The sequence below is a fragment of the Achromobacter sp. RTa genome (assembly GCF_000757485.1).
Lineage (GTDB): Bacteria > Pseudomonadota > Gammaproteobacteria > Burkholderiales > Burkholderiaceae_B > Achromobacter.
In genome coordinates this window covers 115,344-171,710 of the sequence record NZ_JPYO01000022.1, presented here as the reverse complement: position 1 = coordinate 171,710, position 56,367 = coordinate 115,344, and the positions used below count along the sequence as shown (strand labels likewise).

52 protein-coding genes and 1 other RNA gene (2 of these 53 running past the window's edge) are annotated in these 56,367 nt (G+C 66.0%); 11 read left to right on the top strand and 42 right to left on the bottom strand.

The genetic code is table 11. The annotated features are described in order from the left end of the window. Both JL37_RS07565 and rsgA read left to right on the top strand, forming a co-directional pair. Positions 1–1,057 carry the 3' portion of a M48 family metallopeptidase gene (locus tag JL37_RS07565; protein ID WP_043543025.1) on the top strand. Its footprint begins 194 nt before the window's first position, so only the last 1,057 of its 1,251 coding nucleotides appear in the window; its start codon lies off the left edge, out of view; it ends in the stop codon at positions 1,055–1,057. Next, the gene (gene rsgA / locus JL37_RS07560) at positions 1,054–2,016 is read left to right on the top strand and encodes a ribosome small subunit-dependent GTPase A (RefSeq protein WP_052096925.1); all 963 of its coding nucleotides are present in this window, start codon (positions 1,054–1,056) and stop codon (positions 2,014–2,016) included. The genes JL37_RS07565 and rsgA overlap by 4 nt, the downstream gene beginning before the upstream one ends. Positions 2,017–2,129: 113 nt before the next feature. On the opposite strand, the gene JL37_RS07555 is transcribed toward rsgA, so the two are convergent. Both JL37_RS07555 and rplS read right to left on the bottom strand, forming a co-directional pair. After that, entirely contained in the window at positions 2,130–2,861 is a 732-nt protein-coding gene (locus JL37_RS07555; RefSeq protein WP_043543024.1) for a CoA pyrophosphatase, read from the bottom strand. A gap of 123 nt (positions 2,862–2,984) precedes the next feature. Further along, on the bottom strand, positions 2,985–3,365 hold the full coding sequence (gene rplS / locus JL37_RS07550; RefSeq protein WP_043543023.1) for a 50S ribosomal protein L19: 381 nt from the start codon (positions 3,363–3,365) through the stop codon (positions 2,985–2,987). Between the two features lie 303 nt (positions 3,366–3,668). Between rplS and JL37_RS07545 the strand changes: the two genes are divergently transcribed. Next, a complete protein-coding gene (locus JL37_RS07545; protein ID WP_043543022.1) occupies positions 3,669–4,541 on the top strand; it encodes a DMT family transporter in 873 nt (290 codons plus the stop codon). Between the two features lie 49 nt (positions 4,542–4,590). Here the strand turns inward: JL37_RS07545 and JL37_RS07540 are convergent, their stop codons facing one another. The 14 genes from JL37_RS07540 to JL37_RS07475 all read right to left on the bottom strand — a co-directional run bounded on the left by JL37_RS07540 (position 4,591) and on the right by JL37_RS07475 (position 19,540). Continuing rightward, positions 4,591–5,064: a hypothetical protein gene (locus JL37_RS07540; protein WP_043543021.1), complete on the bottom strand. Its 474-nt coding sequence runs from the start codon at positions 5,062–5,064 to the stop codon at positions 4,591–4,593. A gap of 74 nt (positions 5,065–5,138) precedes the next feature. Next, the gene (locus tag JL37_RS07535) at positions 5,139–6,473 is read right to left on the bottom strand and encodes a PA0069 family radical SAM protein (protein ID WP_043543020.1); all 1,335 of its coding nucleotides are present in this window, start codon (positions 6,471–6,473) and stop codon (positions 5,139–5,141) included. A gap of 212 nt (positions 6,474–6,685) precedes the next feature. After that, positions 6,686–7,984, bottom strand: a complete 1,299-nt coding sequence (locus JL37_RS07530) for a sulfate adenylyltransferase subunit 1 (protein ID WP_043543019.1) — start codon at positions 7,982–7,984, stop codon at positions 6,686–6,688. A 41-nt stretch (positions 7,985–8,025) separates the two neighbouring features. Then, positions 8,026–8,934, bottom strand: a complete 909-nt coding sequence (gene cysD / locus JL37_RS07525; RefSeq protein WP_043543018.1) for a sulfate adenylyltransferase subunit CysD — start codon at positions 8,932–8,934, stop codon at positions 8,026–8,028. A 40-nt stretch (positions 8,935–8,974) separates the two neighbouring features. Beyond that, complete coding sequence (locus JL37_RS07520; RefSeq protein ID WP_081954995.1) at positions 8,975–9,718, bottom strand: phosphoadenylyl-sulfate reductase; 744 nt, start codon at positions 9,716–9,718, stop codon at positions 8,975–8,977. Further along, the gene (locus tag JL37_RS07515) at positions 9,715–10,779 is read right to left on the bottom strand and encodes a sulfate/molybdate ABC transporter ATP-binding protein (protein ID WP_043543017.1); all 1,065 of its coding nucleotides are present in this window, start codon (positions 10,777–10,779) and stop codon (positions 9,715–9,717) included. The genes JL37_RS07520 and JL37_RS07515 overlap by 4 nt, the downstream gene beginning before the upstream one ends. Positions 10,780–10,805: 26 nt before the next feature. Further along, complete coding sequence (gene cysW / locus JL37_RS07510) at positions 10,806–11,705, bottom strand: sulfate ABC transporter permease subunit CysW (protein ID WP_043543016.1); 900 nt, start codon at positions 11,703–11,705, stop codon at positions 10,806–10,808. After that, on the bottom strand, positions 11,702–12,592 hold the full coding sequence (gene cysT, locus JL37_RS07505) for a sulfate ABC transporter permease subunit CysT (protein ID WP_043543015.1): 891 nt from the start codon (positions 12,590–12,592) through the stop codon (positions 11,702–11,704). Before cysT ends, cysW begins: the two co-directional genes overlap by 4 nt. Before the next feature lie 25 nt (positions 12,593–12,617). Beyond that, a complete protein-coding gene (locus JL37_RS07500; protein ID WP_231570313.1) occupies positions 12,618–13,583 on the bottom strand; it encodes a sulfate ABC transporter substrate-binding protein in 966 nt (321 codons plus the stop codon). 315 nt (positions 13,584–13,898) lie between these two features. After that, positions 13,899–14,540: a peroxiredoxin gene (locus tag JL37_RS07495; RefSeq protein WP_043543063.1), complete on the bottom strand. Its 642-nt coding sequence runs from the start codon at positions 14,538–14,540 to the stop codon at positions 13,899–13,901. A 151-nt stretch (positions 14,541–14,691) separates the two neighbouring features. Then, positions 14,692–16,518, bottom strand: coding sequence for an acyl-CoA dehydrogenase (locus tag JL37_RS07490; RefSeq protein ID WP_043543013.1), 1,827 nt, complete (start codon positions 16,516–16,518; stop codon positions 14,692–14,694). 10 nt (positions 16,519–16,528) lie between these two features. Continuing rightward, the gene (locus JL37_RS07485; RefSeq protein WP_043543012.1) at positions 16,529–17,506 is read right to left on the bottom strand and encodes a tripartite tricarboxylate transporter substrate-binding protein; all 978 of its coding nucleotides are present in this window, start codon (positions 17,504–17,506) and stop codon (positions 16,529–16,531) included. 64 nt (positions 17,507–17,570) lie between these two features. Then, complete coding sequence (locus JL37_RS07480) at positions 17,571–18,338, bottom strand: enoyl-CoA hydratase/isomerase family protein (protein ID WP_043543011.1); 768 nt, start codon at positions 18,336–18,338, stop codon at positions 17,571–17,573. Further along, positions 18,335–19,540 carry a CaiB/BaiF CoA-transferase family protein gene (locus JL37_RS07475; RefSeq protein ID WP_043543010.1) on the bottom strand — a complete coding sequence of 402 codons (1,206 nt, stop codon included), beginning with the start codon at positions 19,538–19,540 and terminating at the stop codon, positions 18,335–18,337. The genes JL37_RS07480 and JL37_RS07475 overlap by 4 nt, the downstream gene beginning before the upstream one ends. 97 nt (positions 19,541–19,637) lie before the next feature. Here JL37_RS07475 and JL37_RS07470 point away from each other — a divergent pair, with 97 nt between their 5' ends. Beyond that, positions 19,638–20,573 (top strand): LysR substrate-binding domain-containing protein, encoded by a 936-nt coding sequence (locus tag JL37_RS07470; RefSeq protein ID WP_043543009.1) that lies wholly within the window; start codon positions 19,638–19,640, stop codon positions 20,571–20,573. Here JL37_RS07470 and aspT (JL37_RS07465) read toward each other — a convergent pair. From aspT (JL37_RS07465) to JL37_RS07440, 6 genes are all read right to left on the bottom strand, one after another. After that, a complete protein-coding gene (aspT, locus tag JL37_RS07465; protein WP_043543008.1) occupies positions 20,570–22,270 on the bottom strand; it encodes an aspartate-alanine antiporter in 1,701 nt (566 codons plus the stop codon). The two genes, JL37_RS07470 and aspT (JL37_RS07465), sit on opposite strands and share 4 nt — an antisense overlap. Positions 22,271–22,294: 24 nt before the next feature. Continuing rightward, a complete protein-coding gene (locus JL37_RS07460; protein ID WP_043543007.1) occupies positions 22,295–24,127 on the bottom strand; it encodes a bifunctional aspartate transaminase/aspartate 4-decarboxylase in 1,833 nt (610 codons plus the stop codon). 108 nt (positions 24,128–24,235) lie between these two features. After that, on the bottom strand, positions 24,236–25,927 hold the full coding sequence (gene aspT / locus JL37_RS07455; protein WP_043543006.1) for an aspartate-alanine antiporter: 1,692 nt from the start codon (positions 25,925–25,927) through the stop codon (positions 24,236–24,238). Between the two features lie 196 nt (positions 25,928–26,123). After that, complete coding sequence (locus tag JL37_RS07450; RefSeq protein WP_043543005.1) at positions 26,124–27,053, bottom strand: electron transfer flavoprotein subunit alpha/FixB family protein; 930 nt, start codon at positions 27,051–27,053, stop codon at positions 26,124–26,126. Positions 27,054–27,055: 2 nt separating this feature from the next. Next, positions 27,056–27,805: an electron transfer flavoprotein subunit beta/FixA family protein gene (locus tag JL37_RS07445; protein ID WP_043543004.1), complete on the bottom strand. Its 750-nt coding sequence runs from the start codon at positions 27,803–27,805 to the stop codon at positions 27,056–27,058. Positions 27,806–27,875: 70 nt separating this feature from the next. After that, positions 27,876–28,799 carry a histone deacetylase family protein gene (locus tag JL37_RS07440; protein WP_081954996.1) on the bottom strand — a complete coding sequence of 308 codons (924 nt, stop codon included), beginning with the start codon at positions 28,797–28,799 and terminating at the stop codon, positions 27,876–27,878. Between the two features lie 10 nt (positions 28,800–28,809). Between JL37_RS07440 and mltB the strand changes: the two genes are divergently transcribed. Next, entirely contained in the window at positions 28,810–29,973 is a 1,164-nt protein-coding gene (gene mltB, locus JL37_RS07435) for a lytic murein transglycosylase B (protein ID WP_043543003.1), read from the top strand. A gap of 79 nt (positions 29,974–30,052) precedes the next feature. Here mltB and cysM read toward each other — a convergent pair whose 3' ends face one another. From cysM to gyrA, 15 genes are all read right to left on the bottom strand, one after another. After that, entirely contained in the window at positions 30,053–30,961 is a 909-nt protein-coding gene (gene cysM / locus JL37_RS07430) for a cysteine synthase CysM (RefSeq protein ID WP_043543002.1), read from the bottom strand. Between the two features lie 81 nt (positions 30,962–31,042). Further along, on the bottom strand, positions 31,043–31,537 hold the full coding sequence (locus tag JL37_RS07425) for a DUF655 domain-containing protein (RefSeq protein ID WP_043543001.1): 495 nt from the start codon (positions 31,535–31,537) through the stop codon (positions 31,043–31,045). A gap of 194 nt (positions 31,538–31,731) precedes the next feature. Then, complete coding sequence (rfaD, locus tag JL37_RS07420) at positions 31,732–32,721, bottom strand: ADP-glyceromanno-heptose 6-epimerase (protein WP_043543000.1); 990 nt, start codon at positions 32,719–32,721, stop codon at positions 31,732–31,734. Beyond that, complete coding sequence (rfaE1, locus tag JL37_RS07415) at positions 32,718–33,659, bottom strand: D-glycero-beta-D-manno-heptose-7-phosphate kinase (RefSeq protein WP_052096923.1); 942 nt, start codon at positions 33,657–33,659, stop codon at positions 32,718–32,720. Before rfaE1 ends, rfaD begins: the two co-directional genes overlap by 4 nt. Continuing rightward, positions 33,656–34,870, bottom strand: a complete 1,215-nt coding sequence (gene lapB, locus JL37_RS07410) for a lipopolysaccharide assembly protein LapB (protein ID WP_043542999.1) — start codon at positions 34,868–34,870, stop codon at positions 33,656–33,658. Before lapB ends, rfaE1 begins: the two co-directional genes overlap by 4 nt. A 60-nt stretch (positions 34,871–34,930) precedes the next feature. Further along, complete coding sequence (locus JL37_RS07405; RefSeq protein ID WP_043542997.1) at positions 34,931–35,245, bottom strand: lipopolysaccharide assembly LapA domain-containing protein; 315 nt, start codon at positions 35,243–35,245, stop codon at positions 34,931–34,933. A gap of 161 nt (positions 35,246–35,406) precedes the next feature. Next, on the bottom strand, positions 35,407–35,766 hold the full coding sequence (locus JL37_RS07400) for an integration host factor subunit beta (protein WP_043542995.1): 360 nt from the start codon (positions 35,764–35,766) through the stop codon (positions 35,407–35,409). 3 nt (positions 35,767–35,769) lie between these two features. Next, entirely contained in the window at positions 35,770–37,482 is a 1,713-nt protein-coding gene (gene rpsA, locus JL37_RS07395; protein WP_043542994.1) for a 30S ribosomal protein S1, read from the bottom strand. Between the two features lie 228 nt (positions 37,483–37,710). Then, a complete protein-coding gene (gene cmk / locus JL37_RS07390; protein WP_043542992.1) occupies positions 37,711–38,403 on the bottom strand; it encodes a (d)CMP kinase in 693 nt (230 codons plus the stop codon). Between the two features lie 30 nt (positions 38,404–38,433). Then, positions 38,434–39,756 (bottom strand): 3-phosphoshikimate 1-carboxyvinyltransferase, encoded by a 1,323-nt coding sequence (gene aroA, locus JL37_RS07385; protein WP_043542990.1) that lies wholly within the window; start codon positions 39,754–39,756, stop codon positions 38,434–38,436. A gap of 5 nt (positions 39,757–39,761) precedes the next feature. Further along, entirely contained in the window at positions 39,762–40,664 is a 903-nt protein-coding gene (locus tag JL37_RS07380; RefSeq protein WP_156124243.1) for a prephenate dehydrogenase/arogenate dehydrogenase family protein, read from the bottom strand. Beyond that, a complete protein-coding gene (gene hisC / locus JL37_RS07375) occupies positions 40,661–41,782 on the bottom strand; it encodes a histidinol-phosphate transaminase (RefSeq protein ID WP_043542989.1) in 1,122 nt (373 codons plus the stop codon). Before hisC ends, JL37_RS07380 begins: the two co-directional genes overlap by 4 nt. 11 nt (positions 41,783–41,793) lie before the next feature. After that, entirely contained in the window at positions 41,794–42,879 is a 1,086-nt protein-coding gene (pheA, locus tag JL37_RS07370) for a prephenate dehydratase (RefSeq protein ID WP_043542988.1), read from the bottom strand. Next, complete coding sequence (gene serC / locus JL37_RS07365; protein ID WP_043542987.1) at positions 42,872–44,002, bottom strand: 3-phosphoserine/phosphohydroxythreonine transaminase; 1,131 nt, start codon at positions 44,000–44,002, stop codon at positions 42,872–42,874. Before serC ends, pheA begins: the two co-directional genes overlap by 8 nt. After that, positions 44,002–46,671, bottom strand: a complete 2,670-nt coding sequence (gyrA, locus tag JL37_RS07360) for a DNA gyrase subunit A (RefSeq protein ID WP_043542985.1) — start codon at positions 46,669–46,671, stop codon at positions 44,002–44,004. Before gyrA ends, serC begins: the two co-directional genes overlap by 1 nt. 414 nt (positions 46,672–47,085) lie before the next feature. Between gyrA and ompA the strand changes: the two genes are divergently transcribed. The 5 genes from ompA (at position 47,086) to ssrA (ending at position 51,234) form a co-directional block, all read left to right on the top strand. Next, entirely contained in the window at positions 47,086–47,679 is a 594-nt protein-coding gene (gene ompA, locus JL37_RS07355; RefSeq protein WP_043542983.1) for an outer membrane protein OmpA, read from the top strand. Positions 47,680–47,827: 148 nt separating this feature from the next. Then, on the top strand, positions 47,828–48,556 hold the full coding sequence (gene ubiG / locus JL37_RS07350) for a bifunctional 2-polyprenyl-6-hydroxyphenol methylase/3-demethylubiquinol 3-O-methyltransferase UbiG (protein ID WP_043542981.1): 729 nt from the start codon (positions 47,828–47,830) through the stop codon (positions 48,554–48,556). After that, positions 48,553–49,233, top strand: coding sequence for an HAD-IA family hydrolase (locus JL37_RS07345; protein WP_043542978.1), 681 nt, complete (start codon positions 48,553–48,555; stop codon positions 49,231–49,233). Before ubiG ends, JL37_RS07345 begins: the two co-directional genes overlap by 4 nt. A gap of 343 nt (positions 49,234–49,576) precedes the next feature. After that, a complete protein-coding gene (locus JL37_RS07340; RefSeq protein ID WP_043543058.1) occupies positions 49,577–50,755 on the top strand; it encodes an MFS transporter in 1,179 nt (392 codons plus the stop codon). A gap of 90 nt (positions 50,756–50,845) precedes the next feature. Next, positions 50,846–51,234, top strand: a transfer-messenger RNA (tmRNA) gene (gene ssrA, locus JL37_RS29950). A gap of 90 nt (positions 51,235–51,324) precedes the next feature. Here ssrA and JL37_RS07335 read toward each other — a convergent pair. From JL37_RS07335 to JL37_RS07320, 4 genes are all read right to left on the bottom strand, one after another. After that, complete coding sequence (locus tag JL37_RS07335; protein WP_043542976.1) at positions 51,325–52,374, bottom strand: NAD(P)-dependent alcohol dehydrogenase; 1,050 nt, start codon at positions 52,372–52,374, stop codon at positions 51,325–51,327. Between the two features lie 52 nt (positions 52,375–52,426). Next, entirely contained in the window at positions 52,427–53,554 is a 1,128-nt protein-coding gene (locus JL37_RS07330) for an MFS transporter (RefSeq protein WP_043543057.1), read from the bottom strand. A gap of 93 nt (positions 53,555–53,647) precedes the next feature. Next, a complete protein-coding gene (locus JL37_RS07325; RefSeq protein WP_156124241.1) occupies positions 53,648–54,760 on the bottom strand; it encodes an alpha/beta hydrolase in 1,113 nt (370 codons plus the stop codon). Between the two features lie 31 nt (positions 54,761–54,791). Continuing rightward, positions 54,792–55,145, bottom strand: coding sequence for a cyclophilin-like fold protein (locus JL37_RS07320; RefSeq protein ID WP_231570311.1), 354 nt, complete (start codon positions 55,143–55,145; stop codon positions 54,792–54,794). Between the two features lie 242 nt (positions 55,146–55,387). Between JL37_RS07320 and JL37_RS07315 the strand changes: the two genes are divergently transcribed. Further along, positions 55,388–56,296 carry a LysR family transcriptional regulator gene (locus tag JL37_RS07315; RefSeq protein WP_043542974.1) on the top strand — a complete coding sequence of 303 codons (909 nt, stop codon included), beginning with the start codon at positions 55,388–55,390 and terminating at the stop codon, positions 56,294–56,296. A 1-nt stretch (position 56,297) separates the two neighbouring features. Here the strand turns inward: JL37_RS07315 and JL37_RS07310 are convergent, their stop codons facing one another. Continuing rightward, a protein-coding gene (locus JL37_RS07310) for a TonB-dependent copper receptor (RefSeq protein ID WP_043543055.1) crosses the window boundary here: on the bottom strand, positions 56,298–56,367 show its 3' portion. The gene runs 2,000 nt beyond the window's last position; 70 of the gene's 2,070 nt are visible here — the last part of the coding sequence; the start codon falls outside the window, past its right edge; it ends in the stop codon at positions 56,298–56,300.

The window sequence follows — 56,367 nt, the reverse complement described above, 5'->3', positions numbered from 1 at the left end:
ACGCACCTACGACGCCATCCTGCTGGTATGCCTGACCCTGATGGGCGGGCTGCAGTTCATCGACCTGATGGTAGGCCAGCTTACCAGCAACGACTTTATCCGGCAGATGCTGTTGCTGGTCGCGGTGGCGCTGCTGCTGGGCCTGCTGGGACTGCCCTTCACCTTGTGGCGGCAGTTCAGGCTGGAAGCCCGCTTCGGCTTCAATCGCATGACGCCCGGGCTGTTCGCCGCCGACGCCCTGAAGGGCCTGGCGGTGGCCGCGGTGCTCGGCCTGCCGCTGGCCGCGGCCGTGCTCTGGCTGATGGGCAGCGCCGGCGCGTACTGGTGGATCTGGGCCTGGGCGCTCTGGACGGCATTCAACCTGGCGCTGCTGATCGTCTATCCGATGTTCATCGCCCCGCTCTTCAATAAATTCACCCCGCTGTCCGACCCGGAACTGGCCGGCCGCATCCAGCGCCTGGCACAGCGCTGCGGCTTCGCGCTGAACGGCCTTTTCGTCATGGACGGCTCGCGCCGGTCCGCCCACGGCAATGCCTATTTCACCGGCTTCGGGCGCTCGCGCCGCATCGTATTCTTCGATACGCTTCTTGCCCGCCTGGACGGCGACGAGATCGAGGCCGTGCTGGCGCATGAGCTGGGCCATTTCGCCAAGCGCCACATCATCAAGCGCATCGTATTCAGCTTCGCCGCCGCGCTGGCGTTCTTCGCCATCCTGGGCTGGGTTTCGCAGCAGCCCTGGTTCTATGTGGGTCTGGGAGTGGTGCCGCAACTGGGCGGACGCAACGACGCGATGGCGCTGCTGCTGTTCTTCCTGGTCATTCCCGTATTCACCTTTATGCTCACGCCCCTGGCCAGTTGGTATTCTCGCCGCGACGAGTTCGAAGCCGACCGCTACGCGGCCGAGCAAAGCTCGCCGGAACGACTCGTTTCCGCGCTGGTCAAACTCTACGACGACAACGCCGCCACACTGACTCCCGACCCCGTGCATTCCGCCTTCTACGACAGCCATCCCCCTGCCGCCGTGCGCATCCGCCACCTGATGGCGGCCGCCGCATGAGCGGCCCGAGCCGCCCCAAGGGCGCCATCCGGAACGGGCAACACGCCGGCGCGCAGGCCGCCGGGCCGAACGAGGGCCGCATCATCGCCGCCCACGGGCGCCACTACACCGTGGAACTTGCCGACGGCACGCTGCGCAAATGCTTTCCGCGCGGCAAGAAGGCCGGAGCCGCCGTGGGCGACCTCGTGCGCATCACACCCCAGGGCAAGGACGAAGGCGCCATCGATGCCATCCTGCCCCGCCGCAACCTGCTGTACCGTTCCGACGAAATGCGCTCCAAGCAGTTCGCATCCAATGTGGACCAGCTGCTGATCGTCGTCGCCGTGCAACCCACTTTCTCGGACGACCTGACCGGGCGCGCCCTGGCGGGCGCGTGGAGCGCCGGCATCTCGCCGCTCGTCATCCTGAACAAGACGGACCTTGCCGACGAGCTGCCAGCTGCGCGCGCGCGGCTGGCGCCGATCGTGGCGCTGGGCGTGGACGTGATCGAGCTCAGCGCGCTGGAGCCCGAAAAGGTGCACGAGATGTTGGCGCCGCGCCTGGCCGGACACACCAGCCTGCTGCTCGGCCAAAGCGGCATGGGGAAGTCGACGCTGCTCAACACCCTCGTGCCTGACGCCGCCGCCCCCACGCGCGAACACTCCACCGCGCTGGACATGGGCAAGCACACCACGACCAGCACCCGCCTTTATCACCTGCCCGCCCCGGGCGGCGACCTGATCGATTCCCCGGGCTTCCAGGCCTTCGGGCTGCAGCACCTCAGCCGCGAAGACATCATCCGAGGCTTCCCGGAATTCACCGGGCCGATCGAACAGTGCCGTTTCTACAACTGCACCCACCGTCACGAACCGGGCTGCGGCGTGGTGGCCGCCTTGCAGGCGGGCGCCATCGATCCGTCGCGCTACGCGCTGTACGAACGCATCCTGGAAGAAAACCTGGCCGGGCAGCAGCGCTATTGATATAGGTGCCCGACGTGGCCGGCGGCACGGGAACAGGAACCGAGGCGGGTGTCAGACGCGATACAACGCCACACACCGACCAGGTTCCAGCCCCCCTCCCGCGGATCAGCAGATCAACGCGGCTTGAAGCCGTGGCGCAACAGATGGTACAGATTGCGCAGCATGCCGGCCGTGGCACCCCAGATGAAGTACTTCCCATAGGGCATGCCGTAGTACTGGCGCACCCGTCCGTCCTCCAGGCGGGCCTCGTACAGGCGGTGATTGGCGGGGTCCATCAGGAAAGACAGCGGCACCTCGAACACCTCGGCCACCTCGAAGGCATCCGGCGCCAGATCGAATCCGGGCCGCACGAGCGACACCACGGGAATGATGGAAAAGCCCGTCGCCGTCAGATACGGCGGCATGCTGCCCAGCACCTCCACATAGCTGGCCGGCAGGCCGGTTTCCTCCTGCGCTTCGCGCAGGGCCGCGGCCTCGGGGGTCGAATCGCTGAGTTCGATGCGGCCGCCCGGAAAACTGATCTGGCCCGCATGGTCGTGCAGGTGGGCGGCACGTTGCGTCAGCATGATGGAAACGCCGTTGTCGCGCGCCACCAGCGGAATCAGCACCGCGGCCGGAACCGGCACGCCTTCACGCCCCGGATAGCGCAGATCGGTATCCCGCGACAACTCCAGCGTCCACGTGGATGGCTGGCTGAGCGTGCCGCGCAAGGAATCCGGAGTAAGCAGGCGGGAGGGCACGGCCGGCAGGGACTCGTTGGCCAGCACCCATGGTTGCGTCGCCGGGTCGAAGCCGGGACGCGCCAGCGGCCGTCGGGGCCGCGGGGAAGACGAGGAATCAGACATACGGCTTTTTGAAAAGAAAAAGGCACCCTCGCAGGTGCCTTTTTAACCCGGAAACCCGTGCCGGACGAAAACGCGGGAAGGCGTATGCGTCCGACACTGGTAGGGCCGTGTGCCGATAAGCGATCAAGCCGCCGAGGCTTGCTTGCTGACCAGCTTTTCCTTGATACGTGCCGACTTGCCCGAGCGGTTGCGCAGGTAGTACAGCTTGGCGCGGCGCACGTCGCCGCGGCGCTTGACTTCGATGCCGGCGATTTGCGGCGAGTACAGCTGGAACGTACGTTCCACGGCTTCACCCGACGAAATCTTGCGCACGGTGAACGCGGAGTTCAGGCCGCGGTTGCGCTTGGCGATGACGACGCCTTCGAAAGCCTGCACGCGCTTGCGGGTGCCTTCAACGACGTTCACGCTCACGATGACGGTGTCACCGGGAGCAAATTCAGGCTTGGCCACACCGCCGGTCAGGCGGGCGATTTCTTCCTGTTCCAGGATAGCGATAAGGTTCATTAGAACTCCTAGATCATCATGTCGTTGCGGGCTGAAACTTTTGCCGTTCGATGTTGTTCGCGAGAACGTCGGAAAGCAATAAAGCCGCTGACCGGCGCCTTGTCTCGCTTGGTGCATGGCCGCCCGGCGCTAGGCAGGACCCCGATGCATGTGCCGCAAGCAGAGGATGAGATTTGGCAAACCAATGATTCTACACCAAAAATTTTGCTTTAGCCTCAGGTAACATGCCCCTTCCCGCAGCCGTTTGCGGTAACCTTCCGCTTTCTGTAACAAACACGTCACACGGCGCGTTTTTCCCCCCTCATGTCGTACTCGTCCCTGATTTTGGTCGTCCTGGCGGCAATGGCCCACGCAACGTGGAATCTGCTTGCCAAGCGCGCGGCCATGGTGGGCGCTCCATTCGTATTCGCCTATGGCCTATGCGCGTCGGTGCTGTATGCGCCATGGGTCGTCTGGGTGCTGATGCACGACGGCATGACCTGGACCTGGCCCGTGGTCGGCGCCATCCTGACCTCGAGCCTGTTGCATTTAGGCTACAGCCTGTGCCTGCAACGCGGCTACCAGGTGGCCGATCTGTCGGTGGTCTATCCCATTGCCCGCGGCACGGGGCCCCTGCTTTCCACGACCGGCGCCTTTCTGCTGCTGGGCGAACCCGCCACCGGCACAGGCATTGCCGGCATGCTGTGCGTCGTGATTGGCGTGCTGCTCATCGCCACCCAAGGGCGCCTGACCATTTTCAAGCAGGCGCAAGCCTGGGTCGGCGTGCGCTGGGGCATGGTGATCGGCCTCTTCATCGCCGCCTACACCGTGGTGGATGCCTACGGTGTGAAGGTGCTGCTGATCAGCCCCGTGCTGTTCGACTGGTTCACCTGCGTGACGCGCACCGCAATGATGGCTCCTCACATGGCGAGCCGCCGGGCCCAAGCCTGGGAATCCATGCGCGGACACTGGCATTTGGCGCTGGCGGTCGGCCTGCTGTCTCCGTTGGGCTACATCCTGGTGCTGTACGCCTTGCGCAACGGCGCGCCGCTAAGCCTGGTTGCCCCCGCGCGCGAAATGTCCATGATGCTGGGCACCCTGGCGGGCATGTTCCTGCTGCGCGAGAAAGTGGGCCCCGGCCGCCTGGCCGGCTGCCTGTCCATCCTGGTGGGCGTGGTTCTGCTGGGATCCACCTGAGCGCCGGCAATCCGCCGGAACGCTCCTGCTTCTGAAACACCAAGGCCGCTCAGAAACCGGCGGCCGCCCCCAGCCACATCAGCCCGGGGATGATGGCGCCCCACGCCAGCACCATCGCCACATCGATCAGCATCGCCTTGCGGGTCATGCCTGCCGTTACAGGTTCGGCCGTGGCGTTGCCCAGACTGCATTCGCGCACGGCGGGCGCCGCCGGCATGCTGGGTGCGAGAGGGATGGCCCGGGAAACGGGGCGGCCCACAGGCGTCGGCATGGCCGCCGGAGCCGCTGCCGCTTCGCCGGCCAACAGGCCTTCGTCGGACGGCGCCGGCGGAAACGGCCAACGGGCGGGCGTGGCACCGGAGCGCGAGCGCTGACGGGCATCCGTGCCGGCCGAGGCAGTCCAGGGCAAGGCCAGGCCCGCCAGCCTGGCGCAAACGGCGCGGGCGCGATGCGCGCCCCGGCGCAGCGGGTTCAGCGAGACGACAAGCTCATCCGAGAGGACGGAAATATCAGCGGTGTTCATGAGAACTCCTTGAAAAGGCGATCCAGCGCCGGGGCGCAGCGCCCTGGCAACCCTCCGCGGCGCACAGCCCGCGGTCAATCGAACAATGACAACTGGCCTGCGGCCACGGCGCGCAACTGGCGCGTCATGCGCCCTTGCGCGCCGCCTGCAGCGGGCGATACGCCATGAAAAGGGACCCCTGAAGACGCTTGCGCGCCAGCCGGGGATGGGAAATCGGTAGCCGCCGGGCGGGGAGCGCCGGCCGGAGGCTGGAAACGGCTGCAGTCCAGGGCCAGGCGATGCCGGTTCAACCCCAGCTTGCGCGTGGCCACCGCGAAACGTTGGCGCAGCAGATCGGCCCAGACGCCGGTTCCGCGCATGCGTGAACCGAAGTTGGGATCGTTGCGCCGCCCGTTGCGCATGTCTTCGACGCGATGCAGCACACGCTGGGCGCGGTCGGGGAAATGGGCGTTGAGCCAATCCTCGAAGAGGGTCTTGACCTCCCACGGCAGGCGCAAGACGGTGTAGCTGGCGTAATGCGCGCCCGCCGCCTTGGATTCCTGGAGGATGTGCTCCATGGATTCGTCATTGATGAACGGAATGATGGGAGCCACCAGCACGCCAACCGGCACGCCCGCGTCCGTCAGGCTGCGCACGGCCTCCAGGCGGCGCCATGGCGCCGCCGCGCGAGGTTCCAGCGTGCGGGCCATGGCGGCATCCAGCGTGGTGATGCTCATGTACACCACCACCAGTTTTTGTTCGGCCAGCGCTGCGAGCAGGTCCAGGTCACGGGCGACCAGCCCGTTCTTCGTCACGATGGTGAGCGGATGCCGGGTTTCCAGCATGAGCTCGAGCAGGCCGCGCGTCAGGCGCCAGTCACGCTCGATGGGCTGGTAAGGATCCGTGGCCGACCCGATATTGATGGGCGACGGCTTGTACCCCGGACGGCTGAGCTCGGCCCGCAGGGCCTGGACGGCGTTGGCCTTGGCGACCAGGCGCGTTTCGAAATCCAGCCCGGGGGAATAGCCCAGGTAGGAATGCGTGGGCCGGGCATAGCAATATACGCAGCCATGCTCGCACCCGCGGTACGGGTTGATCGCGACTTCGAACGGGATGTCGGGCGAATCGTTGCGCGACAGCATCTTGCGGGCCTGCTCCGCCGTGACCGTGGTCTTGGGGGCGGGGGGGGCCTGGCGCGTGTCGGGCAGGATGGGAATGACCCTGGACGCGTCGCTGGGAAAATTATCGGGGACGGAATCTATGAAGTCGGCGGGCAATCCGGAGCCGGACCAGCCGTCGTCGACCTGCACGCGGTCATCGCGCTGAAAGCGATGCCGAACATTAGTAACCGCACCCCGACCGCGCAAGGCGGCGGGGGCGGCAGCCGGGGACCCAGAACCGGCGGGAAAAGAATGATCGGTGCGTGCCATGAAAACTACTGTACAAAAACACAGTGGTTTTGACAAGCACCAAAAGCCTTTTCGTAAGACAACCCCACTTTACCGCAAGACGCGGGCGTCGTCCGGACAAATCGATTTCACCAGGCGATATCGCCTGCAAACCCGCGCCAATACTGGGTTTAGCAAAAAAACAACAGCAAAACAACGGCCCGGGAAAGCGTTGTTCCCGGGCTGCTTGAGGCTTAGCGCAGCATGCCCGCCGCCGCGGTCTGATGCGTGGCTTCATCGATCAGGATGAACGCGCCGGTCGCCGGCACATCGGCATAGCGATCGACCGCCAGCGCATCGCGCGTCGTGAAGGTCACGCGACCGATGTCGTTCATGCGCAGCGTGCCTTCGGTGTTCTCCACTTCCTGCAGTTCATGGATGTCACGGTGCGACAGCACCGCCCGTATCTTCGCGGAAGTCAGGCGCGTGCCGGACTTCAGCAGATACTTGCGCGCCGGATTCAATGGCTGCGCATCCAGCCAGCACAGCTCGGCCTCGAACTCGCGCGCGACCTGCGCGGGCGCGGACGCATGCACGATCACATCGCCGCGCGAGACGTCCACGTCGCGATCCAGCACCAGCGTGATCGAATCGCCCTTCACCGCCTCGTCCAAGGCGCGGTCGAAGGCCCGCACTTCGCGCACCACGGCTTTCACGCCGGAAGGCTGCACCTCGACTTCGTCGCCCGGACGCAGCACGCCGCTGGCCACGCGTCCGGCATAGCCGCGGAAATCATTCTTGCGATCGCCATCGTGGCGCGCCACCCATTGCACAGGCAAGCGCAGCGGCGCACCGCGGTCGTCGCTGGCGAGATCCAGCGATTCCAGCAGCGTCAGCAAAGGCAGCCCGTCATACCACGGCGTTTGCTGAGACAGCGTGACGACGTTGTCTCCGTTCAGGGCGGACAGCGGCAGCGCGTCGAAATGCGCGATACCGAGTTTGGCCGCCAGGTCGGCATAAGCGTCGCGGATGCGCTCGAACACGCCGCGGTCCCAACCCACCAGGTCCATTTTGTTGACCGCGACCACGATGTGCTGGATGCCCAGCAGGCGCGCGATCGTGCTGTGGCGCTTGGTCTGCGGCAGCAGCCTGCCGTCGGCCGCCCGGGTGGCGTCGATCAGGATGACCGCCACGTCCGCCGTCGACGCGCCCGTCACCATGTTGCGCGTGTACTGCTCGTGCCCCGGCGCGTCGGCGATGATGAACTTGCGCGTGGGCGTGGAGAAGTAGCGGTAGGCCACGTCGATGGTGATGCCCTGCTCTCGCTCGGCCTCCAGGCCATCGGTCAGGAGCGAGAAATCGATGCCGTCACCCGCCACCCGCTTGTGCTTGGCGCGCGAGATCGCATCCAGCTGGTCGGCGAACACGCCCTTGCTGTCGTACAGCAGGCGGCCGATCAGGGTGGATTTGCCGTCGTCCACGGAACCCGCGGTGATCAGGCGCAACACGCCCGTGTCGGCGCCGGAAAGGAAAGAATCGTTCAATGCGTTCATGTGCGTCCCTTGCCGCCGGCAGGCGCCGGCGTCTTGTGCAATCAGAAATAGCCTTCTTTCTTGCGGCGCTCCATCGAGGCCTCGGAAGTCTGGTCGTCCATGCGCGTCGCGCCGCGCTCGGTGATGTCCGTTACCGCCGTCTCGGCGATGATGGCCAGGGCGTCGGCGGCGTCGGAGGCCACCGGGCAGGTGCAGGAGATATCGCCCACGGTGCGGAAGCGCACCGGCAGGCGCTCGACCTGTTCGCCGTCCTGCGGCGGCGTCAGCCGCGTGACGGGCACCAGGAGGCCCTTGCGGCGCACCACCTCGCGCTCGTGGCTGTAGTAGATGGAAGGCAGCGCCAGGCGTTCGCGCTGGATGTACTGCCACACGTCCAGCTCCGTCCAGTTGGAGATCGGGAAGACGCGCATGTTCTCGCCGCGATGCACGCGCGTATTGAACAGGCTCCACAGTTCGGGGCGCTGGGCCTTGGGGTCCCATTGTCCGAATTCGTCCCGGAACGAGAATATGCGCTCCTTGGCGCGTGCCTTTTCCTCGTCGCGCCGCGCGCCGCCGATGCAGGCGTCGAATCCGAACTCCTCGATCGCCTCCAGCAGCGTAACGGCCTGCGCGGCATTGCGCGAATCGGTTTCACGGCGCAGCACCACGCTGCCGCGCGCGATCGAATCCTCCACGCTGCGCACGATCAGGGTCTCGCCCAGCTCGGCCGCGCGCTTGTCGCGGAAGGCGATCACTTCTTCGAAGTTGTGCCCGGTGTCGATGTGCATCAGCGGGAACGGAAAGCGCCCCGGCCGGAAGGCCTTCTCGGCCAGGCGCAGCAGCACCACGGAATCCTTGCCGCCGGAGAACAGCAGGACGGGTTTCTCGCTTTCCGCGGCGACCTCGCGCAGGATGAATATCGCTTCCGATTCCAGCCAATCGAGGTGGCTGCGTTGGATGACGGCAGACATGACTACTCCACTAAGACAGATTTCGAATTCATGGGCGGCGTCACTCGACGCGCGCCACGACAGGGATGATCCGGTTGCCCGCATGCAGGCCGCATTCCTTGGAGTCCGAGGACTCCCACCACCAGCGCCCGGCCCTGAGGTCCTCTCCCGGACGGATGGCGCGCGTACAGGGCTCGCACCCGATGGACGGGTAGCCCTGGTCGTGCAGCGGGTTGTAGGGAATGCCCAGCGCGCGGATGACGGACCAGACCTCTTCCTCGCTCCATTCGGCCAGGGGATTGAACTTGTGGAGGCCGAAGACGGCGTCGTTTTCCTCTAGCGGCAGTTCGCCGCGGGTGGTGGATTGCGCCCGTCTCTGGCCGGTGATCCAGGCGCCGCGTCCGGCCAGCGCCCGCTTGAGCGGCTCGACCTTGCGGATCTGGCAACAGGCGCGGCGCAGATCCACGCTTTCGTAGAAAGCGTAGGCGCCATGCTCGGCGACGTGCCGCTCGACCGCCTGGGCGTCGGGCCGGCACACGGTGACTTCGCGCCCGTAGCGCTCGCGCACCGCGTCCAGCACGCCCAGCGTCTCCGCGTGGAGGCGGCCCGTGTCCAGCGTAAATACCTCAAGACCGGAGCCGGCGGTATAGAGCGCATGCGTCAGCACCATGTCCTCGGCGGCCAGCGACGAGGCCAGCGCGGCATCGGGATAGCGCCGCCGGATGTCGGACAGGCGCTGGTTCAGCTCGCGCCAGCGCAAGGCCAGCGCGGGATGGAGTTCGGGAAAAAGGTCGGTAGTCGTCATGCTTGCACCGCGAAAATGCGCGCCCGCCGGGGACGCGCCAGGAGGATTTCACCGTCGCGCAGGCCCAGTTCCCGGTACAGGGTCTCGGGCACCTCGGCCTCCAGCAGCGAGGAGGAATCCTCGCGGGCGAGTTCGAGGTAGGCGCTGGGCCCGGCGAGATATGCGTGCGCCAGGCGCACGGGAATGCCGTCCGTGCCGGCGCGATAGCGTTCGATATCGAACTCATGCGGCCGCACGTAGGCGGTGGCCCGCTGGCCATCGGCCTGCGCCAGCTCGGGCGCCGGCAGCGACAGCCCCGCGCCATTCCAGACGCCGCGCGTGGCCACGCCCTGGAGCTGGTTCACATCGCCCAGGAACCCATAGACGAACGGTGTGGCCGGCGTTTCCCAGACCTCGCGCGGCGTGCCCACCTGCTCGATGCGGCCCGCGTTCATCAGCACAACACGGTCTGAAACCTCCAGCGCCTCTTCCTGGTCGTGGGTCACGAACACGCTGGCCACGTGCAGTTCATCGTGCAGCCGGCGCAGCCAGCGCCGCAGCTCCTTGCGCACCTTGGCGTCGAGCGCGCCGAACGGCTCGTCCAGCAACAGCACCCTGGGCTCCACGGCCAGGGCGCGCGCCAGGGCGATGCGCTGGCGCTGGCCGCCGGACAGCTGCGCCGGATAGCGGTCGGCCAGCCAGTCCAGCTGCACCAGGCTCAGCAGGTCGTGCACCTTGCGCTGGATCCGGTCCTCGGACGGGCGCTGCGAGCGATGCTTGACCCGCAGGCCGAAGGCCACGTTCTCGAATACGGTCATGTGCTTGAACAGCGCGTAGTGCTGGAACACGAAGCCGACCTGGCGCTGGCGCACGTCCACCGCGGTGGCGTCCTCGCCCGCGAACAGCACATTGCCGGAATCGGCCGACTCCAGGCCCGCGATGATGCGCAGCAGCGTGGTCTTGCCGCAGCCCGAGGGCCCCAGCAGCGCCACCAGCTCGCCCGTCTCGATATGCAGCGAGACATCGTTGAGCGCGCGGAACTCGCCGAAACGCTTGGACAGATTGCGGACTTCGATACTCATGTTGGTCTCCGTCTGTGCCGGCCGCCTCAGGCGACCGCCGGCTTGATGGCGGCCGCCGGGCCGGGGTGCTCGACAGGCAGGTCGGCGGCCTGCTGGAAGCGCGCGTTGCGCCACTCGACGATGTTCTTGGCCACCAGCGTCACCAGCGCCAGCAGGGCCAGCAGCGAAGCCACGGCGAAGGCCGCGGCATACTGGTATTCGTTGTAGAGAATCTCGACGTGCAGGGTCATTGTGTTGGTCAGTCCCCGGATCTGTCCGGACACCACAGACACCGCCCCGAACTCGCCCATGGCCCGCGCATTGCACAGGATGGCGCCGTACAGCAGCCCCCACTTGATGTTCGGCAGCGTCACGCGCCAGAAGATCTGCCAGCCGCTGGCGCCCAGCGTCAGCGCGGCCTGCTCCTCTTCGCTGCCCTGCGCCTGCATCAGGGGAATCAGCTCGCGCGCGACGAAGGGAAAGGTCACGAACAGCGAAGCCAGGACGATGCCGGGCACCGCGTAGACGATCTTGATGTCGTGGTCCTGCAACCAGCCGCCGAACCAGCCCTGCGTGCCGAACAGCAGCACGAACACCAGGCCGGCCACCACCGGCGACACCGAGAAGGGCAGATCGATCAGGGTCACCAGGAACTGCTTGCCGCGGAACTGGAACTTCGTGACGGCCCAGGCCGCGGCAACCCCGAACACCAGGTTCAGCGGCAGCGCGATGGCCGCCACCAGCAGCGTCAGGCGGATCGCCGCCAGCGCGTCGGGCTCGACGATGGCGGCCAGGTATAGCTGCCAGCCCTTCTTGAAGGCCTCGGCGAACACCGCGGCCAGCGGCACCAGCAGGAACAGCGCCAGGAACCCCAGCGCGATGGCGAGCAGCACGCCGCGCACCCAGCGCGGCTCGGTCAGGTGGGCGGGACGATCCGACGCGCTCATGCGAGCCTCCCCAGGTTGCGGCGCGACTGCCAGCCCTGCAGCAGGTTGATGACGAGCAGCAGCGCGAACGACAGCAGCAGCATCACCGTGGCGATGGCGGCGGCGCCGGCATAGTCGAATTCCTCCAGCTTGGCGATGATCAAAAGCGGCGTGATCTCGGACACCATGGGCATGTTGCCGGCAATGAACACCACCGACCCGTACTCGCCCACCGCGCGCGCGAAAGCCAGCGCGAAGCCCGTCATCAGGGCCGGCAGGATGATGGGCAGCAGCACGCGGCGGATGGTCTGCCAGCGGTTGGCGCCCAGGCTGGCGGCCGCTTCCTCGATCTCACGTTCCACGTCTTCCAGCACCGGCTGCACCGTGCGCACGACGAAGGGCACGCCGATGAAGATGAGGGCGACCACGATGCCCAGCGGCGTGAACGCCACTTTCCAGCCGAACCAATCGGCCAGGGGGCCGCCCAGCCATCCCTTTTCGGAATACAGCGCGGTCAGCGCGATGCCCGCCACCGCCGTGGGCAGGGCGAACGGCAGATCGACCAGCGCGTCGAGGATCTTCTTGCCGGGAAAGCGGTAGCGCACCAGCACCCAGGCGACGACGGTGCCGAACACCAGGTTCACCAGCGCCGCCACCAGCGAGGCTCCGAAGGTGAGGCGGTACGAGGCCACGACGCGCGGCGCGGCCACCGTGTCCCAGAAGCCCTGCCAGCCCAGCCCCGCGCTCTTGATGGGCAGGGCAGCCAGCGGAATGAGCACGAGCACGCTCAGGTACAGCACCGCGTAGCCCATCGAGATGCCGAATCCGGGCAGCACGCCGGGGCTGTTGCGGCGAAAGGCAAAAGGCGCTTGCGCGCCGGTTGCCGCCGGGGTCGAGGCTGAAGTCATGGCCTTCGTTCCGATCGTTATGGGGTTACTTCTTCTGCGGCAGGTAGATCTGGTCGAACGTGCCGCCGTCGCTGAAATGGTCCTTCTGCGCCTTGCGCCAGCCGCCGAAGATCCTGTCGTCGATGGTCACGAGCTTGACCTGGGGGAACTTGCTTGCGTACTTGGCGGCCACCGCCTTGTCGATGGGCCGGTAATAGTTCTTGGCGATGATCTCCTGCGCGGCGGGCGTGTAGAGGAACTCCAGATAGGCCTGCGCGGCCGCCCGGGTGCCCTTCTTGTCCACCACCTTGTCGACCACGGCGACCGGCGGCTCGGCCAGGATGGACAGCGACGGCACCACGATGTCGAACTTGTCCGGGCCCAGTTCTTCCAATGCCAGGAAGGCTTCGTTTTCCCAGGCCAGCAGCACGTCGCCCACTCCGCGCTCCACGAACGTGGTGGTAGCGCCGCGCGCGCCGGTATCCAGCACCGGCACATGGCGGAGCAGGTCGCCCACGAAGGCGCGGGCCTTGTCTTCGCTGCCGCCGTTCTTCTCCAGCGCGTAGGCCCAGGCGGCCAGGTAATTCCAGCGCGCGCCTCCCGAGGTCTTCGGATTCGGGGTGATGACCTGCACGCCGTCCTTCACTAGGTCGTCCCAGTCCTTGATCTGTTTGGGATTGCCCTTGCGCACCAGGAACACGATGGTGGAGGTATAGGGCGAGCTGTTCTGCGGCAGGCGGGCCTGCCAGTCAGCGGGGAGCAGCCCGCGGTCGGCGATGGCGTCGATGTCGTAGGCCAGGGCCAGCGTCACCACGTCGGCCTCGAGGCCGTCGATGACGGAGCGCGCCTGCCGGCCCGAGCCGCCGTGCGACTGGCGGATCGTCAGGTCGACGTTCGCCTTTTCCTTGTATTGCTTGATGAACGCGTCGTCGATGGCGCGATAGAGTTCACGGGTCGGATCGTACGAAACATTCAGCAGCGTCTGCTTCTGCTGCGCCTGCGCGGGCGCCATCGCGGCAAACGACAACGTGACTGCGGCCAAGGCGGCCAGCCAACCGGCTTTCCTGAAAGACATCCCTGCTCCCTGTATCTGGCAATGTGGAAGCAAGTGTGCGGGTTGCCCGATCTGAACGGAACGAATCATTATTTCGTTGCTCATCGCTCTCAGGCATATAGGACAGCTGTCCCAGCAATGGGAAAACGGCCGCCTCTCTCCGGGGCTCGCAGTTCCCCATGCTTGGGCGGGAGAAAAAAAAACCGCCGCGTCCCCAGGAGGAAGGCGGCGGTTCCGGCGGCTCGCGGGGGGCCTGCCCCGCGAATTCCGAATTTACTTATTCGGCTGAGGCGTAATGCGCAGGTACGGACGCACGGCCTTGTAGCCCTTCGGGAACTTCTGCTTGATCACGGCTTCGTCCTGCAGGGACGGAACGATGATCACGTCGTCGCCGTCTTCCCAGTTCACGGGCGTAGCCACGCTGTGGCTGTCGGTCAATTGCAGCGAATCGATGACGCGCAGGATCTCGTTGAAGTTGCGGCCGGTGCTGGCCGGATACGTGATGGTCAGGCGTACTTTCTTGTTGGGGTCGATGATGAACACCGAACGCACGGTCAGCGTCGCATTGGCGTTCGGGTGGATCATGTCGTACAGCTCGGACACCTTGCGGTCCTTGTCGGACAGGATCGGGAAGTTCACCTTGGTGGACTGCGTGTCGTTGATGTCGTCGATCCAGCGCGTGTGCGAATCGGTGTCGTCCACCGACAGGGCCAGCACCTTCACGTTGCGCTTGGCGAACTCGTCCGCCAGCTTGGCGGTGTAGCCCAGCTCGGTGGTGCAGACCGGCGTGAAATCGGCCGGATGCGAAAACAGGACACCCCAGCTATTACCCAGATACTCATGGAAGCGGATCGGCCCAGCCGAGGATTCCTGCTCGAAATCGGGGGCGGTATCGCCCAGGCGTAGTTGACTCATGATGTCTCCTGTGTGCGGATTCAGGTTGGGGAAGGCCTGGTTGCCCGCCGGGGCGGACAACGCGGGAAGTCGTCTCTTGGCGAAGATTAGCGCCTGGAAAACGATTCTTCCATCAAACCTTTAGCCGAGGAAATACGCAAGACATATAACCTTATGCAATATTCAAGCCGGCGCCGCAGGCGTCCGCCACGACTCCGGAGCGCACGACGGCCGACAGGGCCAGCGAGCGCGGCAGGATGTGCGCGGCGTAGAACAGGCCCGTGGCGATTTTCGAGGCATGGAAGGGATCGGTGGATCCGGCGGCCAGATGGCGGCGGCAGGCCAGCACGGCCCGCGCCATCTGCCATCCGCCGTGCACCACGCCCGCCAGCATCAGGTAGGGAACGCTACTGGAATAGGCCGCCCGGATATTGGCCGCCGACTGCTCCAGGATGAACGCCACGCCCGCCTCGTATGCCTGGATGGCGCTGTCCAGGTTGTCGCGCAACAGCCGCAGCCCGTCGCGCTCGTCCGCCGCGGCGGCCGACGCCTCGGCCTCGACCGCGCGCAGCGTTTCGCGCATGGCCGCGATGGCGGCGTGCGCCGTGGCGCCGCCGTCGCGCTGCGTTTTGCGCCCGACCAGGTCGTTGGCCTGGATGGCGGTCGTGCCCTCGTAAATGGGCAGGATGCGCGCATCGCGGTAGAACTGCGCCGCGCCGGTTTCTTCGATGAACCCCATCCCGCCGTGCACCTGGATGCCCAGCGAGGCGACTTCGACGGCGCTCTCCGTCGAAAAGCCCTTGACGATGGGCACCAGGTATTCGTAGAAGGCCCGGTTGCGCGCGCGCTGCTCCGGGTCCGGGTGATGCGTGCCCTTGTCATGGGCGGCGGCGGCCACGTACGAGACGGCGCGGGCCGCCTCGGTCAGCGCCTTCATCGTCATCAGCATGCGCTGCACGTCCGGGTGGCGCACGATGGCCACGGGCCCGGCGGAGCCTTCCACCGCCCGCCCCTGCACGCGCTCGCGCGCATAGGCCAGGGCGTGCTGGTAGGCGCGTTCCGATACGCCTATGCCCTGCTGCCCCACCGAATAACGGGCGGCGTTCATCATGATGAACATGTATTCCAGGCCGCGGTTCTGTTCGCCGACCAGGTAGCCGATGGCGCCCTCGCCCACCTCGCCCTTGCCCGAACCGTACAGCAGCACCGCCGTAGGGCTGCCGTGGATGCCCAGCTTGTGCTCCAGCGAGGCGCACCAGACGTCGTTGCGCTTGCCCGGGCTGCCGTCGGCCTGCACCAGAAACTTGGGAACGATGAAGAGCGAAATGCCCTTCACCCCGGCAGGAGCGTCCGGCGTCCGGGCCAGCACCAGGTGGATGATGTTCTCGGCCAGATCGTGCTCGCCGTAGGTGATGAAGATCTTCTGGCCCGTCAGCCGGTAGCTGCCGTCGTCCTGCTTCACCGCGCGCGTCGCCACCTGGGCCAGGTCCGAGCCGGCCTGCGGCTCGGTGAGGTTCATCGTGCCCGTCCACCTGCCGCCGATCAGGTTCGGCACGTACTGCTTGCGCTGCGCGTCCGAGCCCACGGTCAGGAGGGCCTCGATCACGCCGTCGGTCAGCATGGGACACAAGGAAAAGGCCAGGCTCGCCGCCTGGATGTTCTCGCCCGGGGCGGCCGCCACCACCTTGGGCAGCCCCTGTCCACCCCAGGCCGCGGGATGCTGCAGGCCCTGCCAGCCGCCGGCCGCGTAGTCCTTGAAGCCCTGCGCATACCCCGGGGTGGTCGTGACGTGGCCGTCTTTCCAGACCGGCGGATGCGTGTCGCCCCGCACGTTCAGCGGCGCGACGGCCTGCTCGACGAAGCGGCCGTTTTCTTCCAGGATGGCGTCCACCAGATCCGGCGTCACCTCTTCGAAGCCGGGCAGTTTCAGGACCTCTTCGAGCCCGGCCAGTTCCTTCAAGGCAAAGCGGAAGTCCTGCAATGGGGTTGCGTAGGGCATGGTGTCTCCGTCAATTGGCAGTATCTAGACTCTCTTTGGCCAATCTTAAACCCTTGCCTCCCTCCTTGCGGGCGAACGCGCCGAACGCTTCCAGCGACGTGGACGGCGTCACTTCCTCGTAGCCTGCCGCCATGCCCTGCCGCACATCGTCAAGCGCCAGCACGGCGTTGCTCGCCTTGAACAGCGCATCGAGCACCTCCGGCGGCGTGCCCTTGGGCGCGAAAACGCCCCACCAGTTGGAGAGGTCGTAGCCCGGCACGGTCTGCGAAATGGGAGGGTACGGCAACAGCCGCGAAGGCTGGCCGGACGTTACCGCCAGCGCCACCACCTTGCCGGTATCGATGACCGCCTTGGCCGAAGGCGCGGTGGCGAACGAGATATCGGTGTCGCCCGCCGCCACGGATTGCGCCGCGGCGGCGCCCCCCTTGAACGGGATGTGCATCAGTTTCACGCCCGCAAGCGTCATGAATTCGACCGCCGCCAAATGGGTGATGACGCCGTTGCCGGACGACGCTACGTTGATGGTTCCCGGTTTGCTCTTCGCCCGGTCGATCAGGTCCTGCACGTTCTTGAGCCCCAGCTTCGCATTCGCGATCAGGACCATGGGGCCCGTGGTGAGCTGCGCTACGGGCACGAAGTTATCCGGCGTGTAGTCCACCTTGTACAGCGCGCTATCGCTGCCCATGACGCTGGAATTGCCCAGGTACAAGGTATAGCCGTCGGCGGCCGCGCGCGCCGCAAGGCTGGCGCCGATGGTCGAACCGGCGCCGGGCCGGTTTTCGACGACGACCGGCTGCTTGAGCTGCCTGGCCAGCGCGTTCGCGTAGACGCGACCCACCTGGTCCGCTCCCCCGCCGGGCGGAAAACCTATCACCAGGGTAATGGGCTTGGACGGATACGCTGGACCGGCTTGTGCGCCGCTCGGCACTACGGACAACGTGACTGCAGCGGCGAGCAAGGCGCCGCAGGCGGAAATGGCGGGGTTCATGGGAGTCTCCTTTGGTGGGTTCGGAGCCGCTTCTGGCGCGGCCCTCCGTTGAGCGCCGGCCGCCTCAGCGGCCGGTGAAATTCGGCGCGCGCTTCTCCTTCCAGGCCTTGGCGCCCTCGGCCAGGTCCTGCGACTGCTCGGATCGCAATACCGCCTGTTCGATACCGGCCTCGTCGATGTCCCCCCGCGCGATGCGGTTCAGCTGCGCTTTCACGCCGAACAGCGGTATCGGCGCCATCGCGGCAATCTGTGCGCTCAGGGCATCCAGCCGGTCATGCAGGCGATCTTCGGGCACGAGCTCGGTCAGGAATCCGATGCGCAGCATCTCGTCGGCCTGGAGCCGCTCGGCCGTCAGGAACAGGCGCTTGGCCTGGGCCAGGCCCAGCCGCGTCACGTAGCGCGACATGCCGCCCGCATAGAAATGCAGGCCAAGGCGCGTCGCCGGCATGAACATGTCGGCCTGCGGCGTGCCGATGCGGAAATCGCAGGCCAGGCACAGATCGGTGCCTCCGCCATACGCCCCTCCCTGGACCGCGGCGATCGTGACCGGCCTCGCCGCCTCGATCAGGTCCATGGTCTGGCCGAAATAGAGCGAACTGGGCGCGCTGTCCGAGGCCAGCGACGAAATGTCGTAGCCGCTGCAGAAATACTTGCCCTCGGAAACGATGCGCAGCACCAGCACCGCTTCATTGGCATTCACCGTTTCAAGATGGCCCCGGAGGACGTCCAGATCCTGCGGGCCGAGCCGGTTCGCGTGGGCGGGCCTGCGCAGGCGGATGGTCGCAATGCGCCCATCCACGGACAGGCTGGGCGTCTCGGAAGCGGCTGTCATGCGGCGGCCTCCGCCTGATGCGCCACGCCGTCGGCCAGCAGGCGGTCGATCTCGGCTTGCGCCATGCCATAGCGGGCGAAGACTTCGCGCGTATGCTGGCCGAACATGGGAGGAGCGCGGTGGCTTGCGGCTTCCGCGCCGCTCAGGCCCAGAGGCAGGCCCACCTGCCGCAATTCGCCCAGCACCGGATGCGTCAGCGACTTCACCAGCCCGCAGGCCTGCACCTGGGGATCGGCGAACACGTCTTCCAGGGTGTTGATCGGCCCCGCGGGAATGCCGCCTTCGATCATCAGCGCCGTCCACTCCATGCGCGTCTTGCGCTTGAGCCCCGCCTCGAGCTCCAGCTTCAATTCGTAGCGATGCTGCATGCGTTCGGCATTCGTGAGGAAACGCCCGTCGGACACCAGGTGGGAAAGCCCGAGAATGCAGCAGAGCTTGACCCACATCGCCTGGGTCGCCGGCGCCAGGTTGAGCGGCCCATCGGCGGTTTCGAACGTGCCGTAGGGCGCGATCACGGGGTGCACGTTGCCGCAGGGCTCTGGCACCTCATCCTTGCTGAGATAGCGCTGGCCCTGCACGCTGAGCAGCGCCATGAGCCCGGCCAGCAAGGAAGTCTCCACGTGCTGCCCGCGTCCGGTCGAGGCGCGCTGCGCGACGGCGGACAGGATGCCGATCACCAGCCACATCCCCGCGGTCAGGTCGCCGATGGCGACGCCCACCCGCGTCGGCCCCGACTCCGGCGTGCCCGTCAGGCTCATGAATCCGGAATAGCCTTGCGCCACCTGGTCGAAGCCCGCCCAATCGCGGGCCGGCCCCTTGCTGCCGAAGCCTGAAATCGAGGCCAGGATCAGACCGGGGTGTTCTTGCGCCAGCGAGGCGTATCCCAGGCCCATCGCGTCCATCGTGCCGACCTTGAAGTTCTCGACCACGATGTCGGAGGCCAGGGCCATCCTGCGAAGCAGCGCCAGCCCTTCCGGCTTGCGGAAATCGACGCCTATGCCTTGCTTGCTCCGATTGGCACTAAGATAATAAACACTTATATCATCGTCGAAAGGCCCCCATTGCCGCGCCATCTCGCCCGCCGGCATGGGTTCCACCTTGACGACCTCGGCGCCCAGGTCTCCCAGAATCATTGTGCAGAAAGGCCCGGAGAGCGCCCGGGTCAGATCCAGCACCTTCAGCCCGGCCAATGGCAGACTCATTTCATCGTTCTCCTCTGATACGAAACCCATTCTAGGCAGCGCCTCAGAGGCATAGAAAATACTATTTTCCGATTCTTCCATAAGATTTTCTTATTCCATGAATCTGCGCCAACTCAAGTACTTCGTCCGCGTCGTGGAAATGCAGAACATGACCCGCGCCGCGGAAAGCCTGCATGTGGCGCAGCCCGCGCTCAGCCAGCAGATGTCGCTGCTGGAGGAAGGCCTGGGCGTCGCGCTGCTGGTGCGCGGCGCCAAAGGCGTGCAGCCCACCGCGGAAGGCCTGCTGTTGTACCGGCACGCGCAGACCATCCTGCGCCAGGTCGACAGCACCCGCAGCCTGCTGTCGAAAACGGCCGATCAGGTCACCGGCACGGTATCGATAGGGCTGGCCTCCAGTACCGCGCGCATGCTGGCATTGCCGCTCATGCGCCGCGCCAAGGCGGAGCTGCCTTCGGTGGTGCTGGAAATCGTCGACGTGCCCAGCGCGGACCTGACCAAGCTGGTCCTGCAGGGACGCATCGACTTTTCCCTGTCTCCGGACCAGCAGCCCATGCAGGGGCTGCGGCGCACACCGCTCCTGAGGGAGAGCCTTTTCCTGCTGGCTCACGCCAGCGTCGCGCTGCCGCGCCGCACGTTGACGATCGAGGATTTCGCCGCCTTGCCGCTGGTCCTGCCCAGCCTGCCCAATACGCTGCGGGCGCGGCTGGACCACGCCTTCCTTACCGCCGGCCTGACCTGCAACCTGTTCGCCGAAGCCAGCACCTCGGCCATCCTGGTCCCCGCCGTGCGCAGCGCGATGGCCGCCACCATCCTGCCCTGCTCCGCCGCCCAGCCCGAGATCGCGGAAGGATCTATCGTGGCGCACGCGCTGGACGACAGCCTGTCGCGCGAACTGGTGCTGTGCGCCAGCGAAAGCCTTCCCCCGTCCCTGGCGCAAAGCCAAGTCATGGCGATGTGCAAGGATGAAATAAAACGCCTGATCAACGATCAGGCGTGGCAGGGATGCACGTTGCTGGACCCAGGGCGGCGCTAGCCCAGGTGATGCGCCAGCGATACGATGATCGGCCCCAGCACGGGCAACAGCACGTTGGCGATGGCGTAGGTCACCGTGTAGCCGAGCAGCGGCACCGAACTGCCGCTGGAGCTCAGGATGGCGCTGATGGCGGGCGTGCTCACATGCTGGCCTGCTATCGCCCCCACCAGCAAGGGCCCTTCGATCTTCAGGATCTTGTGGCCCAGCCAAAGCGACAGGCTGGCTGGCCCGAGCGACACCAGCAGGCCTATCACCGGCAATACGGCGCCATGCTCACGGATCAGCGACACGGCTTCCGGCCCCGCCGACAGGCCGACACAGGCCACGAAGATCGCCAGGCCGAGGTCCTTGATCAGTTGCACCGCATGGTCCGGGATATGGCCCAGCGCGGGCCGCTTGGCGTTGATCCAGCCGCAGACCAGGCCGCTGACGAGCGCCCCGCCTCCGCTGCCCAGCGACACGGGAATGCCCCAGAGCCGCGCGCTCAGGCTGCCGATCAGCAAGCCGGCCAGGATGCCGAAGGCCAGGAACACCAGGTCCGTGACGCCGCTGCGCCGCAACTCGTTGCCCAGGGCCGCGCCGGCTTCCGAGAGCTCGGGCTCGGCGCCCACCAAGGTGACAAGGTCGCCGTACTGCACCACCGTGGACAGGGTGATCGGCAGGGAATGGCCGGAGCGCACGATGGACTGCACGAAGACGCCGCGCGCGCGCTGCGCCCGCGGCCGCCTGGCCAGCTCCCTGATCGTATGCCCGTTGACGGCCTTCTTGTTGACGATGACGGCCAACTCCCGCAGCTGCAGGTCGTCCACGTGCGCCTCGGGCAACTGGATTTCGGGGCCGATCACGGACCCCGCGCGCAGCGCAAACCGCCGCATGCCCAGCACCACCACCACGTCGCCCGTGGCCAGCAGATAATCGGGCGTTGCGTCGACCGCTACCCCATTGCGCAGGATGCGGCTGATGACGGTGCGTCCGCCCAATTGCGACTCCACCTCGGCCACGCTCTTGCCATCGACGTCCTTCACCACGTGCGCGCGGCCGACGAGCCGGGGCAGCGTGGGCATGTTTGCCTCCTCGATTTCCCCCCCGGTCACCCCCAGCTTTTCCTCCAGCGCTTTGGAAGCCTCGCGTAGATTCATGCGCAGCAGCGCCGGCGCGATCTGGCTGGTGAAGAACACGATGCTGATCAGGCCCACCAGGTAGGTCAGCGTATAGGCGGTGGCGATATTCGCTTCCATGCGCTGGACATCCGCGTCGGCCAGCCCCAGGTGCTTGAGCGCTTCCGCCGCCGTGCCCACCACGGCCGACTCGGTCGCCGCTCCCGCCGCCAGTCCCGCCGCCGTGCCGGCGTCCAGGCCGAACAAAGGCACGGCGGCCAGCACGATCGCCAGCACCAGCAAGGCCTCGATGATGGGCAGCAGGATATAGCGCAGGCTGGAGCGGTTGAGGTTGGCGAAGAATTGCGGGCCGCCCGAATACCCCATGGCGAAAATGAACAGGGCGAACGCAACCTCCTTCAGCTCGCCGCGGATCTGGCATCCCGTCTGGCCGATCAGCAGGGCGACGATGAGCGTTCCGCACACTCCGCCCAGCTGGATCGGCCCGACCTTGAGCTTGCCGATCAGGTATCCCAAGCCCACCGTCACGAACAGCACTGCGATGGGGACGCTATTGAAAAACCCGACGCTGCAAGTCATGTCGTCATATCGCCCTTGGGTTTGCTATTTGCGTGCCGCGCCCTTCCTGGCCGACTTGGCGTCGGTGTCGGCTTTCTTGACCGCCTGCTTGATCGCCTTCCTGGCCACGCTGGCGCCGGCCTTCTTGCTTCCCGTCGAGCGCTTGGCCGCGGAGGCCTTGATCTTCTGGCCCTTGCCGGCCGTGGGGCCCGAACGCACCAGTTCGGAGTGCTTCCACGCCTCAACATACTCGGTCGCGGCTTCGACCATGTGCTTGCCGATCTTGGCGTAGTCGCCGTCGTCCAGGTTGGCCAGCGAAATGCGGATCGACCACGGCGGCCCACCGAAGCCGCCGCCGTCCATCAGCACCACGCCGGACTTCTCGGCCAGGCGGAACAGGAAGTCCACGGGCTCGTAGTTGCCGACCATGTACTTGCAGAATCCGTCCCCGTACATGATCTTGGCCCAGACCATGAAGTCCAGCTCCACGTAGTACCACGCCCGCATGGGATCTTCGGGGGGCATGGGTATGCCCAGGCCGCGCCACAGCGCGTCGCGCCGGTCGCGCACGATCTTCATCGTCAGGTGCTTGTAGTCGTCCTTCAGGTCCAGCAAGTGCGACAGCGCGAAAAGCCCCATCTGCACCTGCTGCGGCAGCGACAGGCCGGCGGTGTGGTTCAGCGCGACGTTGCGGCTGTCGGCGACCATCCGGTCGATGAACTTGAGCTTTTCGGGCTCCATCGTCATGGCGCCATAGCGCTTGTTCAGGCGCTTCTTCCAGGCCGCCGGCAGCTCGGCGATGCGACGGTCCATCGTGTTCGTCTCATGGGTCGCGATCACCCCCAGGCGCCACCCCGTGCAGCCGAAATTCTTCGAAAACGAGTACACGCAAATCGTGTTGTGCGGCACTTCGGCCATCAGCGAGCGGAAATTCGGGACGAAGGTGCCGTATACGTCGTCCGTCACCAGCACCAGGTCAGGGTTCTTGCGGATCAGGCGCACGATCTGCTTCATTTCCACCGGGCTGAACGCCACGGACGGAGGATTGCTGGGGTTCACCGTCACCGCCAGCTTTATCTTGGGATCCTCCAGCTTGGCGATCTCGGAAGCCGGATAGTGCCAGTCGTGCGTGCCGTCGGCCCGCATGCTGTCGGCATTGATCGCCACGATCTTGAACTGGAAACGCTCCAGGTGCGCGATCTCGATGTAGGGAGTGAAGGTCGGCAGGAACAGCGCGATGGTATCGCCCTGCTTGAGCAGCCCATTCTGCATCAGCGAATCGAAGATGTAGCACATGGCAGCCGTACCGCCCTCGACCGGGAACAGGTCGAACTTGCCCTTGGGAGGACGGCCATCGCACATTTCCTTGATCAGGTAATCGTGCACGATCTGTTCCAGATGGACCAGGGCGCGCGGCGGCACGGGATAGTTGTCGCCGATGACGCTGTCGGTCAACTCATGGATCCAGGCGTCAGGGTCGAAGCCCTTGACCTTCACGCCATAGTCCAGCGCGCCAAGCAGGAAGTCACGGCCTTCCTGGCCTTTGTTCTTGGACAGGAATTTGCGCAAGCGGTCGGCGCAGCCCTTCTTCGGCGGCATTCCGGCCAGGATCGTCTCGTCGCGGACCCGACGCGCTTCCTTCATCGCGAACTGGCCCAGCAGGAAAAACGCGTCGCGCGGCTCGGTGGCTATCCAGTTCGGATTGCCGCGTCCGGCATTCAACATGGTCAGCGCGGCAGTGTGCTGATTGTCCTTGGCCAGCGTAATCAGGTAGTCCTTAAGCTCGAAGGGAGAAAGCTGTTCGAGATCGCGTTGGCGCGAGCGGGTCGTTTTCAGGGCCGAGGCCAGGCTGATGGAGAGAGGCGCGGTGGAAGCCATTGTTCAGTACTCCTGGTTGCGTTGTGACAGGCGCTTGCCGGGACGGCGGGCTTGCCCTGGCCGTCCTTCTTGTGCTGTCCGCGGACCGGCGGGCCCGCGGGCGGCCCGCTAGGTCATGAGCATGACGATGACGATCCCCCAGATGATGAGCAGGGTATTGCCGATCGCGTAAGGCACTGTGTAGCCCAGGGCGGGCACCTGGCTTTTCGCCGTTTCGGTGATCTGCCCGATGGCGGCCGTCGTGGTCCGGGCGCCTGCGCAGACGCCCAGCGAGATGGCGGGGTGGAACTTGAAAACGTAGCGGGCGATGTACACGCCCAGGATCATGGGCACGCTGGTGGCGATGATGCCTGCCACGAAGAGCTTGGCGCCAAGTTGCTGGAAGCCCAGCACGAAGCCCGGTCCGGACGAGATGCCGACGACCGCCACGAAGGTGGTCAGTCCGACGGACGTCAGGAACCAGTGCACCGGTTCCGGCACTCGCCCGAAGGTCGGGTGCACCGAGCGCAGATAGCCGAAGATCAGGCCGGCGATCAGCGAGCCGCCCGAGGTCGACAGCGTGATGGGGATGCCGCCCACGGTCAGCACCAGGGAGCCGAACAGGCCGCCCAGCAGGATGCCGAAGCCCACGAACACCATGTCGGTCTGGTCGGTGGCGCGATCCACGTAGCCCACCTTGCCGACCGCCCGCTCCACGTCGCGCTTGGCGCCCAGCAGGAACAGCCGGTCGCCACGGTCCAGTTTCAGGCCCCAGTTGACGGGCATTTCATGGCCGCCGCGCACGACCTTGCGCAGGAAGACGCCGCGGCCCAATTCACGCACCGCCTCGCTCTCGGCGATTTCCTGCACCGTCTTGCCGGCAATGTTCTTGTTCGTCAGCACGACTTCGACCACCTCGGCGGGCAGATTGATCACGTCGCGGTCCTCGACCTCGCCGCCGATGATGCCGGGGGCTTGCGTGACCAGGGCGTCGTGCCGGCCGGTCACCCCGAGCACGTCGCCGGCCTGAAGCACGGTCTTGGAATCGCTGTCCAGGATCTGGTCGCCGCGGCGGATGCGCTCGACGAAGACCCGGGCCTCGACGAAGCGGGCTTCCAGCTCACCCACCGTCTTGCCCACGAGCTCCGGGCGGTCCAGCCTGTAGGCGCGGGCCGTGAACTTGCGGTAGCCCGACAGCTCCATGGAGTCGGCGCCGCCGGACATCTTGGCCTCGTATTCCTGGCATTCCTTCACGATGTCCACGCGCATCAGCTTCGGGCCAAGCGACGCCAGGATCCAGGCGCTGCCCACCGTGCCGAAGATGTAGCAGACGGCATAGGCCACCGGAATGCTGTCGATCCACTTTTTCTTGGTGTCGGCGTCGACGCTCAAGCCATTGATCGTGTCGGTAGCCACCCCCATCACCGCGGAAATCGTCTGCGCGCCGGACAGCAGGCCCGCGCCGGTGCCGGCGTCAAAGCCGAAGGCGACTGCCGTGCCCCAAGTAACCAGCAAGCAGATGACGCAAATGATGACCGCGAAGATGACCTGTGGAAGGCCATCGCTTTTCATGCCGCGGAAGAATTGAGGCCCGACGCCATAGCCGAGCCCAAAAAGAAAAAGCAGGAAGAAAACCTGCTTCACGATTGGTGCGATGGTGATGTTCAGTTGCCCGACCAGCACCCCCACCAGCAGCGTGCCGGTGACCGCCCCCAGATTGAACCCGAATATCTTCTTGGCGCCTATCCAATATCCCAGGCCCAAGGTAAGGAATATCGCGAGTTCCGGATACTTTCGCAGAGTGTCAAAGAACCATTCCATCCCGAATCTCCTTCGTTCTGTACAGGTCAAGCACTTTCGCTAATCGAGCCGCGCGAAATACATTATCAGAATCTTTCGATAAATCAAAAGATTTGTGGCATCGGAATCAAACCCGGCCGGGCAGCGGTTTCCAGAAATGGAAAAGCCCGCCAGCGTCGACGCTGGCGGGCTTTCGGCAAAGCAGGCCTTGAAAGGCTTACAGTGCGTTGGTCAGTTCGGGCACGACCTGGAACAGGTCGCCGACCAGGCCGTAGTCGGCCACGCCGAAGATCGGCGCTTCCGGATCCTTGTTGATGGCGACGATGACCTTGGAATCCTTCATGCCGGCCAGGTGCTGGATGGCGCCCGAGATACCAACCGCCACGTACAGCTGCGGGGCGACGATCTTGCCGGTCTGACCGACTTGCCAGTCGTTAGGCGCGTAGCCCGCGTCGACCGCGGCGCGCGAGGCGCCCAGCGCCGCGCCCAGCTTGTCGGCCAGCGGATCCAGGATCTTGAAGTTCTCGGCACTGCCCAGGCCACGGCCGCCCGAGACCACCACGCGCGCGCCGGCCAGTTCGGGACGGTCGCTCTTGGCGACTTCGCGGCCCACGAAGGTGGACAGGCCCGAATCGGCCACGGCGGCTACCTCTTCCACGGCGGCCGAGCCGCCTTGGGCGGCAACCGCGTCAAAGCCGGTGGTGCGCACGGTGATGACCTTCACGGCATCGGCCGACTGCACCGTGGCGATCGCGTTGCCGGCGTAGATCGGGCGCTGGAAGGTGTCGGCGGATTCCACGCCGATGATGTCGGAGATCTGCGCCACGTCCAGCTTGGCCGCCACGCGCGGGGCCACGTTCTTGCCCGAGGCCGTGGCCGGGAACAGGATGTGGCTGTAGCCCGAGGCCACCGCCAGCACCTGGGCCGCGACGTTCTCGGCCAGGCCGTCGGCCAGTTGCGGCGCGTCGGCCAGCAGGACCTTGGCCACGCCCGCGGCGGCGGCAGCCTGCTCGGCCACCGCGCGCGCATTGGCGCCGGCGACCAGCACGTGCACGTCGCCTCCGATCTTGGCGGCGGCGGCGACGGCGTTCAGGGTTGCGCCCTTGAGCTGGGCGTTATCGTGTTCGGCAATAACCAGCGTCGTCATGTTCAGACCACCTTCGCTTCGTTCTTGAGTTTGTCCACCAGGGCCGCGACATCGGCCACCTTGATGCCGGCCTTGCGGGCGGGCGGCTCGCTGACCTTCAGCGTCTTCAGGCGGGGAGCCGGATCCACACCCAGATCTTCAGGGGTGACGGTGTCGAGCTGCTTCTTCTTGGCCTTCATGATGTTCGGCAGCGTGACGTAGCGCGGCTCGTTCAGGCGCAGGTCGGTGGTGACGATGGCCGGCAGCTTGAGCGTCAGCGTCTCCAGGCCGCCGTCCACTTCGCGAGTGACGGTAGCCTTGCCGTCGGCCAGCTCGACCTTGCTGGCGAACGTGGCCTGCGGCCAGTCCAGCAGCGCGGCCAGCATCTGGCCGGTCTGGTTGGCGTCGTCGTCGATGGCCTGCTTGCCCAGGATCACCAGCTGCGGCTGTTCCTTGTCGACCAGCGCCTTCAGCAGCTTGGCCACGGCCAGCGGCTGCAGCTCGGCGTCGGTCTGCACCAGCACGCCGCGGTCGGCGCCGATGGCCATCGCCGTGCGCAGCGTCTCCTGGCATTGCGCAACGCCGCAAGAAACCGCCACCACTTCCGCAACCGCGCCCTTTTCCTTCAGCCGCGTCGCTTCCTCGACGGCGATTTCGTCAAAGGGGTTCATGGACATCTTCACATTGGCGATATCCACACCAGTCTGATCAGACTTGACGCGCACCTTGACGTTGTAGTCAACGACGCGCTTGACAGGTACCAACACCTTCATCCCGCTGCCTCCAAATGGAAATAATTACCCGGCATGCGCCGGGATCGCATTGCACAATTTTTTCCTGATTCTACAGCTTCGCCAGCGCTCGTATATGCGCGACCACGCTGCGCCCCAGGGCTGACAAGTTGTAACCGCCCTCCAGCGTGCTGACGATCCGGCCCTGGCAATGGCGATCCGCGACCTCGACGAGCCGTTCGGTGATCCAGGCATAGTCGGCCTCGACCAGGCCCATCTGGCCCATATCGTCCTCGCGATGCGCGTCGAAACCGGCGGACACCAGGATCAATTCGGGCTTGTGCGCCTCCAGCCGGGGCAGCCAGGTATCCGTCACGATGGCCCTGACGGCGGCCCCCGCCGTATAGGCCGGCACGGGCACGTTCAGCATATTGGCGGCCGGGTGGTCGGCGCCGCTGTTCGGAAAGAAGGGATGCTGGAAGAAGCTGCACATCAGCACGCGCTCGTCCCCGGCGAAGACGTCTTCGGTGCCATTGCCGTGGTGCACGTCGAAATCAATGATGGCCACGCGCGCCAAACCGTGGAAATCCAGCGCATGCTGCGCCGCAATAGCAATGTTGTTGAGAAAGCAGAATCCCATAGCCTGGGAGCGGCAGGCATGGTGCCCGGGAGGCCTCACCGCGCAGAAGGCGGTGCGCGCTTCGCCGCCCACCACCGCGTCCACCGCCGCCACCCCCGCGCCGGCCGCGTACAGCGCGGCCTCGTAGGTGTGCGGGTTCATCAGCGTATCGGGATCTATAGGGAAATACCCTTGGTCCGGCGTGTTTTCGCGCAGACTGTTCAGATACTGGACAGTGTGCACGCGCAACAAGTCGTGACGGGATGCCTGCGGCGCCTGCCGGTCATCCAGGTAAGGCATCAATCCGCTGGCGAGCAACTGGTCCGAAATGGCGTCCAGCCTCTGCGGGCTTTCGGGATGCCAACTCCCCATTTCATGCAAGCGGCATGCCGGGTGGGTAAGATACATGGTCTCCATAAGGAAGATTATGTTCATCTGTCGGCGATTACTGCAACTCGGAGCCCTTTCCGCCGTGCTGGCGGGCTGCTCCACCACCGCTCCCTCCGCTACCTCCGCATCCAACCCGGCTTCCCAGCCCGCCGCCTCGTCATCCGCCCCTGCCCCCATCCGCATCGGCCCCTCAGCGCCGCCCCCCGGCTCCGAACTGTCGGACGACGGCCCCGCCGCGCTGGGCGCCAACGGCGCGCTGCGGCCGGAAGTCCGTTCGTTCGTGGAGAGCCTGGCCACGGATCGCCAACTGCCGCTGGACCCGATGGTCGCGGCGCTGGAGAGCTCGCGCTACAACGCCACGGTCGCGCGCCTGATCGCGCCGTCCCCGCCGGGCAAGAAAATCTGGCGCAGCTGGCTGACGTACCGTTCGCGCTTCGTCGAACCCAAACGCATCGGCTGGGGCGTCGACTTCTACAACGAGAACCGTGACCTGCTCAACCAGGCCGCCCAGCGCTTCGGCGTGCCCGCGCCCATCATCGCGTCGATCATCGGCGTGGAAACGCTGTACGGCCGCAATATGGGCAACTTCCGGGTGCTGGACGCCCTGACCACGCTGGCCTTCGACTACCCGGACCCTGCCAAGCCCGAGCGCGCCACGATGTTCCGCGGCCAGTTGGCGGACTTCCTGACCCTGGTCATGCAGGACAAGCTGGATCTCGAAACCCGCGGCTCATACGCCGGCGCCATCGGCATGCCGCAATTCATGCCCACCAGCGTCATCCACTACGCGGTCGACGGCGACGACAACGGCCATATCGACCTCACCAACAACACCCGCGACGCGATCATGTCGGTGGGCAGCTTCCTGTCGCAACACGGCTGGCAGCGCGGCCTGCCGGTGTTCGCGCCCGTGACGCTGCCCGTGGACCCCACCCCGCTGGTCGACGGCGGGCTGGAGCCCAAGCAGAGCTGGGGCTCGCTTACGGCGGCCGGCGCGCGCCTGCAGCCGGGCGCCTCCGGCGACGGTTGGACCAGCCAGCCGCTGGGAGTCGTCGACCTCGTGGAGGAAGCCCGGGGCACGGCGCAGTACCGCGTCGGCACGCCCAACTTCTTCGCGCTCACCAAGTACAACCGCAGCTATTTCTACGCCACTTCCGTGGCCGACCTGGCCGACGAGATCGAGGTCCGCGTGGGCCGCTAGACGCCGGCCGTGAACGGCGCAGGAAAACGAAAACGCCCGGGCGACGCTTGCCCGGGCGTTTGATTTACGTGCGTTCAGTTCAGTTGAATACGCCGGTGGAAAGATAGCGGTCGCCGCGGTCGCACACGATGAAGACGATCGTGGCGTCGTTGACGCGCTCCGCCACGCGCAGGGCGGCGACCAACGCACCGGCCGAGGAAATCCCGCCGAAGATGCCTTCCTCCGCCGCAAGCCGCCGCGCCATGACCTCGGCTTCCGATTGCTGGATGGATTCATAGGCATCCACTCGGCTGCGGTCGAAGATCTTGGGCATGTAGGCTTCGGGCCACTTGCGGATGCCGGGAATCGACGAGCCTTCCGCCGGCTGCGCGCCCACCACCTGAACGGCGGGGTTGCGCGACTTCAGGTAGGTCGACACGCCCATGATGGTGCCCGTGGTGCCCATTGCGCTCACGAAATGCGTAACGCGGCCTTCGGTCTGGTTCCAGATTTCCGGACCGGTGGTCTCGATGTGGGCGCGGGGATTGTCGGGGTTGGCGAACTGGTCCAGGACCAGGCCGCGGCCGTCGGCCTGCATCTCGGTGGCCAGATCGCGAGCGTATTCCATGCCGCCCTTGTCGGCGGGCGTCAGGATCAGCTCGGCGCCGTAGGCGGCCATGGCCGCGCGGCGTTCCACCGAGAGGTTATCGGGCATGATGAGGATCATGCGATAGCCGCGCATGGCTGCCGCCATGGCCAGCGCGATGCCGGTATTGCCGCTGGTGGCTTCGATGAGGGTATCGCCCGGCTTGATGTCGCCGCGCTCTTCCGCGTGCTTGATCATCGACAACGCGGGGCGGTCTTTCACGGAGCCCGCGGGGTTGTTGCCCTCCAGCTTGGCCAGGATGACATTGCCCCGCGCGGCGCCCGCGGCCCCGGGGATGCGCTGCAGGCGCACCAGCGGCGTGTTGCCGACGGTCTGCTCGATAGTGGGATAGGTAGTAGTCATGCGGATGATGATAACTCCGCCTGGCGGCAGGCGGCGCGAAAAGCCGCGCTCCCGCCAGGGCTTCCCCGCCGGACCGCGCCGTCAAGGCCTGGGGCGGGCCGGCGCCCGTGGCGCGCCGGGCGAGGCTGCGGGGGGGCTGGCGGCAGGCTTGGCCGCCGCGGCGGCGGCCCCGGCCGGTGTCGGCGCCTGAGCCCCCGCCGGGCCGACCTGCAATCCCGCGGCCTGCAGGGCCTGGGCCTTTTTCGCGCCGATGCCTCGCACGCGTTCAGCCAGATCGTCCAGCGATTCGAACTTGCCGCCGCGCTCGCGCTCCCGCACGATGATCTCGGCGGTGCGGGGGCCTATGCCCCGGACGGCCTCCAGTTGCTGCGCGCTCGCCTGGTTCACGTCCACCGCATGCGCCGGCGATGCTGCAAAGCCCAGCCCCGCCATCATGAGCAACGCGCCCAGCGCTCGCCGCAAGGCACGCGGCGCGGGCCTGGCGCCCGGCCTGCGCGCCAGCCCTGGCCGGCGCGCGCCGCGCCACCGCGAGGACGGGGAAGGCTGCGCCGCGGCGGAATGTAGAAACGGATTCATGGATGCCTCCTGAAGAATGGGCGCAACGGGTGTTGGGCCACGCATCGATCATGCCCGCCCCTCCGTCCTTCGGACCTGACGGTGAACGGAAACATCCACCCCGGCAAGCCGCCACGAAATCCGGCCCTGCGAGCCATACAGGCAAAAAAAACCACCGGCCGGCCGGTGGTTTTTCCCGAAGCGCATTGACGCCCTTACTTGCGGGCGCGCCAGTAGCGCACATACTCCGACACGCCGGTTCGCACGTCGCGCATCGGCGCCTGGAAACCCGCCGCGCGCAGACGCGAGACATCAGCCTGGGTGTAGCTTTGGTAGCGGCCTTTCAGGTCGTCCGGGAACGGGATGTAGCGGATGAGGCCCTGTTCGACCAGCTGCGCCAGCGTCAGCTCGGCCTCGCCGCGCTCCGCGCGCAGCGCATTGACCACGCCGGCAGCCACGTCATTGAACGGCTGGGCCCGGCCCGTGCCGCAATTGAAGATGCCGGACTGCCCGGGGTGGTCCAGGAAATGGAGGTTCACGGCGACCACGTCCTCGACGGAAATGAAATCGCGGCTCTGGCCGCCGTCCGGATAGCCGTCCCAGCCCGCGAACAGGCGGACATGGCCGTGCTCCAGGAACTGGTTCATGTTGTGGAAGGCCACCGAGGCCATGCGGCCCTTGTGCTGTTCGTGCGGGCCGTAGACGTTGAAATAGCGCAGGCCCACCACCTGGGCGGTCAGGCTGTCCATGCGCCGGCGCAGCACCTGGTCGAACAGCAGCTTGGAATAGCCGTAGACGTTCAGGGGGCCTTCGTTGGCGGGATCCTCGACGTAGACCGACGAGCCGCCGTAGACCGCCGCGGAAGAGGCGTACAGGAAGGGGATGCGACGCGCCTGGCAGAATTCGAACAGCTCGAGCGTTACCCGGTAGTTGTTGTCGAGCATGTAGCGGCCGTTGCGCTCGGTGGTGTCGGAGCATGCGCCCTGGTGCAGCACCGCGCGGATTTCCCCGATGCTGCCGTCCGCGATGCGCCGGCGGAAATCGTCCTTGTCCAGGTAGTCGGCGATCTTGCAGTCGACCAGATTGACGAATTTGTCGCCCTCGGTCAGGTCATCGACCGCGATGATGTCCTCGATGCCGCGGCGGTTGAGCCCGCGCACCAGGTTGCTGCCTATGAAGCCCGCGGCTCCGGTAACGACGATCATGAGGATTCTCCTGCCAGTTCGGCGGCGGTGACGACGGACGTGCCCAGCTTGCCCACGGCGATGCCGCCGGCCCGGTTGGCCCAGGCCATGGCGTCCGCCCACGGCAAATCAATGGCGCGCGATACCGCCAGCGTGGCCAGCACGGTATCGCCGGCACCGGACACGTCGAACACCTCGTGCGCCTGCGCGTCGATGTGGTCGCGTCCCGCATCGGTAAATAAAGTCATGCCCTGCTCGGAACGCGTCACGAGCAAGGCCTCCAGATCCAGGTCGGCGCGCAGCCGCTGCGCGCGATCGGTCAGTTCTGCCTCGGAATTCCAGCGGCCCACGGCTTGCTGCATTTCCGACCGGTTGGGGGTGACAAGGGTGGCGCCGCGATAGCGGGTGTAGTCATCGCCTTTCGGGTCCACCAGCACCGGAATACCGGCGGCGCGAGCCAGCACGATGAGGGCTTCCACCCGCGTCAGCACGCCCTTGGCGTAGTCGGACAGCACGACGATGTCGTGGTTGGCCAGGTGGCGGGCCAGCGCGGCGTCCACGCTGTCCAGCGCGGCCTGGGCCGGGTGTTGCTCGAAATCGACCCGCAGCAATTGCTGCTGCCGGCCCAGCACGCGCATCTTGAGCGTGGTGTGCAGGGACGGGTCGGTGATCAGTTCCGCCTGGATGCCCGCCTCGGTGGACAGGCGTCGGACGCTGTCGCCCGCCTCGTCTTCGCCCAGGACGCCCACGAGGGTCACGTGCCCTCCCAGCGCCGCCACGTTGCGGGCAACGTTCGCGGCGCCGCCCAGGCGGTCTTCGCGGCGGGCGACCCGCACCACGGGGACCGGCGCTTCCGGCGAAATGCGTTCGACCTCGCCGAACCAGTACCGGTCCAGCATCACGTCGCCTACCACGAGAACGCGGCTATGCGAGATGGCTTCGGCGGGAAAAGAGTTCATTCAAGTTCTTCCAGGCGGCGCGGCGCGTAGGTTTCCCAGGCATTGCAGCCGGGACATTGCCAGTAAAAACGACGCGCTTGAAAACCGCAACTACGGCATGCGTAGCGGTCCAGCCGCTGCGTATGCTTGTGGATCAGGCTGCGCAGCAGCGTCAGGTCGGCGCCCGGCACGGGGCCATGGTCGGCGTTGCCCTCACCATTGGCCAATTCGGCTTCCAGCAGTCGATCCAGGCCCAGCAGGGAAGGATGGCTGCGCAAGGCGCCCCGAGCGAAGGTCCATGCCGGCGCGGCCCCCTTCTGGACGCGCAGCTCGCGGAACAGCACATTGAAGAGATCCAGGGAGGCGTGGCGCTCGTACTGCTTCTGCAGCACTTCCAGCCCGGCTTCGGCCTGGTTGGCGGTGCGGTAATTGGCCAGCACCTGCTCCGCGACGAGGCCGGCGTATTCCGGAGCGTCGGTCATGACCGACTCCAGGTACAGCCGTTCGCGCTTCGGATCCTGTTCGATGAGGGCCAGCCTGGCGCGCAGCATCGCCGTGCGCACCATGCCGCCCCGGCTCGAGGTGGCCTCGATGGACGACAGCGCGTGGTCGGCGGCGTCCAGCGCCTTGTGGGCGGCCTCGATGTCGGCCGGCTTGGACGCCAGCGCGGACTGCGCCTGCTCGCAGTAATAGTGCACGATCTGCGGCACCGGCTCGTCGACCAGGCCCTGCAGCGTCTTCACGGCCTCGATCGCGCGCGGCCAATCATGTTCGGATTCGAAGATGCGGATCAGCGAACGCAGCGCCGGCAAGGCGTAGCGGGTGTCCTTGAGCTGCTCGAAGCCGCTTTCCGCGCGGTCCAGCATGCCGGCCTTCAGGAAGTCCTGGGCCAGCTCGTGCTGGGCGTGCTCGCGCTCGGCGGCGGGCAGGTCCGAGCGGTTCAGCAGGCTTTGGTGCACGCGGATGGCGCGCTCCATCTCGCCGCGGCGGCGAAACAGGCTACCCAGCGCGAAGTGCAGCTCGGTGGTTTCGGGATCCAGCTTGGCGACTTCGACGAAGGCGTCGATGGCGCGGTCAGGCTCCTCGTTGAGGAGGAAGTTCAAGCCCCGGAAATACGAATCGGGCAGGCTGCGGGTTTCCCGCAGCATCTGCCGGATGTCGAAACGCGCGGCCAGCCAGCCCAGCGCAAACAGCACCGGCACGAAAATCAACCACCAAGGTTCAAAATCCACTGTTCGGGCTCTTGCGGTAAGTCGGTGCGGAAAAAACGAGCTGCGGGGTACGCAGCGGCATCAGAGCGGCGACATCGGAGCGACGGCCTCGGGCGGCACGACGGGCGTGGTGCCATTGACGGCGGCCTGCACGCGATCCAGTTCGCGGCGCAGGCGCATGGCCTCGCGGCGGCGGCGCATGGCGGCGGGCACGGTCAGCAAGAGGCCGAACAAGGCTCCCAGCACGAAAACGACCAGCATCACGACGATGAGCGGGACGTCCTGCACCACGTAATCGGCGTAGAACTTCACCGCAACGGGATCGGTGTTCTTCAAGGCGAACATCAATACCGCAACAAACACGAGCAATCGCAGGGCCCAGACTAGGTAGCGCATGGCGCATGCTCCTAAGAATTCAAGACTTTCAATTGTAAGCGACGTCTCCCGCCTCCCGTGAAAAAAACCCGATTGCGGGCGCCAAAAACAAAGCCCCTTGATCGCTCAAGGGGCTTTGTCCGCGGTCGGATCCGCCCGAAGGCAGCCATTCAGCCGTGCCGTCAATGCATGGCGTGCAGACTCGCCATCGACGGCATCGGTTCACTCGATCCAGTGGATTGAGCGTCCTCGTCATTGCCGCCGGCCAGGTCGACCCGCTCACGCAATTCCTTGCCCGCCTTGAAGTGCGGCACCTGTTTTCCAGGCACCAGCACCTGCTCGCCGGATTTCGGGTTGCGCCCAATGCGGGGAGACCGCTGCGACAGCGAAAAGCTGCCAAAACCGCGGATCTCGATGCGCTGGCCCGAGGCCAGGGCCTGGGTCATTGCATCGAGCACGGTCTTGACCGCGTAATCGGTGTCGCGGGCGGCCAGCTGAGGATAGCGGGCCGCCAAGGCGGCGATCAGCTCCGACTTGGTCACGAATTAACCGTCGTTGCGCTGTTGGTCCAGCTTGGCCTTCAGCAGCGCGCCGAGGTTGGTGGTGCCGGACGAAGCGCTGGCATCGGACATGCGCTGGATCGTTTCGGCGGTCTCGGCGTTGTCGCGGGCCTTGATCGACAGCTGGATCGAACGCGTCTTGCGGTCGATGTTGACGATCATGGCTTCGATGTTCTCGCCGGCGCTCAGGACGGTGGTGGCATCTTCGACGCGGCCCGAGGAGATCTCGGAAGCGCGCAGGTAGCCTTCGACGTCCACGGACAGCGTCACGACGGCGCCCTTGGCTTCGACGGACTTGATGGTGCCCGGAACAACGGCGCCCTTGTCGAAGGTGGCCACGAAGTTGTTGAAGGGGTCGCCTTCCAGCTGCTTGATGCCCAGCGAGATGCGTTCCTTGTCGGTATCGATGCCCAGAACCACGGCTTCGATCTCGTCGCCCTTCTTGAAGTTGCGCACGGCTTCTTCGCCAGCTTCCGTCCACGACAGGTCGGACAGGTGGACCAGGCCGTCGATGCCGCCGGGCAGGCCGACGAACACGCCGAAGTCGGTGATCGACTTGATGGCGCCGCGGACCTTGTCGCCACGCTTGAAGTTGGTGGCGAACTCTTCCCACGGGTTCTGGCGGCACTGCTTCATGCCCAGGGAGATACGACGACGGTCTTCGTCGATTTCCAGGACCATGACTTCGACTTCTTCGCCCAGGGTCACGACCTTGCGCGGATCGACGTTCTTGTTGGTCCAGTCCATTTCGGACACGTGGACCAGGCCTTCGATGCCGGCTTCGACTTCAACGAACGCGCCGTAGTCGGTCAGGTTGGTGACCTTGCCGAACAGGCGGGTGCCTTGCGGGTAGCGGCGAGCCAGGCCCACCCACGGATCTTCGCCCAGTTGCTTGACGCCCAGGGAGACGCGGCTCTTTTCCTGGTCGAACTTGAGCACCTTGGCTTCGACTTCCTGACCCACTTGCAGGACTTCGGAGGGGTGACGCACACGGCGCCAGGCCATGTCGGTGATGTGCAGCAGGCCGTCGATGCCGCCCAGGTCCACGAACGCGCCGTAGTCGGTGATGTTCTTGACCACGCCCTTGACCACAGCACCTTCGTGCAGGGTTTCGAGCAGCTTCTGGCGCTCTTCGCCCATGCTGGCTTCCAGCACCTGGCGACGCGACAGCACGACGTTGTTGCGCTTGCGGTCGAGCTTGATGACCTTGAATTCGAGGGTCTTGCCTTCGTACGGGGTGGTGTCCTTGACCGGACGCAGGTCCACCAGCGAACCCGGCAGGAACGCGCGGATGCCGTTGGTCATGACGGTCAGGCCGCCCTTCACCTTGCCGGTGATGGTGCCGGTAACCAGCTCGCCGTTTTCCAGGGCCTTTTCCAGTTGCAGCCAGGCCGACAGGCGCTTGGCGCGGTCACGCGACAGGATGGTGTCGCCGTAGCCGTTTTCCAGGGAATCGATGGCCACCGAAACGAAGTCGCCGGGTTGCACTTCGAGCTCGCCCTGGTCGTTCAGGAACTCTTCCAGGGGGATCAGCGCTTCGGACTTCAGGCCGGCGTTGACGACGACGAAGTTGTGGTCGACGCGCACGACTTCGGCGCTGATGACCTCGCCGGACTTCATGTCCTGGCTCTTGAGGCTTTGTGCGAAAAGGTCGGCGAAGCTTTCGCCGCCGGTGGCGGTAGTGGAAACGGAAGACATGGGGTTGAAATCCATTGGGCCAAAATGGCCGTTAAATACACACCGCAGCGGATTGCCCGCCACAGTGGAGTCAAAATACCTGTTTGCCGGTTCGCCCTTGCGGGGTGGCCCGTGGGGGTTGCGCCAAGCTTGAACAGGGCCGATAAAAAAATCAGAAAACTGCTTGTGGATCCCCGAAGGGACCAGGAATCCGGGGGCAGGAACCCGGCTGGGCCGACCCTGGAAGGGTCAGCGGCCGGCCGAGGCGCGCTTCCAGAAATCCAGTATTGCCTGCACCGTTTCCGCAACCGTCAAATCAGACGAATCCAGCACGTGTGCATCCGCTGCAGGAGCCAAGGGCGCCGTAGTCCGCCCCATGTCGCGGGCGTCCCGCTCGCGCATATCCTGAAGAAGGTCATCTAGATTAGCAGAAATTCCCTTTTCGATCAACTGCTTACAGCGCCTCTCGGCCCGCGCGACCACGTCGGCGACCAGGAACACCTTCAGGGGGGCGTCGGGAAACACTACCGTGCCCATGTCCCGTCCGTCCGCCACCAGGCCCGGAGGCAGGCGAAAGGCGCGCTGGCGCTCGAGCAGCGCCTGGCGCACGCCCGGAAAAGCCGCCACGCGGGAGGCGAAATTGCCGACTTCCTCGCGGCGGATGTCGTGGCCGACCTCCCTGCCCTCCAGATAGACATGGGGGCCGTCGAAGCGCACGTCCAGCCTTTCGGCCACCTGGGCCACGCCGGGTTCGTCGTCGGCGGACAGGCCGCGGCCGAGCGCTGCCAGGGCGGTCAGGCGGTAGAGCGCCCCGCTGTCGAGCACGGCCCAGCCCAGCGCCTTGGCGACGCGATGGGCCACGGTGCCCTTGCCGGACGCGGTGGGGCCGTCGATAGCGATGACGGGGACGGCGGAGAAGTTTTCGGAGGAAATCGAAGTCATGGGCACATCCGCGAGGGAGTGGACCCGGCCCTAGGCCTGGACCAGTCCCGCGTAAACATCAAAATAACCCGGGAACGTCTTGCTGACGCAACCCGGATCGAGAATACGAACAGCCGACGGGCCGAAAGCCGCCAGCGAGAAGCACATCGCCATGCGGTGGTCGTCCCAGGTGCCGATGTGCGCGTCGCGCCAGCCGTCCCGGGCGGGCGGCGTCACGCGCAGCCAATCCGGCCCCGATTCCACCTGGGCGCCCAGCTTCGCCAGCTCGGTCTGCATGGCATGGATGCGGTCGGTTTCCTTGACGCGCCAGCTGCCGATGTTGCGCAGGCGGCACGGGCCGTCGGCGTACAACGCCAGCGCGGCCGCGGTCATGGCGGCATCGGGAATCAGGTTGAAATCGGTGTCGAAAGCCTTCAGGCGCTCGCCCTGGGCCACGCGCGCGCCCGACACCTCGATCCAATCGGGGCCGTAAGTCACGCTGGCGCCCATCTCGGCCAGCGTGCCGGCAAAGGCGACGTCGCCCTGGATGCTGTCCGCGCCCACGCCCGTCACCCGCAGCGGACCGCCTCCGATCGCGCCCAGCGCGAGGAAGTAGGACGCGGTTGACGCGTCGCCCTCGACGGCGATCTGCCCCGGGCTGCGGTAGGACGCCCCCCCGTCGATGACGAAGCGGCTCCAGCCATCGCGCCGCACCTGCACGCCGAAGCGCGCCATCAGGTTCAGCGTGATCTCGATGTACGGCTTGGAAATGAGTTCGCCCACGACCTCGATCGTGACCGGCTTGCCGCTGCCGCGCGCCTGCAGCGGCGCGGCCAGCAGCAAGGCCGTCAGGAACTGGCTGGACACCGATCCCTGCACTCGCGTCACCGCATTCTCGGCGATGTCGCCGCGGCCGATATGCAGTGGCGGATAGCCCGGCTGGCCCAGGTAATCGATGCGCGCGCCCAGCGCCCTCAGCGCCTCGACCAGGTCGCCGATGGGGCGTTCGTGCATGCGCGGTACGCCCGACAGGCGGTATTCGCCGCCCATCAGCGCCAGGGCCGCGGTGAGCGGGCGGATGGCGGTGCCGGCATTGCCCATGAACAGGTCCGCGCTTTCCACGGGGAAGCGCGGCACGCCCTGCACGGTGACGCGGCCCGCATCCAGTTCGGACACCTGCACGCCCAGCTGGCGCAAGGCAGCCAGCATCACACGCGTATCGTCCGAATCCAGCAGCCCGGTAATGGCCGTGCTGCCTTCGGCGATCGCAGCCAGCAGCAACACGCGGTTGGAAATGCTCTTGGAGCCCGGCAGGGCCATCACGCCCCGCGCGTGCCGCACGCGCGGCAGATCGAGATAAGGCAAAGCGCCCATGTCAGCTACTCCTTGCGCCAGTTGCGGCGCGCGCGGGCCGCCGTGTCCAGCAGCGTCAACAAAGCCGCGCCGTCGCCGTCGGCGATGGCGCGTTCGGCACGGTCCAGCACGGCGCGGACGTCGGCGAGTTCGGCCAGCATCGCATCGCGGTTGGACAGGAAGATATCGCGCCACATCTCCGGCGAACCCGCCGCGATGCGCGTGAAGTCGCGGAAACCGCTGCCCGCCAGGTCCAGGCGGGTCCCGGAGTCGGCGGCCGAGGCCACCTGCTCCATGTAGACCGCCGCCAGCAGATGCGGCAAATGGCTGACGGAGGCCAGCACCCGGTCGTGGACGTCGGCGTCCATGTCGATCACCTCGGCCCCGCATGCCAGCCATGCCCGGCGCGCCGTGTCCAGCGCCGCCGAGCCGTTTTCAGGCAAGGGCGTGAGGATGACGGTGCGCTTGCGGTAGAGATCGGCGTCCGCCGCCTCCGGCCCCGTGCGCTCGGCGCCCGCGATGGGGTGGCCCGGCACGAACTGGCCGATCCGTTCGCCCAGGGCGGCGCGTGCCGCCTCGACCACTTCGGCCTTGGTGCTGCCGGCGTCCGTGAGCACGGCGCCGGTGCGCAGATGCGGGAGCATGCGCGACAAGGCGTCCGCCAGCCCGCCCACGGGCGTAGCCAGCAGGATCAGGTCCGCGCGGGCGGCCGCTTCTTCCAGCGGCACGGCCTCGTCGATCAGGCCCAATTCGAGCGCGCGCGCCAGGGACTGCGGATTGCGGCCCGCGCCCAGCACCCTGCCCGCCTGCCCGGCCTTGCGCAGCGCGGCGGCGAACGATCCGCCGATCAGGCCCACGCCAACGATGGCCAATACAGGAATCAGGGGGCCAGCGGCCCCCTGATCGGAAGACAGTGAAGCGCCGTTCATTCGGACAGGATGGCGGTCAGGGCGTCGATGAAGCGCTGATTCTCTTCCGGCAGCCCGATGGACACGCGCAGCCACTCAGGCAGGCCGTCGCCCGCCACCGGACGCACGATCACGCCGCGCTTGAGCAGTTCGAGGTTGATGCGCGGCGCGTCGCCGACATGGACCAGCACGAAGTTGCCGTAGCTGGGCACGTAGCGCAGCTTCAGGCGATCGAACGCGGCGCACAACTGCGCCTTGCCCGATTTGTTCGAGGCATAGGCCTCTTCGAGGTAGGCGGCGTCGGCCAGCGCGGCCACGGCGGCGGCCTGCGCCAGCGTGTTGACGTTGAACGGCTGGCGCACGCGGTTCAGCAGGTCGGTCAGGGCCGGCTGCGCGACCGAAAAGCCCACGCGCAGGCCGGCCAGGCCGTAGGCCTTGGAGAAGGTGCGCGACACGATCAGGTTCGGGTAGCGGCGCACCAGCTCCGTGCTGTCGAAGCGGAATTCGGGATCGAGGTATTCGTTGTAGGCCTCGTCCAGCACCACCGTGACACGGTCGCCATGAGCGGCGTGCACGCGCTCCAGGAATGCCGCGATCGCGTCGCCCGGCACGAAGGTGCCGGTCGGGTTGTTCGGGTTGGCGATGAACAGCAGGCGCGTGTCTTCCGCGATGGCGTCGAACATCGCGTCCAGGTCGTGTCCGTATTCCTTGGCGGGCACCACGATGTGGCGCGCGCCGCGAGCCTGGGTGGCAAGGCGGTAGACGGCGAACGAGTGTTGCGCGTACACGGCGGACACGCCGGGCTCCAGCAGCGCCAGCGCCGCGATTTCCAGGATGTCGTTCGAGCCGTTGCCCAGCGTGATCCAGTTCATGGGCACGCCGTAGCGCTCGGCCAAGGCCGCCTTCAGGTCGAAACCGTTGGGGTCAGGGTAGCGCGCCAGCGACTCGGCGGCGGCCAGCATGGCCGCGCGCGCCGACTTGGGCATGCCGAGCGGGTTTTCATTGGACGCCAGCTTGACGATGCCGGCCGGATCCAGCCCGAACTCGCGGGCCAGTTCTTCGATGGGCTTGCCCGCCTGGTAAGGGGCGATGGCGCTGACGTGCGCCGGGGCGGCGAGGGGCTTGGATGCGGTGGTCATGTTGTGGAGACTCACGATGCCGGGTAGGAACCCAGCACTTTCAGGTAAGCGACCTGCGCCTGCAAGGCAGCAAGCGCGCGCTCGACGTTGGGATCACTGCGATGGCCCAGCACGTCGACATAAAAATAGTATTCCCACTGGCCGGTACGGGCGGGCCGGGACTCGAAGCGCGTCATCGATACGCCATTGGCCGCCAGCGGAGCCAGCATTTCGTAGACCGCGCCCGCGCGGTTCGGCACGGCCAGGATCAGGCTCGTCTTGTCCTGCCCGCTGACCAGCGGCTCGATGCTGCCGATGGCCAGGAAGCGGGTGCGATTGTGGGGATCGTCCTGGATGCCCGCGGCAACGACCAGCAGGTTCCAGGCGGGCGCGGCCACCTCGCCCGCGATGGCCGCGATGCTGGGGTCGGACGCGGCCGCGCGCGCGGCTTCGGAGTTGCTGGAGGCGGCCACGCGGGCCACGTCGGGATAGTTGCGCGTCAGCCAGCCCTGGCACTGGGCCAGCGCCTGCGGATGCGCGGAAATGGTCTTGATGCCGTCCATGCTGCCGGACTGCGACATCAGGCAGTGGCGGATCACGAGCGAGCGTTCGCCCAGTATCTTGAGCGGCGTGTTCAGCAGCAGGTCCAGGCTGCGGTTGACGGCGCCTTCGGTGGAGTTCTCCACCGGCACCATGCCCACGTCGGCCTGGCCCGCCTCGACGGCGCGGAAGACCTCGTCGAAGGACGCGCACGGCAGCTTCTGCACGGCATGGCCGAAATGCTCCATGGCCGCCTGTTCGGAGAACGAGCCTTGCGGCCCCAGGAAGGCGACAGTCATGCCGCGCTCCAGGCCGCGGCAGGCCGAGATGATCTCGGTCCAGACCGCCGCCACGCCCGCGTTCGGGAACGGACCGGGATTGGTCTGCTGCAGGCGGCGGATGACCTCGGCTTCGCGCTCGGGGCGCAGCACGGGACCATCGGCATTCGCGGCGTGCTTGGCCTCGCCCACCTCCAGCGCGGCGCTCGCGCGCTGCGTCAGAAGATCGAGGATCTGGGCGTCCAGCGCGTCGATGCGCTGACGCAGGGGGAGCAGCTTGCGCTGCAGGTCATCATCCATAGCGACGCTCGAATTCCTTCAGGTACTCGACCAGCGCCGTCACCCCTTCCAGGGGCACGGCGTTGTAGATGGAGGCGCGCATGCCGCCCACGCTCTTGTGGCCCTTCAACTGCGTCAAACCGGCCGCGTCCGCGCCTTGCAGGAAGGCGTCGTTGAGCGATTCGTCGCGCAGCACGAACGGCACGTTCATGCGCGAGCGCACGGGGGCATGAATGGGATTCCGGTAGAACGAGGTGCCGTCCAGGTAGCCGTACAGCAGGTCTGCCTTGGCTTTGTTGGCGGCTTCCATACCCGCCACGCCGCCGTTGGCCTTGACCCACTTGAACACCAGGCCGGCGACGTAGATCGCGAAGGTGGGCGGCGTGTTGTAGCGCGAGTGCTCGGCGGCCACGTTGGCGTAATCGAACGCGGATGGGCAGATCGGCAGGGCATTGCCGATCAGGTCGCGGCGCGCGATGACGACCGTCACCCCCGCCGGGCCGGCGTTCTTCTGCGCGCCCGCATACAGCAGGCCGCAGCGCGTCACGTCCATGGGCCGCGACAGGAAATGCGAGGAAGCGTCGACGACCAGCGGCACGTCGGGCGCGCCGAGCTCGGCGGTGTCGGGCCAATCCATGAACTCGACGCCGCCGATGGTTTCGTTGCTGCACAGGTGCAGGTAGGCCGAATCCTTGCGCACCTGCCAGGTGTCCACCGGCGGCACCCAGGTCAGCGGCGCCTGCTCGCGGCCGTCCAGCTCAATGGCCTGCTCGCTGCTTGCCGCCAGGTGGGTGCTGCCGTAACGCCCGGCTTCCTTGTATGAACGCTTGGACCAGTGGCCCGTCACGACGAAATCGGCGGCCGGCGTGCCGCGGCGCCCCATGAGGTTCATGGGAACGATGGCGTTTTCCCCGGAACCGCCGCCCTGCATGAACATGACGGCGTAGTCCGCCGACAGCCCGAGCAGTTCGCGCAAGTCCGATTCGGCTTCGTCGCAGATTTGCACGAAGTGCTTGCCGCGATGGCTCATTTCCATCACGGACATGCCGCTGCCGTGCCAGTCCAGCATTTCCGCAGCGGCTTGCTGCAGCACCACCTCGGGCAAGGCCGAGGGGCCTGCCGAGAAGTTCCAGGGGCGGGCCATTATTGCTCCGTAGGTTCCGTCGAATCCGTCGTGTCCGCCGCGCCGTTGCCGTCGTCGCCGTCCGTGTCCTGGTCGTCCGCGTCCAGGTCGCCGTCATCGTCCGCGTCGCTTTCCACGACCCGGCGCACGCCCGACAGCGAGCTGCCGTCGTCGACGTTGATGAGCGTGACGCCTTGCGTGGCGCGACCCATTTCACGGATTTCCGAGACGCGGGTGCGCACCAGGACGCCGCCCGTCGTGATCAGCATGATCTCGTCGGAAGGCATGACCAGCACGGCGCCGACCACCTTGCCGTTGCGCGAGCTCGTCTGGATGGCGATCATGCCCTTGGTGCCACGGCCGTGGCGCGTGTACTCGGTGATCGGCGTGCGCTTGCCATAGCCGTTCTCGGTGGCGGTCAGCACGCTTTGAGTTTCGTCGCCTGCAACCAGCAGCGCGATCACGGTCTGGGTGTCTTCCAGCATCATGCCGCGCACGCCCCGGGCGTTGCGGCCCATCGGGCGCACGTCGTTCTCGTCGAAGCGCACGGCCTTGCCGGCGTCGGAGAACAGCATGACGTCGTGCTTGCCGTCGGTGAGGTCGGCGCCGATCAGGTAGTCGCCGTCGTCGAGGTCCACGGCGATGATGCCGGCCTTGCGCGGGTTGGAGAAGTCGGACAGCGGGGTCTTCTTGACCGTGCCGCGCGAGGTCGCCATGAACACGTAGTGGTCTTCGCTGAATTCCTTGACCGGCAGCACCACGGTGATCTTCTCGCCTTCAGCCAGCGGGAACATGTTCACGATGGGCTTGCCGCGGGAGTTGCGCGTGCCTTGCGGCACTTCCCAGACCTTCAGCCAGTACACGCGGCCGCGGTTGGAGAAGCACAGCAGGAAGTCGTGCGTATTGGCGATGAACAGCTGGTCGATCCAGTCGTTTTCCTTCATCGCCGTGGCCTGCTTGCCGCGTCCGCCGCGCTTTTGCGAGCGGTATTCGGACAGCGGCTGACTCTTAATGTAGCCGCCGTGCGACAGGGTCACGACCATGTCGGTCGGCGTGATCAGGTCTTCGGTGTCGAGCTCGGTGGCGTTGAGTTCGATCTCCGAACGGCGCGTATCCTTGGCGCCGGTGGAGAATTCCGCCTTGATGGCCTGCAGCTCTTCGCCGATGATCGTGGTGATGCGCTCGGGGCGGGCCAGGATGTCGAGCAGGTCGGCGATGGTGGACATGATGTCCTTGTATTCGCCGACGATCTTGTCCTGCTCCAGCCCGGTCAGGCGTTGCAGGCGCATGTTCAGGATTTCCTGGGCCTGCGTGTCGCTCAGGCGGTACAGGCCGTCGCCCTGGAGGCCGAACTCGGCGCCCAGGTCGTCCGGCCGGAAGGCAGCGCGGCCTCCCGGCGTATCGCCGTCGGCGCGCGACAGCATCTCGCGCACCAGGGACGAATCCCACGACTTCGCCATCAGTTCCTGGCGGGCGACCGGAGGGGTCGGCGCCGCCTTGATGATGGCGATGAAATCATCGATGTTGGCCAACGCCACGGCCAGGCCTTCCAGCACGTGGCCGCGTTCGCGGGCCTTGCGCAGCTGGAACACGGTGCGGCGCGTGACCACTTCCCGGCGATGCTGCAGGAAGTAGTCGATCATCTGCTTCAGATTCAGCAGGCGCGGCTGGCCGTCGACCAGCGCCACCAGGTTCATCCCGAAGGTGTCCTGGAGCTGCGTGTTCTTGTACAGATTATTGAGGACGACCTCGGGCACCTCGCCGCGCTTGAGCTCGATCACCAGGCGCATGCCGTCCTTGTCGGACTCATCGCGGATATCCGAGATGCCTTCGATCTTCTTGTCGTTGACGAGCTCGGCGATGCGCTCCTGCAGCGTCTTCTTGTTGACCTGGTAGGGAATCGCGTCGACCACGATGGCCTGGCGATTGCCCTTCTCCATGTCTTCGAAGTGGGTCTTGGCGCGCATGATGACGCGGCCGCGGCCCGTGCGATAGCCTTCGCGCACGCCGGACATGCCGTAGATGACGCCGCCGGTGGGGAAATCAGGCGCCGGGATGAGCTCCATGAGCTCATCGACCGAGCACGCCGGATTGCGCAGGCAGTAAAGGCAGCCGTCGACCACTTCCTGGAGGTTGTGCGGCGGAATATTGGTGGCCATGCCCACCGCGATGCCCGAGCTGCCGTTGACCAGCAGGTTGGGCAGGCGCGACGGCAACAGCAGCGGCTCTTGTTCGCTGCCGTCGTAGTTGGGGCCGAAATCCACCGTTTCCTGGTCGATGTCCGCCAGCAGTTCGTGGGCGATCTTGGCCAGGCGGATTTCGGTGTAACGCATCGCCGCGGCGTTGTCGCCGTCGATGGAGCCGAAGTTGCCCTGGCCGTCGACCAGCATGTAGCGCATGGAGAAATCCTGCGCCATGCGGACGATGGTGTCGTAGACGGACTGGTCGCCGTGGGGGTGGTACTTACCGATGACGTCCCCGACGATACGCGCCGACTTCTTGTAAGCGCGGTTCCAGTCGTTGTTCAGTTCGTGCATCGCGTAGAGCACGCGCCGGTGGACGGGCTTGAGGCCGTCCCGCACATCCGGTAGCGCCCGACCGACGATCACGCTCATCGCGTAATCGAGGTAACTGCGGCGCATCTCTTCTTCCAGCGATACCGGAAGCGTCTCCTTGGCAAAGGAATCCATATATATAACGACAGAATCGTGTAAGGAGGAACCCGGGCCGGGTAAACAGGAAATTCTATCATTCGATTCACGGTGCGGTCAGAAGGGCCGCACGAAGAGCCGCCCCGGCAAGCCAGGCCGGACAAGATCCGGACACATCCGTTGGCTCGTCCGCCCGCGCCCTGCGGGCCTGTTGTCAAAAACCAACATGGAAAACGGATGGAGTGCCGAAAACGTCATATCCAGCGTTAATGCGCCTGTCCAGGGAAGCCAAAGCCCCCCAAATGCCTTAAGATTGTTTCCAGCACGCAGGAAACCCAGTAGCTATTCCTTTGAACCAGCTCTTGGCGTTGCTATACTGGCCCCGTTTTCCTGATATGCGGCGGGGGTTCGCTGCGAGTCACTTATCCAGCTTCAAGCTCAACGAGGAGAAACATGAACAAACCCTCCAAATTCGCTCTGGCGCTCGCCTTCGCCGCCGTCACGGCCTCGGGTGTAGCCTCGGCCCAGTCCTATCCCGAGACGGTGGACAACTGGCGCAATCCGTTCGGTGACGTTTGGAAGAACGGCACGAACGAATTGTGCTGGCGCGATGCGTTCTGGACCCCGGCCACCGGCATCCCCGGTTGCGACGGTGTTCCGGTTGCACAGCAGAAGGCGAAGCCGGCCCCGATGGCGGCAAAGGTCGTGTTCAACGCTGACACGTTCTTCGACTTCGACAAGTCGACCCTGAAGCCCGAAGGCCGCCAACTGCTGGACCAAGTCGCCCAGCAAGCCCGTGGCATCGACCTCGAAACCATCATTGCTGTTGGCCACACCGACTCGATCGGCACTGAAGCCTACAACCAGAAGCTGTCCGAGCGCCGTGCCGCTTCGGTCAAGAGCTACCTGGTCAGCAAGGGTATCGACCCCAACCGTATCTATACGGAAGGCAAGGGCGAGCTGAACCCGATCGCTTCCAACAAGACGAAGGAAGGCCGCGCCCAGAACCGTCGCGTTGAGATCGAAATCGTGGGTAGCCGCAAGTAATTGCCGGACTAGCTACAATAAAAGGGCCTCGCATAGCGAGGCCTTTTTTTCGCCGCCGGCGCACCCATTTGGTGCAACGGCGCGCGCCCTCCTCGCCTAGCGCGACGGACCCCTCTATATATAGAGTCGCTTTTCGCTGGACCCGCCCATGACCACGCAAACTCACGACACCGCCCGCCCCGCCGTCAATGCCGACCAGGCCGAACTGGACAAGTTCGGCGCCCTGGCCAGCCGCTGGTGGGATCCCGAAAGCGAGTTCAAGCCCCTGCACGCCATCAACCCGCTGCGCCTGGAATGGATCCAGGAGTGCGCCGGCAGCCTGGCGGGCAAGACCGTGCTGGACGTGGGCTGCGGCGGCGGCATCCTGTCCGAGGCCATGGCGAAGAGCGGCGCCGAAGTGACCGGCATCGACCTGGCCGACAAATCCCTGAAGGTGGCCCGCCTGCATGGGCTGGAATCGGGCGTCAAGGTGGACTACCGCAAGGTTCCCGTCGAGGAGCTGGCGGCGGAACGGCCCGGCCACTACGACGTGGTGACCTGCATGGAGATGCTGGAACACGTGCCGGATCCCGCCTCCATCGTGCGCGCCTGCTCCGCCCTGGCCAAGCCGGGCGGCTGGGTGTTCTTTTCCACCCTGAACCGCAACGCCAAGTCCTTCCTGTTCGCCATCGTGGGCGCGGAATACGTCCTGCGCCTGCTGCCCCGCGGCACCCACAGTTACGAACAGTTCATCAAGCCCAGCGAACTGTCCGCCGCGGCCCGCGGCGCCGGCCTGGAACCGGTCAGCATGCGCGGCATGGAATACAACCCCATCACCCAGATCTACACCCTGTCGTCCGACACTTCGGTCAACTACCTGATGGCTACACGCAAATGAGCGCCCTGATCCTGTTCGACTTCGACGGCACGCTGGCCGATACGGCCCCCGACCTGGCCGCCGCAGCCAACCGCCAACGCACCCGCAAGGGCCTGGAACCGATGGCGTACGAGGCCCTGCGCCCAGTCGCCTCCCAGGGCGCCCGCGGCCTCCTGCGCGTGGCGCTGGGCCTGGCCCCCGGCGATCCCGACTACGAGCCCACCCGCCTGCAGTTCCTGGAAGACTATGCAGCCAGCTCCACCGTGCACAGCAAGCTGTTTCCCGGGATCGGGGCACTGCTGGCCGACATCCGCCGCCGCGGCCTGTCCTGGGGCATCGTCACCAACAAGGTCACCTACCTGACCCTGCCCATCGTCGAATTCCTGGACCTGACGCGCGACAGCGCCGTGCTGGTCTGCGGCGACACCACGGCGCATTCCAAACCGCACCCCCTGCCCCTGCAGCATGCGGCCCGCGAGGCAGGCTTCTCGGTCGAGCGCTGCGTTTATGTCGGCGACGACCTGCGCGACATCCAGGCGGCTCACGCGGCGGGCATGCCCGCCGTGGCGGCCGCGTACGGCTATGTCGGCGAAGACGACAACATCACCGCCTGGGAGGCGGAAACCTGCGCCAACTCCCCCGCCGAACTCTGGTCCGCCATCGAACCGCTGCTGCCCCGCGACCTGCGCCAGGCATAAGACGGGGCCACCCCTCGGGCCGCCCCTCGACCCGCCAGGACTGGCGCCGTCCAGGAAAAATTAGTCGGACAAGCCGAATAATCTTTCCGGAATCGACGCCTTTATCCTGAAACTCCAGTCACTTAAAGTGTGACTCATGCACGGCGCCGGGATGTTCCCGGCGGCCATCCCGGCTGACGCCGGCGTTGCGGGCGATGCCGCCCGCAGCCACAAATCTTCCGCGCCCACGCCTTTCGGCTCAAGCGCTGTGCCGGACGCCCAGCGCCACGGCCACCAGACCTTTTCTGTCATTCACAACGCCTGTCCGCGCGCCGCAGCCCTACGCCGCGCCAAAGGATTGCCCATGCTATTGCCCATTCTTCTGCTTTCCGCCGCCGGCTTCACCATCCTGACCACGGAATTCCTGATCGTCGGACTATTGCCCGGCCTGGCCCGCGACCTGAACGTCACGGTATCCCAGGCCGGCCTGCTGGTGTCGCTGTTCGCCTTCACGGTGGCGGCGACCGGACCGCTGCTGACGGCGCTCATGGCCAACATCGAGCGCAAGCGGCTCTTCATTGGCGTGCTGGTGCTGTTCGGCCTGTCCAACGCGCTGGCCGCGGCGGCGCCGAACATCTGGGTCATGGCGATCGCCCGCTTCGTCCCCGCGCTTGCCCTGCCCGTCTTCTGGTCGCTGGCCAGCGCCACGGCGGTGGAGCTAGTGGGCCCGGCGCGGGCCGGCCGCGCCATCTCCACCGTCGCGTTCGGCATCGTCGCGGCCACGGTGTTCGGCATTCCCATCGGCGTGCTGATTTCCGACGCCTTCGGATGGCGCGCCGCCTTCGCGATACTGTCGGGCGTGGCGTTCGCCAAGGCGCTCCTGCTGCTGTTCACGTTTCCCAGCACCCGTATCCGGGCCGACAGCGTGAAGCTCATGACGCATTTGCGCATCCTGCGCAACCCGCTCGTGGTCGGCCACGTTCTGCTGTCGCTGCTCGTCTTCACCGGCATGTTCACCGCCTATACCTATCTGGCGGACATGCTGGAGCGGCTTGCCGGCTTCAACGGCCAGATCGTCGGCTGGACGATGATGGCCTTCGGCGCGGTGGGACTCATCGGCAATACGCTGGGCGGCCGCATGGTGGACCGCAGCCCGCTGGGCGCGACCGCTCTGTTCTCTTCGCTGATGGCCGCCGGCCTGGCGGCCCTGGGTTCCGTCATGACCTCGCACGGCCTGCTGGCCGTGGCGCTGGGTGTCTGGGGCATTGCGCAGGCCGCGCTGTTCATCGTGTGCCACGTGCGCCTGATGAAATCCGCGCCGGAGGCGCCGGCCTTCGCCGCGTCCCTGAATATCTCGGGCGCCAATATCGGCATCGGGCTGGGCGCCGTGGTCGGCGGGAACGTCATCGACCAGTACGGCCTGGGCTCCCTGGGCTGGGCGGCGGCCATCATCGTCGCCATTGCCGTCGGCCTGGCCTTTCTGCTGATGGGCGCGTCGCGCGCCCGCCCCCAGCCCAAGGCGGCCTGCGCCAATGCCGCCTGACGCCCGGATGTGTCCCCGGCGCCACGCTACCGCAGGCAGGCGCCGGGAGTGCAGCAGGCTATGGCGTTTACCAGTACAATAGAGCTTCTTGGGGCCGATCCGGATTCGACGTGGGTCGCGAAACAACTCAGGGCATGCCGAGCACCAGTACGCTCGTTAAACCACTGGAACACTACAAACGCCAACGACGAGCGTTTCGCTCTCGCCGCTTAAGCGGTGAGCCGCTGCACTGATCTGTCCTTGGGTCAGGCGGAGGAAGGTAACTTCCTAGGGGGGCAACCCTCGAACCGCAGCAGCGACATTCACAAGGAATCGGTTTGAACTGGGGTCACACGGTTCAAATTTAAATTACGTGAATCGCTCTGGTCCGGCCTGTCGGTTGGCTAAGTCCAGGGTTAAAACCAAATAAATCGACTACGCATGTAGAACTGGTTGCGGAGGGCTTGCGGACGGGGGTTCAATTCCCCCCGGCTCCACCAAATTGGCAAGTCTCGATAGGCGTAATGCCCATCGACGCAAAAAAAGCCGCCTGGCATTACGCCTGGCGGCTTTTTCTTTTGCCCGATGGATCAAACCGCGAGCGAAGCGCAATCCATCACGAAGCGGTACTTCACATCGCCTTTGAGCATGCGCTCATACGCCCCGTTGATCTGGTCGGCGCGGATCATTTCGATGTCCGCGACGATGCCATGCTCGGCGCAGAAATCCAGCATTTCCTGCGTCTCGGGAATGCCTCCAATCATCGAGCCCGCCAGGCTGCGGCGCTTCATGATCAGGTTGAACACGTCCGGCGGCGCATGCGGGGTGGCGGGCGCGCCCACCAGCGTCATCGTGCCGTCGCGCTTGAGCAGCGCGAAGAACGGGTTCAGGTCGTGAGGCGCGGCCACGGTGTTCAGGATGAAATCCAGGCTTTGGGCGTGGGCCGCCATCTGGTCCTCATCGCGCGAGACGACGACCTCGTCCGCCCCCAGCGCCCGGGCGGCGTCGCGCTTGGACTCCGACGTAGTGAACGCCACCACGTGCGCGCCCATGGCGTGCGCCAGCTTGATGCCCATGTGCCCCAGGCCGCCGATACCGACCACGCCGACCTTGTGGCCGGGCCCGACGTTCCAATGCCTCAGCGGCGAATACGTGGTGATGCCGGCGCACAGCAACGGGGCCGCCGCGGCGAGCTGCGATTCAGGATGGCGGATGCGCAATACATAGCGTTCGTGCACCACGATCTGCTGGGAATAGCCGCCCAGCGTATGGCCAGGCGTATCGGCCGTGGAGCCGTTGTACGTGCCGACCATGTGGTCGCAATAGTTCTCCAGCCCGTCGTCGCAATCGGCGCAATGCCGGCAGCTGTCGACGATGCAGCCCACGCCCACCAGGTCTCCCGCCTGGTAGCGCGACACATGCGCGCCCACCGCCGTGACGCGGCCCACGATCTCGTGGCCCGGCACGCAGGGATAGAGCGTGCCCGCCCACTCAGCGCGCACCTGGTGCAGGTCGGAGTGGCACACGCCACAGTAGGCGATCTGGATCTGCACATCGTGCACGCCCGGCGCGCGGCGCGTGATATCCAGCGATTCCAGCGGCTTGTCGGCGGCATGGGCGCCGTAGGCTTTGATGGTCATGAAGATTCTCCGGAAAACAGATAGACGGAAGAGGATGGACGGCCCGGCGGCGTCAGGCTTTCCCCGCTTCCGAACGCGAGGTCAGCAAAACCAGGGCCGCCGCGGCCAGCAGCATCGCCGCGCTGGCCGCGAAAGCGCCCTGGTGGCCGTAGCGGTCGAACAGCAGCCCGCCCGCGGTGGAGCCCAACGCGATGGACAGCTGGATCATCGCCACCATCAGCCCGCCGCCGGCCTCGGCCTTGTGCGGGAACGTGCGGGGTACCCAGGCCCACCAGCCCACCGGCGCTGCGGTAGAGACCAGCCCCCAGAAGCCCAGCAAGGCGACGACGATGGCCGTGTTCCCGCCAAATGCGGTCAAGGCCACGGCGATGGCGGCCATCAGCAAGGGAATCGCGATCAGCGTGGCATAGAAGCCGCGCTTGAGCACGGCGCCAATCAGCATGGTGCCGGCAAAACCCGCCACGCCGATTACCAGAAGCACCAGTGTAATGGCGGGAACATCCATGCGAGTCGCCGTTTCGAGAAAGGGGCGCACATAGGTAAATAGCGTGAATTGGCCCATGAAGAAAACGCCTACCGCGAGCATTCCCAGCGCGACCACCCTGCTGCGAAACAGCTGGAATGCGTTGCCCGAGGCGGCGCCCCGCTCCGCAATGGGCATGGACGGCAGGCTGATCCACTGCCAGATAAAGGCGACGAACGCCACGGGCACCAGGCAGAAGAAGGCGCCGCGCCAGCCGATGACGGAGCCCAGGTAGGCGCCCAGCGGCGCCGCAACCACGGTGGCCAGCGCATTCCCGCCATTGAAGATGGCCAAGGCGCGCGGCACCTGGGCGGCCGGCACCAGCCGCATGGCCGTAGCGGCCGACATGGACCAGAAGCCTCCCACCACCACGCCGATCAGCGCGCGGCCGAACATATACGTGAAATAACCGGGCGCCAAGGAGATGACCGCGCCCGATAGCGCCATCAACGCGGTCAGGCCCAGCAATAGCGTTTTGCGGTTCAAGCTGCCTGCCAGGGCCGAGATGAACAAGCTCGTGACCACGGCGAACGCGCCGGAAATGGCAATGCCCCGCCCCGCCATCCCTTCCGTGACATGCAGCTCCGCCGCCATCGGCGAAAGCAGGCTCACCGGCATGAACTCGGAAGCGATCAGCGCGAAGACGCAAAGCGTCATCGCGAAGACGCCGCTCCAGTGCGCGGCTTTCTGTCCGGCAGGCTGCTGGGCGCCGGCGCCGCCAGCATCGATTGCGTTGGTGTTCATGAAGTATCAGGCCGCCCTTGCCAGGCTCTGCTGGAAGAATGCGGCCAGCTTGTCCCATGGAATCAGGTCCACCCGGTCGTACAGGTCGACGTGGCCCGCGCCGGAGACCCAGACTAGTTCCTTGGGTTGCGCCGCGCGCTGGTAGGCGTCCTGGCTGAACTCCCTGGAGTGGGCCTGATCCCCGCTGATGAACAGCAGCGGACGCGGCGATATCGTCTCGATGTCATTGAACGGATAGAAGTTCATGAATTTGACGTTGCTCGTCAGCGTCGGATGCGTGGTTGTCCGTGGCGTAGCCCCGGCGGGGGTATATTCGCCGCGCGGCGTGCGGTAGAACTCATAGAATTCGCGTTCGATCGGGCCGGAACGAGCGGTCAGTTCATGCACCGTGCCACTGGTGTATGCGAGCGGCCCTCCGGCGAACTCCAGGTCTCGCTGCCGCGCCGCCTCGGCGACTATGGCTTTCCGCTGGTCCGGCGTCAGCGACTTGTTCAATGCGTCGCGGTTGGCGGCGCCCATGTCATACATGCTGACGGTGGCGACGGCCTTCATTCGGGGATCGATCTTGGCCGCGCTGATGACGAAGCTGCCGCTGCCGCAGATGCCGATGGCGCCGATGCGCTCCCGGTCCACCGAGGGTTGCGTGCCCAGGAAATCAAGCGCCGCGCTGAACGCTTCGGCATACATATCGGGCGAAACGCGGTTGCGAGGCCCTTCACTCTCTCCCCAGCACGGCAGGTCGATCGAGAGGGTGACGAAGCCGCGTTCGGCCATCTTGGTCGCATACAGATTCGCGCTCTGCTCTTTGACCGCACCCATCGGGTGGCCGACGACGAGGGCCGGGCTTCCGGCATTGCCATCCAGCGCGTTGGGCATGTAAAGATTGCCCGCCACCTCCATTTCGTACAGATTCCTGAAGCGCACTTTCTGCACGCCGACCCGATCGCTCGTATAGAAGTTGGCGGCATCGGCGGGCTGGCGGGGCACCGCCTCCCGCGTTTGTTGCTGCGAGGGAGAGGCCAGCGCGGCGCTGGCGGCCGACAGCGCGCCCAGCGCGGCCACGCCGGTGCCGACCGTGCTCAGAAATTCACGCCGTCTGGCGTTTTGCGGGATGGACATGGTTTGGACTCCTTGCATTCTTGCGCCGCGTTCAGGGCTGGGCGCGTTCGATCCGCAGCCGATACGGGCCGCTGCGCGCCAGGATGGCCAGGCCCCCGTCCACCTTACCCAGCGGCAGCAGGCCCCGCGAATAGGCGCGGGGCTCGATGAAGAGCGCCAGGTTGCCCCACGGGGCGTAATGGGTCAGTTCGCCAGCCGCGGGCGCCATGCCCTCGGGCGCCCCCTGCGTGGACAATTTGCGCGGCAGCCCGGACACGCGTTCAATCGTGGCGTAGTCGTCCATGGTCAGCGTAAGCGGCAACAGCGAAGCAAAATCGCGTGCCGTGGGGTTGTCGTACAGAGTGGCCGAGGCGACCTCGCCAGCGACGATCAGGCATATCTTCATGGTGGAATCCTCGGTGGATGGACTTGAGGGCCGGGCCACGGCATGGCCCGGCGTACAAGCGGCCAGCCCCAGGAATGAGCAGGCCAACAGCGCCAGCCATGCGTTTCGGCATCGGCCTCCGGGCAGAGTGTTGAAGCTTTTCATGGACGATATTCTTGCGGAACCGGGGGTTCCCGACTAGCTAATGAATTCTTAATGGGCTTATAAGCTAGACTAATCAATCGTCACGACACTCCGGAAAAATGGCCCGGCGCAACCTCAACGACCTTCTCTACTTCGTCACGGTGGCCCGTGAAGGCAGCTTCACGCGCGCGGCATCATTGCTCAACGTGACCCAATCGGCCCTCAGCCAGGCCATCAGCGGCCTGGAAACACGGCTGCAGATCCGGCTTCTCACGCGGACCACGCGCAGCGTCTCGCCCACGGCGGCGGGAGAAAGGCTGTTGAACGCCATAGGAAATCGCTTCGACGAAATCGAGGCGGAACTGGACGAGCTGACCGAGCTGCGCGACAAGCCCGCGGGCACCGTCCGCATCACCTGCGGCGACTACGTGCTGCACAACATCCTGTTGCCCAAGCTCACGCCCTTGATGCGCGAGTACCCGGACATCAAGCTGGAATTCGACGTGAACTACGGCTTTCGCGACATCGTCGCGGATCGCTACGATGCGGGCGTGCGGATGGGGAAGACGATCGACAAGGACATGATCGCCGTCCCCATCGGGCCGCCCCTGCGGCTGGCGGTGGTGGGATCGCCCGAATACTTCAAGACCCGCCCTTTTCCCAAGGTGCCGCAGGACCTCATGGAGCATCCCTGCATCAATCAGCGCATGCAGAGTTCGGGCGGGCTGTACGTCTGGGACTTCGAGCGGCGCGGGCGCCGGGTCAATGTGCGCGTGGACGGCCCGCTGATCTTCAACACCACCCAGCCCCAGATAGACGCGGCCCTGGCGGGCCTGGGCCTTACGCTGCTGCCCGACGACGAGCTGGCGCCGTACCTGGCGGACGGCCGGCTGCTGCGCGTGCTGGAAGACTGGTGCCCCAGGTTCGAGGGCTACCATCTTTACTACCCCAGCAGGCGGCAGCCCTCGCCCGCGTTTTCGCTCGTCGTCAACGCTTTGCGCCTATCGACCCGCCCCCCTTCCGCCTGAGTCAGTACTTGAAACTCACCCGAGCCCAGAACGTGCGGCCCGGTTCGTTCACCGCCGTATTGGCGGCATAG

Bases quoted from the DNA above. Each gene is read 5' to 3' on its own strand.
- rsgA (WP_052096925.1), top strand. From the start codon at position 1,054: ATGAGCGGCCCGAGCCGCCCCAAGGGCGCCATCCGGAACGGGCAACAC.
- JL37_RS07555 (WP_043543024.1), bottom strand. From the start codon at position 2,861: ATGTCTGATTCCTCGTCTTCCCCGCGGCCCCGACGGCCGCTGGCGCGT.
- rplS (WP_043543023.1), bottom strand. From the start codon at position 3,365: ATGAACCTTATCGCTATCCTGGAACAGGAAGAAATCGCCCGCCTGACC.
- JL37_RS07545 (WP_043543022.1), top strand. From the start codon at position 3,669: ATGTCGTACTCGTCCCTGATTTTGGTCGTCCTGGCGGCAATGGCCCAC.
- JL37_RS07540 (WP_043543021.1), bottom strand. From the start codon at position 5,064: ATGAACACCGCTGATATTTCCGTCCTCTCGGATGAGCTTGTCGTCTCG.
- JL37_RS07535 (WP_043543020.1), bottom strand. From the start codon at position 6,473: ATGGCACGCACCGATCATTCTTTTCCCGCCGGTTCTGGGTCCCCGGCT.
- JL37_RS07530 (WP_043543019.1), bottom strand. From the start codon at position 7,984: ATGAACGCATTGAACGATTCTTTCCTTTCCGGCGCCGACACGGGCGTG.
- cysD (WP_043543018.1), bottom strand. From the start codon at position 8,934: ATGTCTGCCGTCATCCAACGCAGCCACCTCGATTGGCTGGAATCGGAA.
- JL37_RS07520 (WP_081954995.1), bottom strand. From the start codon at position 9,718: ATGACGACTACCGACCTTTTTCCCGAACTCCATCCCGCGCTGGCCTTG.
- JL37_RS07515 (WP_043543017.1), bottom strand. From the start codon at position 10,779: ATGAGTATCGAAGTCCGCAATCTGTCCAAGCGTTTCGGCGAGTTCCGC.
- cysW (WP_043543016.1), bottom strand. From the start codon at position 11,705: ATGAGCGCGTCGGATCGTCCCGCCCACCTGACCGAGCCGCGCTGGGTG.
- cysT (WP_043543015.1), bottom strand. From the start codon at position 12,592: ATGACTTCAGCCTCGACCCCGGCGGCAACCGGCGCGCAAGCGCCTTTT.
- JL37_RS07500 (WP_231570313.1), bottom strand. From the start codon at position 13,583: ATGGCGCCCGCGCAGGCGCAGCAGAAGCAGACGCTGCTGAATGTTTCG.
- JL37_RS07495 (WP_043543063.1), bottom strand. From the start codon at position 14,540: ATGAGTCAACTACGCCTGGGCGATACCGCCCCCGATTTCGAGCAGGAA.
- JL37_RS07490 (WP_043543013.1), bottom strand. From the start codon at position 16,518: ATGCCCTACGCAACCCCATTGCAGGACTTCCGCTTTGCCTTGAAGGAA.
- JL37_RS07485 (WP_043543012.1), bottom strand. From the start codon at position 17,506: ATGAACCCCGCCATTTCCGCCTGCGGCGCCTTGCTCGCCGCTGCAGTC.
- JL37_RS07480 (WP_043543011.1), bottom strand. From the start codon at position 18,338: ATGACAGCCGCTTCCGAGACGCCCAGCCTGTCCGTGGATGGGCGCATT.
- JL37_RS07475 (WP_043543010.1), bottom strand. From the start codon at position 19,540: ATGAGTCTGCCATTGGCCGGGCTGAAGGTGCTGGATCTGACCCGGGCG.
- JL37_RS07470 (WP_043543009.1), top strand. From the start codon at position 19,638: ATGAATCTGCGCCAACTCAAGTACTTCGTCCGCGTCGTGGAAATGCAG.
- aspT (WP_043543008.1), bottom strand. From the start codon at position 22,270: ATGACTTGCAGCGTCGGGTTTTTCAATAGCGTCCCCATCGCAGTGCTG.
- JL37_RS07460 (WP_043543007.1), bottom strand. From the start codon at position 24,127: ATGGCTTCCACCGCGCCTCTCTCCATCAGCCTGGCCTCGGCCCTGAAA.
- aspT (WP_043543006.1), bottom strand. From the start codon at position 25,927: ATGGAATGGTTCTTTGACACTCTGCGAAAGTATCCGGAACTCGCGATA.
- JL37_RS07450 (WP_043543005.1), bottom strand. From the start codon at position 27,053: ATGACGACGCTGGTTATTGCCGAACACGATAACGCCCAGCTCAAGGGC.
- JL37_RS07445 (WP_043543004.1), bottom strand. From the start codon at position 27,805: ATGAAGGTGTTGGTACCTGTCAAGCGCGTCGTTGACTACAACGTCAAG.
- JL37_RS07440 (WP_081954996.1), bottom strand. From the start codon at position 28,799: ATGGAGACCATGTATCTTACCCACCCGGCATGCCGCTTGCATGAAATG.
- mltB (WP_043543003.1), top strand. From the start codon at position 28,810: ATGTTCATCTGTCGGCGATTACTGCAACTCGGAGCCCTTTCCGCCGTG.
- cysM (WP_043543002.1), bottom strand. From the start codon at position 30,961: ATGACTACTACCTATCCCACTATCGAGCAGACCGTCGGCAACACGCCG.
- JL37_RS07425 (WP_043543001.1), bottom strand. From the start codon at position 31,537: ATGAATCCGTTTCTACATTCCGCCGCGGCGCAGCCTTCCCCGTCCTCG.
- rfaD (WP_043543000.1), bottom strand. From the start codon at position 32,721: ATGATCGTCGTTACCGGAGCCGCGGGCTTCATAGGCAGCAACCTGGTG.
- rfaE1 (WP_052096923.1), bottom strand. From the start codon at position 33,659: ATGAACTCTTTTCCCGCCGAAGCCATCTCGCATAGCCGCGTTCTCGTG.
- JL37_RS07405 (WP_043542997.1), bottom strand. From the start codon at position 35,245: ATGCGCTACCTAGTCTGGGCCCTGCGATTGCTCGTGTTTGTTGCGGTA.
- rpsA (WP_043542994.1), bottom strand. From the start codon at position 37,482: ATGTCTTCCGTTTCCACTACCGCCACCGGCGGCGAAAGCTTCGCCGAC.
- cmk (WP_043542992.1), bottom strand. From the start codon at position 38,403: ATGACTTCGATTTCCTCCGAAAACTTCTCCGCCGTCCCCGTCATCGCT.
- aroA (WP_043542990.1), bottom strand. From the start codon at position 39,756: ATGGGCGCTTTGCCTTATCTCGATCTGCCGCGCGTGCGGCACGCGCGG.
- JL37_RS07380 (WP_156124243.1), bottom strand. From the start codon at position 40,664: ATGAACGGCGCTTCACTGTCTTCCGATCAGGGGGCCGCTGGCCCCCTG.
- hisC (WP_043542989.1), bottom strand. From the start codon at position 41,782: ATGACCACCGCATCCAAGCCCCTCGCCGCCCCGGCGCACGTCAGCGCC.
- pheA (WP_043542988.1), bottom strand. From the start codon at position 42,879: ATGGATGATGACCTGCAGCGCAAGCTGCTCCCCCTGCGTCAGCGCATC.
- serC (WP_043542987.1), bottom strand. From the start codon at position 44,002: ATGGCCCGCCCCTGGAACTTCTCGGCAGGCCCCTCGGCCTTGCCCGAG.
- gyrA (WP_043542985.1), bottom strand. From the start codon at position 46,671: ATGGATTCCTTTGCCAAGGAGACGCTTCCGGTATCGCTGGAAGAAGAG.
- ompA (WP_043542983.1), top strand. From the start codon at position 47,086: ATGAACAAACCCTCCAAATTCGCTCTGGCGCTCGCCTTCGCCGCCGTC.
- ubiG (WP_043542981.1), top strand. From the start codon at position 47,828: ATGACCACGCAAACTCACGACACCGCCCGCCCCGCCGTCAATGCCGAC.
- JL37_RS07345 (WP_043542978.1), top strand. From the start codon at position 48,553: ATGAGCGCCCTGATCCTGTTCGACTTCGACGGCACGCTGGCCGATACG.
- JL37_RS07340 (WP_043543058.1), top strand. From the start codon at position 49,577: ATGCTATTGCCCATTCTTCTGCTTTCCGCCGCCGGCTTCACCATCCTG.
- JL37_RS07335 (WP_043542976.1), bottom strand. From the start codon at position 52,374: ATGACCATCAAAGCCTACGGCGCCCATGCCGCCGACAAGCCGCTGGAA.
- JL37_RS07330 (WP_043543057.1), bottom strand. From the start codon at position 53,554: ATGACGCTTTGCGTCTTCGCGCTGATCGCTTCCGAGTTCATGCCGGTG.
- JL37_RS07325 (WP_156124241.1), bottom strand. From the start codon at position 54,760: ATGTCCATCCCGCAAAACGCCAGACGGCGTGAATTTCTGAGCACGGTC.
- JL37_RS07320 (WP_231570311.1), bottom strand. From the start codon at position 55,145: ATGAAGATATGCCTGATCGTCGCTGGCGAGGTCGCCTCGGCCACTCTG.
- JL37_RS07315 (WP_043542974.1), top strand. From the start codon at position 55,388: ATGGCCCGGCGCAACCTCAACGACCTTCTCTACTTCGTCACGGTGGCC.